This is a genomic window from Streptomyces sp. NPDC089919, from assembly GCF_040684615.1.
Taxonomy (GTDB): domain Bacteria; phylum Actinomycetota; class Actinomycetes; order Streptomycetales; family Streptomycetaceae; genus Streptomyces.
Genome location: NZ_JBFBGK010000073.1, coordinates 1 through 45,176, shown reverse-complemented (window position 1 = coordinate 45,176; position 45,176 = coordinate 1). Strand labels below are relative to the sequence as shown.

Annotated in this window: 34 protein-coding genes; 15 read left to right on the top strand and 19 right to left on the bottom strand. The window is 73.5% G+C overall.

The window, feature by feature from the left end:
• From AB0O40_RS25785 to galE, 4 genes are all read left to right on the top strand, one after another.
• On the top strand, positions 1–1,965 hold a 1,965-nt coding region (locus AB0O40_RS25785), incomplete at its 5' end, for a CDP-glycerol glycerophosphotransferase family protein (protein ID WP_365046252.1).
• On the top strand, positions 1,962–3,119 hold the full coding sequence (locus tag AB0O40_RS25780; RefSeq protein ID WP_365046249.1) for a glycosyltransferase: 1,158 nt from the start codon (positions 1,962–1,964) through the stop codon (positions 3,117–3,119). The genes AB0O40_RS25785 and AB0O40_RS25780, both read left to right, overlap by 4 nt.
• A 49-nt stretch (positions 3,120–3,168) precedes the next feature.
• Positions 3,169–4,098 (top strand): UTP--glucose-1-phosphate uridylyltransferase GalU, encoded by a 930-nt coding sequence (gene galU, locus AB0O40_RS25775; protein WP_365046246.1) that lies wholly within the window; start codon positions 3,169–3,171, stop codon positions 4,096–4,098.
• Entirely contained in the window at positions 4,095–5,069 is a 975-nt protein-coding gene (gene galE / locus AB0O40_RS25770; RefSeq protein ID WP_365046244.1) for a UDP-glucose 4-epimerase GalE, read from the top strand. The genes galU and galE overlap by 4 nt, the downstream gene beginning before the upstream one ends.
• Positions 5,070–5,151: 82 nt before the next feature.
• Here the strand turns inward: galE and AB0O40_RS25765 are convergent, their stop codons facing one another.
• Both AB0O40_RS25765 and AB0O40_RS25760 read right to left on the bottom strand, forming a co-directional pair.
• Entirely contained in the window at positions 5,152–6,129 is a 978-nt protein-coding gene (locus AB0O40_RS25765; RefSeq protein WP_365046241.1) for a hypothetical protein, read from the bottom strand.
• On the bottom strand, positions 6,126–9,668 hold the full coding sequence (locus tag AB0O40_RS25760) for a DNA polymerase III subunit alpha (RefSeq protein WP_365046238.1): 3,543 nt from the start codon (positions 9,666–9,668) through the stop codon (positions 6,126–6,128). Before AB0O40_RS25760 ends, AB0O40_RS25765 begins: the two co-directional genes overlap by 4 nt.
• Positions 9,669–9,866: 198 nt before the next feature.
• Between AB0O40_RS25760 and AB0O40_RS25755 the strand changes: the two genes are divergently transcribed.
• From AB0O40_RS25755 to AB0O40_RS25745, 3 genes are read left to right on the top strand one after another with little or no spacing between them, the layout of a single operon-like run.
• Positions 9,867–10,937, top strand: coding sequence for a DUF3533 domain-containing protein (locus tag AB0O40_RS25755; RefSeq protein WP_365046235.1), 1,071 nt, complete (start codon positions 9,867–9,869; stop codon positions 10,935–10,937).
• Entirely contained in the window at positions 10,934–11,629 is a 696-nt protein-coding gene (locus AB0O40_RS25750; RefSeq protein WP_365046232.1) for an acetate uptake transporter, read from the top strand. The genes AB0O40_RS25755 and AB0O40_RS25750 overlap by 4 nt, the downstream gene beginning before the upstream one ends.
• 18 nt (positions 11,630–11,647) lie before the next feature.
• Entirely contained in the window at positions 11,648–12,832 is a 1,185-nt protein-coding gene (locus tag AB0O40_RS25745; protein ID WP_365046229.1) for an AAA family ATPase, read from the top strand.
• Positions 12,833–12,929: 97 nt separating this feature from the next.
• Here AB0O40_RS25745 and adhE read toward each other — a convergent pair whose 3' ends face one another.
• Positions 12,930–15,554 (bottom strand): bifunctional acetaldehyde-CoA/alcohol dehydrogenase, encoded by a 2,625-nt coding sequence (gene adhE, locus AB0O40_RS25740; protein WP_365046226.1) that lies wholly within the window; start codon positions 15,552–15,554, stop codon positions 12,930–12,932.
• A 292-nt stretch (positions 15,555–15,846) separates the two neighbouring features.
• On the opposite strand from adhE, the gene AB0O40_RS25735 reads away from it, so the two are divergent.
• A complete protein-coding gene (locus AB0O40_RS25735; RefSeq protein WP_365046223.1) occupies positions 15,847–16,728 on the top strand; it encodes an alpha/beta hydrolase in 882 nt (293 codons plus the stop codon).
• Between the two features lie 78 nt (positions 16,729–16,806).
• Positions 16,807–17,400 (top strand): RICIN domain-containing protein, encoded by a 594-nt coding sequence (locus tag AB0O40_RS25730; protein WP_365046220.1) that lies wholly within the window; start codon positions 16,807–16,809, stop codon positions 17,398–17,400.
• Between the two features lie 78 nt (positions 17,401–17,478).
• On the opposite strand, the gene fxsT is transcribed toward AB0O40_RS25730, so the two are convergent.
• From fxsT to fxsA, 5 genes are all read right to left on the bottom strand, one after another.
• Positions 17,479–21,420 (bottom strand): FxSxx-COOH system tetratricopeptide repeat protein, encoded by a 3,942-nt coding sequence (fxsT, locus tag AB0O40_RS25725; protein ID WP_365046218.1) that lies wholly within the window; start codon positions 21,418–21,420, stop codon positions 17,479–17,481.
• Positions 21,404–22,756 (bottom strand): TIR-like protein FxsC, encoded by a 1,353-nt coding sequence (locus AB0O40_RS25720; RefSeq protein WP_365046215.1) that lies wholly within the window; start codon positions 22,754–22,756, stop codon positions 21,404–21,406. The genes fxsT and AB0O40_RS25720 overlap by 17 nt, the downstream gene beginning before the upstream one ends.
• Positions 22,757–22,821: 65 nt before the next feature.
• Positions 22,822–23,589: an AAC(3) family N-acetyltransferase gene (locus AB0O40_RS25715; protein ID WP_365046212.1), complete on the bottom strand. Its 768-nt coding sequence runs from the start codon at positions 23,587–23,589 to the stop codon at positions 22,822–22,824.
• Complete coding sequence (fxsB, locus tag AB0O40_RS25710; RefSeq protein ID WP_365046209.1) at positions 23,586–25,829, bottom strand: radical SAM/SPASM protein FxsB, inactivated metallohydrolase extension form; 2,244 nt, start codon at positions 25,827–25,829, stop codon at positions 23,586–23,588. The genes AB0O40_RS25715 and fxsB overlap by 4 nt, the downstream gene beginning before the upstream one ends.
• Before the next feature lie 28 nt (positions 25,830–25,857).
• A complete protein-coding gene (gene fxsA, locus AB0O40_RS25705; RefSeq protein WP_365046206.1) occupies positions 25,858–26,022 on the bottom strand; it encodes an FxSxx-COOH cyclophane-containing RiPP peptide in 165 nt (54 codons plus the stop codon).
• Between the two features lie 189 nt (positions 26,023–26,211).
• Here fxsA and AB0O40_RS25700 point away from each other — a divergent pair, with 189 nt between their 5' ends.
• Positions 26,212–27,108: a DUF4231 domain-containing protein gene (locus AB0O40_RS25700; RefSeq protein ID WP_365046203.1), complete on the top strand. Its 897-nt coding sequence runs from the start codon at positions 26,212–26,214 to the stop codon at positions 27,106–27,108.
• A gap of 19 nt (positions 27,109–27,127) precedes the next feature.
• Here AB0O40_RS25700 and AB0O40_RS25695 read toward each other — a convergent pair whose 3' ends face one another.
• The 3 genes from AB0O40_RS25695 to AB0O40_RS25685 form a co-directional block, all read right to left on the bottom strand.
• Entirely contained in the window at positions 27,128–27,607 is a 480-nt protein-coding gene (locus AB0O40_RS25695; protein WP_365046201.1) for a hypothetical protein, read from the bottom strand.
• Between the two features lie 173 nt (positions 27,608–27,780).
• The gene (locus AB0O40_RS25690; protein WP_365046198.1) at positions 27,781–28,662 is read right to left on the bottom strand and encodes a S1 family peptidase; all 882 of its coding nucleotides are present in this window, start codon (positions 28,660–28,662) and stop codon (positions 27,781–27,783) included.
• Positions 28,663–29,081: 419 nt separating this feature from the next.
• On the bottom strand, positions 29,082–30,329 hold the full coding sequence (locus tag AB0O40_RS25685) for a DUF5685 family protein (protein ID WP_365046195.1): 1,248 nt from the start codon (positions 30,327–30,329) through the stop codon (positions 29,082–29,084).
• A gap of 278 nt (positions 30,330–30,607) precedes the next feature.
• On the opposite strand from AB0O40_RS25685, the gene sepF reads away from it, so the two are divergent.
• Positions 30,608–31,045, top strand: a complete 438-nt coding sequence (gene sepF, locus AB0O40_RS25680; protein ID WP_365046192.1) for a cell division protein SepF — start codon at positions 30,608–30,610, stop codon at positions 31,043–31,045.
• Between the two features lie 45 nt (positions 31,046–31,090).
• On the opposite strand, the gene AB0O40_RS25675 is transcribed toward sepF, so the two are convergent.
• Positions 31,091–32,263, bottom strand: a complete 1,173-nt coding sequence (locus tag AB0O40_RS25675) for an acyl-CoA dehydrogenase family protein (RefSeq protein WP_365046258.1) — start codon at positions 32,261–32,263, stop codon at positions 31,091–31,093.
• Between the two features lie 90 nt (positions 32,264–32,353).
• Positions 32,354–34,081: an MFS transporter gene (locus tag AB0O40_RS25670; RefSeq protein WP_365046189.1), complete on the bottom strand. Its 1,728-nt coding sequence runs from the start codon at positions 34,079–34,081 to the stop codon at positions 32,354–32,356.
• Between the two features lie 262 nt (positions 34,082–34,343).
• Between AB0O40_RS25670 and AB0O40_RS25665 the strand changes: the two genes are divergently transcribed.
• A complete protein-coding gene (locus AB0O40_RS25665; protein WP_365046186.1) occupies positions 34,344–35,498 on the top strand; it encodes a hypothetical protein in 1,155 nt (384 codons plus the stop codon).
• A 285-nt stretch (positions 35,499–35,783) separates the two neighbouring features.
• The gene (locus AB0O40_RS25660; RefSeq protein WP_365046183.1) at positions 35,784–36,815 is read left to right on the top strand and encodes a phosphatase PAP2 family protein; all 1,032 of its coding nucleotides are present in this window, start codon (positions 35,784–35,786) and stop codon (positions 36,813–36,815) included.
• A 364-nt stretch (positions 36,816–37,179) separates the two neighbouring features.
• Here the strand turns inward: AB0O40_RS25660 and AB0O40_RS25655 are convergent, their stop codons facing one another.
• Positions 37,180–38,184, bottom strand: coding sequence for a YafY family protein (locus tag AB0O40_RS25655; RefSeq protein WP_365046180.1), 1,005 nt, complete (start codon positions 38,182–38,184; stop codon positions 37,180–37,182).
• A 34-nt stretch (positions 38,185–38,218) separates the two neighbouring features.
• Positions 38,219–39,097 (bottom strand): transglycosylase family protein, encoded by an 879-nt coding sequence (locus tag AB0O40_RS25650; protein ID WP_365046177.1) that lies wholly within the window; start codon positions 39,095–39,097, stop codon positions 38,219–38,221.
• 350 nt (positions 39,098–39,447) lie between these two features.
• Here AB0O40_RS25650 and AB0O40_RS25645 point away from each other — a divergent pair, with 350 nt between their 5' ends.
• Both AB0O40_RS25645 and AB0O40_RS25640 read left to right on the top strand, forming a co-directional pair.
• Positions 39,448–40,242 carry a hypothetical protein gene (locus AB0O40_RS25645; protein WP_365046174.1) on the top strand — a complete coding sequence of 265 codons (795 nt, stop codon included), beginning with the start codon at positions 39,448–39,450 and terminating at the stop codon, positions 40,240–40,242.
• A 207-nt stretch (positions 40,243–40,449) separates the two neighbouring features.
• Positions 40,450–40,866 carry a hypothetical protein gene (locus tag AB0O40_RS25640; RefSeq protein ID WP_365046171.1) on the top strand — a complete coding sequence of 139 codons (417 nt, stop codon included), beginning with the start codon at positions 40,450–40,452 and terminating at the stop codon, positions 40,864–40,866.
• Between the two features lie 12 nt (positions 40,867–40,878).
• Here AB0O40_RS25640 and der read toward each other — a convergent pair whose 3' ends face one another.
• From der to AB0O40_RS25620, 4 genes are all read right to left on the bottom strand, one after another.
• Positions 40,879–42,327 (bottom strand): ribosome biogenesis GTPase Der, encoded by a 1,449-nt coding sequence (der, locus tag AB0O40_RS25635; RefSeq protein ID WP_365046168.1) that lies wholly within the window; start codon positions 42,325–42,327, stop codon positions 40,879–40,881.
• 75 nt (positions 42,328–42,402) lie between these two features.
• Complete coding sequence (locus tag AB0O40_RS25630) at positions 42,403–42,990, bottom strand: lysophospholipid acyltransferase family protein (RefSeq protein WP_365046255.1); 588 nt, start codon at positions 42,988–42,990, stop codon at positions 42,403–42,405.
• Between the two features lie 56 nt (positions 42,991–43,046).
• Positions 43,047–43,739 (bottom strand): (d)CMP kinase, encoded by a 693-nt coding sequence (gene cmk, locus AB0O40_RS25625; protein ID WP_365046165.1) that lies wholly within the window; start codon positions 43,737–43,739, stop codon positions 43,047–43,049.
• A 93-nt stretch (positions 43,740–43,832) separates the two neighbouring features.
• Positions 43,833–44,921 (bottom strand): prephenate dehydrogenase, encoded by a 1,089-nt coding sequence (locus tag AB0O40_RS25620; RefSeq protein ID WP_365046162.1) that lies wholly within the window; start codon positions 44,919–44,921, stop codon positions 43,833–43,835.
• Positions 44,922–45,176: the final 255 nt, after the last annotated feature.

The window sequence follows — 45,176 nt, the reverse complement described above, 5'->3', positions numbered from 1 at the left end:
GCCACCATCGACCCCGGCGCCTACGACCACGTCCAGCCCCTCCAGGCCATCTGCGCCTACCTCCTCAGCAAGGAGGACTGGGACAACCTCCTGCCGGCCGTGGACAGCCTGGCCAACCCGGAGAAGATCTCCTCGCCGCTGCACGAGCGCGACGGCCGGATCTACTGGTGCGCCGAGCACCTGGACGACGAACGCGCCCGCAGCGTGCTCGACGTCACCGCGCTCGGCCTGCACGCCCGGCCGCTCGGCAAGATGTTCCTGCGCAACGTCCTGACCGGGTACGAGGCCCGGGAGGGCACCGCCGTGCTCGAGGGGCGGATCGTCAACCCGCTCGGCGTCGTCCCGCCGGGTGCCTCGCTCAAGGGCGAGCTGGAGTTCAGCGCGCGCCGGCGCAGCCTGCAGTCCTTCCGCTTCCCGGCCACGGTCCGGCACGACGGCGACGCCGTGGCGTGGCGCGCCGAGGCCGGCCTCGCCGAGCACCTGCGCCCGATCGGCGTGGTCGACGCCGTGTGGGACGTCCGGCTGCACCTGGACGTCGACGGGGTGCGCACCACGACCCGGCTGACCCCCGGCGACCCGGGGCTCGTCGAGGGCTCGCTGCCGGTCCGCCCGCGGCTCACCCGCATGGTCGCCGACCACCTCGAGCCCGAGGTCTCCCCCAAGGGCCACCTCGCCTTCTGCCTGGTCTCGCACGACCGGCGCGGCGAGGCCGTGCAGCAGTTCATCGACCGCGGGATGAAGGGCCGCGCGGGCACCGTCGCCAAGAAGGGCGTCCGCAAGGTCAGGAACGTCCGCGGGAAGCTCACCTCGGGCGACACCAAGATCCGCATGTACCACGAGGTGTTCAGCCGGCTGCCCGTCAAGAAGGGCCTGGTCGTCTTCGAGAGCCACCTCGGTGCGCAGTACAGCGACAGCCCGCGGGCCCTGTACGAGGAGATGCGCGCGCAGGGCCTCGAGTTCGACGCCGTGTGGTCGCACAGCGGCAGCACCAAGGGCTTCCCCAAGGACGCCACGCTGGTGCGCCGCTGGTCACTGCCCTACCTCAAGGCGCTGGCCCAGGCGGAGTTCTGGATCGACAACCAGGGCTTCCCGCTCAAGCTCGCCAAGCGGCCCGAGACCACGTACCTCCAGACCTGGCACGGTTCCGCGCTCAAGCGGATGGGCTTCGACGAGCCGGCGTGGAAGCTCAAGTCCAAGCCGCAGCAGGACGAGGTGCAGGCGACCCTGGACCGTTTCGACCGGTTCCTGGTCCGTTCGGAGCACGACGTGCGGACGCTGGCCAAGGGCCTGCGGCTGCGCGAGGACGTGCTGCTGCGCACCGGGTACCCGCGCAACGACGCCCTGGTGCGCGCCCGGGAGCGGGAGGCCGCCGGGGGTGCCCGTGAACGCGGCCCGGTGGCGGCCCGGTTGGGGATCCCCGCGGACAAGCAGGTGGTGCTGTACGCGCCGACCTTCCGGACCCGGGGCCGCAACAGCCAGAACTTCGAACTCCCCTTTGACGTGGAGGAGTTCGCCGAGCGCTTCGGTGACCGGTACGTGCTGGTGGTGCGCTCGCACTACCTCAACCACGTGTCGCTGCCGCCGTCGGTCCGCGGCAAGGTCGTCGACGCCTCGGCCGGGTACGACGCCACCGAGGTACTGGCCCTGGCCGACGCGCTGATCACCGACTACTCGTCGATCATGTTCGACTACGCGCTCCTGGACCGGCCGGTGTTCCTCTTCGCGTACGACTACGAGGAGTACACCCAGGGCCGGGGCGCCTATTTCGACCTCTTCGAGTGCGCCCCGGGACCGGTCCTGCGGACCGCCGAGGAGCTTTTCGAAAGCCTCGGCTCGCTCGACCGCGCCGCCCGCGACCACGCCGTGGACCGGAAGCGATTTGTTGCCGAATTCGGCGAGTACGACACGGGTTCTTCCGCCCGTCGCATCGTCGACGAGTTCTTCTCCCACTGGAGGAATGGATGACCGAGTACGCCGACCCGAGGCGCGACATCTTCTTCGTGTCCAACCAGGTCGACGAGTTGGGCGGAGTGACCACCTGGACCCACCAGATGGCGCGGCTGTTCACCGAGCGCGGCCACGACGTCCACGTCATCGGCATCACCGAGTGCGAGGTGCCGCAGGACCTGGGCGGCGACCTGCCGTACCCGACGACCACGCTCTACGACCAGCACCCGCCGAAGGTGCCCAGCACCAGTGGCGTGCACAAGATCAACGTCGCGCGCCGGCGGGTCAAGAGCAAGCGCGACGAGGGCATGCAGGAGCAGGCGGCCAAGCTGACCGCGCTGTTCGCGCGGGCCAGGCCCGGCGCGGTGGTCATCGTCACCCAGGTCTGGGCGATGGAGTGGGTCGCCCTCGCCGACACCACGGGGCTCACCGTCATCGGCATGAGCCACGAGTCCTTCGAGTACAGCAAGGCCAGTTCGCGCTTCGGCCGGGTGCAGAAGTTCTACAAGGACGTCGACCGGATGCTGGTGCTGACCCAGGAGGACGCCGACCTCTGGATCCGGCAGGGCCTGGACAACTCCTCGTTCATGCCCAACCCGCTGCCCTTCATCCCGGACACGCCCTCGCCGCGCAGCGAGAAGGTCGTCACGAGCATCGGGCGGCTCTCCGACCAGAAGGGCATCGACATGCTCCTCGACTCCTGGGCGGAGGTCGCGCCGAAGCACCCGGACTGGACGCTGCGCATCTTCGGTTCCGGCGAGGACGAGGAGATGCTGAAGAAGCAGTGCGCCGAGCTGGGGCTGAACTCCTCGGTGGAGTGGATGGGCCGCACCAGCGACGTCATCGGCGCGCTGCACGGCGGTTCGGTCTTCGTGCAGTCCTCCCGCGGTGAGGGCTTCCCGCTGGCGCTGATGGAGGCCATGGCGGCGGGCGTGCCGTGCGCCGCCTTCGACTGCGCCCCGGGCGTCCGGGAGATCATCAAGGACGGCGAGGACGGCCTGCTGGCCGCGCTGGGCAACACCGGCGGCCTCGCGCGCATCCTGAGCACCCTCATGTCGGACAAGGAACTGCGCGATGCGATGGGCGACCTGGCCCGTGAGCGAATACAGCGGTACGCCCCCCAGGAGATCGTGTCCCGTTGGGAGCGGCTGTTCTCCTTCCTCGACCGTTGATCGACGGGCCGATTTCTTTCATGTGTAACAGGTTGGTGGATTCATGGGCATGAAAAACTCGCAGCAGACGGTCGTCAAGGCCGTCATCCCGGCCGCCGGTCTCGGCACCCGCTTCCTGCCGGCGACCAAGGCCACGCCCAAGGAGATGCTGCCCGTCGTCGACAAGCCGGCGATCCAGTACGTGGTCGAGGAGGCGGTCTCCGCCGGACTGACCGACGTGCTGATGATCACCGGCCGCAGCAAGCGCGCGCTCGAGGACCACTTCGACCGGAACTACGAGCTGGAGTCGGCCCTGCTCACCAAGGGCGACGACGACCGGCTCAAGAAGGTCCAGGAGTCCAGCGACCTGGCCACCATGCACTACGTCCGCCAGGGCGACCCGCGCGGCCTGGGCCACGCCGTCCTGTGCGCCGCCCCGCACGTGGGCGACCAGCCCTTCGCCGTCCTCCTCGGCGACGACCTCATCGACCCCCGCGACCCGCTGCTGGCCCGCCTGGTCGAGGTCCAGGGCCGCACCGGGGGCAGCGTGATCGCCCTGATGGAGGTCGCCCCCGAGCAGATCCACCTCTACGGCTGCGCGGCGGTCGAGGCGACCGAGGACGCGGACGTCGTCCGGGTCACCGACCTGGTCGAGAAGCCGGCCACCGGCGAGGCCCCGAGCAACTACGCGGTCATCGGCCGGTACGTGCTGAACCCCGCGGTCTTCGACGTGCTGCGGGAGACCGAGCCGGGCCGCGGCGGGGAGATCCAGCTCACCGACGCCCTGCAGAAGCTCGCCGCCGACGAGAGCGTGGGCGGCCCGGTGCACGGCGTGGTCTTCAAGGGCCGCCGCTACGACACCGGCGACCGCGGGGACTACCTCCGGGCCATCGTCCGGCTGGCGAGCGAACGCGAGGACCTGGGACCGGAGTTCCGGACCTGGCTGCGTCACTTCGTGACCGAGGAGCTGGCCGCGGACACCGAGGAGTCGGGCGCATGAGCAAGTACCTGGTCACGGGCGGCGCGGGCTACGTCGGCAGCGTCGTCGCCGCGCACCTGCTGGAGGCCGGCCACGAGGTGGTCGTGCTCGACAACCTCTCCACCGGCTTCCGCGAGGGCGTGCCGGCCGGCGCCTCCTTCGTCGAGGCCGACATCCGCGAGGCCGCCGAGCACCTGGACGCGTCCTTCGACGCGGTCCTGCACTTCGCCGCGTTCTCCCAGGTCGGCGAGTCCGTGGTGAACCCGGCGAAGTACTGGGAGAACAACGTCGGCGGCACCATGGCGCTGCTGGCCGCCATGCGCGGCGCGGGCGTCGCGAAGCTGGTGTTCTCCTCGACGGCGGCGACCTACGGCGAGCCGGCGTCGACCCCGATCACCGAGTCGATGCCGACCGCGCCGACCAACCCGTACGGCGCCTCCAAGCTGGCCGTGGACCACATGATCTCGGGCGAGTGCGCGGCGCACGGGCTGGCCGCGGTGTCGCTGCGCTACTTCAACGTGGCCGGCGCCTACGGCGAGTGCGGTGAGCGGCACGACCCGGAGAGCCACCTGATCCCGCTGGTGCTCCAGGTCGCGCAGGGCCGCCGGGAGGCCATCTCGGTCTTCGGCGACGACTACCCGACCCCGGACGGCACCTGCGTGCGCGACTACATCCACGTCGCCGACCTCGCCGAGGCCCATCTGGCCGCGCTGGAGTCCGCCGGCCCCGGCGAGCACCTGATCTGCAACCTGGGCAACGGCAACGGCTTCTCGGTGCGCGAGGTCGTCGAGGCCGTCCGCAAGGTGACCGGTCACCCGGTCCCCGAGGTGGTCGCCCCGCGGCGGGCCGGCGACCCGGCCGTCCTGGTGGCCTCCGCCGCCGCCGCGCACGACCGGCTCGGCTGGCAGCCCCGGCGCCCCGACCTGGCCGGCATCATCGCGGACGCCTGGGAGTTCGCCCAGCGTCACGCCGGGGAGTCCGCCGGCGCCTGAGGCGGCCCGACGGACGGACGGCGCACGGCCCCCGGGGGTTTCCCGGGGGCCGTCCTCGTGCGCACGGCACCTCGTACGCCCCTCAGGAGGCGCGGGGGAGGCTGGCCGGGCGGACGGCGCCGGGCCAGCGGGCGGTGATGCGGTCGAGGACCGGCTCGAGGCGGCGGGCGTTCTCGGTGCGCCGGTCGAAGGTGAGCTGGCTGCCGGCCAGCCGGTCGGCGCCCAGCCCCTCGGCCCGCAGCGAGAGGGCGGTGACCCGGGCGCGCTGGAGGCCCAGCGCCTCGTGCAGGGACCGGGCGGCCGCGGCGAGCACGGGGGTGTGCGCCGAGGGTTCGGGGAGCGTCCTGGTCCGGGTGGTCGTGGAGCGGTCGGCGTAGCGCACCGTGAGGCTCAGCGAGCGGGCCACCTGACGGTCCGTACGCAGCTGCCGGCCGAGGTCCACGGCCAGCGCGAGCAGGGCGCGGTGGTGCTCCGCCGCGTCGGTCTCGTGCCGGTCGAACCGCCAGGCCGCACCGGCCGTGGCGGGCGGGCCGTACGCCACCACGCGGGTCCGGTCGAGGCCGCGGGCGCGCTCGTGCAGCAGCCGGCCCTGCTTCGCCCCCAGGATCCGCTGCAGGGTCGCCTCGGAGACGGCCGCCACCTTCCCGATGCTGTCCAGGCCGTAGGCGCACAGGGTGCCGGCCGTCTTCGGCCCGACCCCGTGCAGCGCCGCGACGGGCTTGGGGTCCAGGAAGGCGGCGATGCTCCCGGGGGTGTCCGCCACGCAGCGGACCGCGCCGGGCGGGCCGTCGTGCGCGGCCATCCGGGCGAGCAGCGGGTTGGGGCCCACGCCCACCGCGCAGTCCAGGCCGTACAGCGCCAGCATCCGGACCCGGACCAGCTCGCCGAGGCCGAGCGCGTCACGGTCGAAGTAGCGCTCGCTGCCGCCGACTTCGGCCAGGGCGGCGTCCGGCGGCAGCGCCTCGACGACCGGGGTGATGTCCGCGAGCACCCGGACCAGCGGCTGCCAGGTCCCCCAGGGCCCCGGCACCCGGACGTAGAGGACGGACGGGCCTCTCATCCGGCGCTCCCGGGGCTGGAGTGCCACAGCTTGCGGCCGGTGGCCGGGCCGGCGCCGGGCGGTTGGAGGTCGGCCCAGGCGTTGAGCTCGTAGCCGGTGGCCAGCCGGATGGTCCGGCCGCCGGGGGCCGGACCGGCCGCCCCCTCGGTCTCCGGTCCGGTCTCCCCCTCGGTCTCCGGTCCGGCCGCCCGCCCGGTCTCCGGGGCCGCCGCCGGCTCGGCCAGTCTGGCCGCCACCGCCGTCAGGCCGCCGGTGCGCCGCAGTTCCACCAGTTCGGCGAGGTTCCAGGCCGCCGCGCCCACCACGCTCAGGCTCTGCGGGCCGCGCCGCTGCACCACGCCCCGGACCAGCAGCAGCCAGGAGTGGAAGACGGTGTGCGCGCAGGCCTCGTGGCTGTCGTCGAAGAAGGCGAGGTCCACCAGGCCGGTGCCGTCGTCGAGGGTGGTGAAGACGACCCGCTTGCCCGAGCGGATGGGCGGGGTCTGGGTGGCCGCCTTGGCGCCCGCGACCAGGACGGTCTGGCCGTGCCGCAGCTCGCGCAGCCGGCGGGCCGGGACCGCGCCCAGTTCCTCGAGGAAGGCGTGGTGGTCGGTCATCAGGTGCCGGGTGGTGTCCATGCCGAGCACCCCGAGCTCGGCGCTGAGGCGTTCGGCCTCGTTGAGGTCGGGCAGGCCGACGGCTGCGGTCTGCCGGCCGCCGCCGAGAGGGAGTTGGCCGCCGCGGGCGGCGGATCCGCTCTGGGATCGGTGGAGTTCGGACAGGTGCAGCAGCAGGTCCCGCCGGTTGGCCCCGAAGGAGTCCAACGCGCCGACCTGGGCGAGTCGTTCGGCCACCGGCCGGCCGGGGTGGGCGCGGTCCCAGAAGTCGAGCAGGGAGGCGTAGGGCTGGCCGGCCTCGATCCGGGCGGCCTCGGCCGCGCTGATGCCGTGCACGTCGGAGAGGGCCAGCCGGAGTCCCCACCGCTCCCGCCCCTCGGAGACCAGTTCGATGCGGTGGGCGACCGCGGACCGGTTCACGTCCAGCGGCAGCACCGGCACCCCGCGCCGCCGGGCGTCCGCGAGCAGCAGCCGCTTGGGGTACATGCCCGGGTCGTGGGTGAGCAGCCCGGCGTAGAAGGCGGCCGGGTGGTGGGCCTTGAGCCAGGCGGACTGGTACGTCGGGACGGCGAAGGCCACCGCGTGCGCCTTGCAGAAGCCGTAGCTGCCGAAGGCCTCGACGATCTCCCAGGTGCGGGCGATCACCTCGGGCGGGTAGCCGCGCTCCTCGGCGCGCAGCGCGAACCACGGCTTGATCCGGCCCTGCGACTCCGGGTCGGACAGCCCCCGCCGGACCCGGTCGGCCTCGTCCCGGCCGCAGCCGGTCATGATGTCGACGATCTCGATGATCTGCTCGTGGAAGACCACCACGCCGTAGGTCTCGCGCAGCGGCTCCGCCAGGTCCGGGTGCGGGAAGCGGACCGGCGCGCGGCCGTGCCGAGCCTCGATGAACGGCCGGACCATGTCGGCGGCCACCGGGCCGGGCCGGAAGAGCGAGATGTCGACCACCAGGTCGTGGAAGTCGGCCGGTTGCAGCCGCCCCACCAGGTCGCGCTGGCCCGGGGACTCGATCTGGAAGCAGCCCAGGGTCTCGGCCGAGCGGATCAGCTCGTACGTGGCCGGGTCGCCGGGCGGCACCTGCACGGGGTCGTCGAGGTCGAGCTCCGCGCCCGTGGCGCGCCGGAGTTCGGCGACCGCGTGGGCCATCGCGGACTGCATCCGCACGCCGAGCACGTCGAGCTTGAGCAGGCCCAGGTCCTCCACGTCCTCCTTGTCGAACTGGGACATCGGGAAGGGGGCGCCGCCGCTCTCGCCCGGGCCGAGCGGGACCTCGCCGGCGGTGGGCACGACGGGGGTGCGGGCCAGCAGGCCGGCGTCGGAGAGCAGCACCCCGCACGGGTGCATGGCGACCCCGCGCGGCAGCGCGTCGAGGGCTTCGACCAGCTCCCACAGGCGGCCGTGCTCCTCGCCCCGGACGCCGCGCAGTTCGGGCAGTTCCGCCAGGGCGGCGCGGGCGTCCCGGGCGCGGATGTGCGGGAAGGCCTTGGCCAGCCGGTCGGTCTCGGCCGGGTCCATGGACAGGGCGGCGCCGACGTCGCGGATGGCGTGCCGGACCCGGTAGGTCTCGGGCATGGCGACGGCGGCCACCCGGGCGGTGCCGAAGCGGTCGACGATGGCCCGGTAGACCTCCAGGCGGCGGGCGGACTCCACGTCGATGTCGATGTCGGGCAGTACCGGCCGGCGCTTGGACAGGAAGCGCTCCATCAGGAGGTTCTGCTCCACCGGGTCGGCGTGCGCGATGCCGAGCAGGTGGTTGACGAGGGAGCCCGCCCCCGAGCCGCGGGCCGCCACCCGGATGCCCATGTCCCGCACGTCGTCCACGACCTGAGCGACCGTCAGGAAGTAGGAGGCGAAGTCGTGGTGGGCGATGATGTCCAGCTCGTGGTGCATCCGGTCCCAGTAGGCGCGCCGGCCGGCGTAGCCGCGCCGGACCATGCCGGCGGCGCAGCGGGAGGCCAGCACCCGCTGGGCGGTGCGCCGGCCGGCGCCGACCAGGGCCGGCTCGGGGAAGTGTGCGGAGCCCAGGCCCAGGTCGCCCTCGGGGTCCACGGCGCAGGCCCCGGCGGTGTCCAGGGTCCGCGCCAGCAGCCGGCGGGCGTCCGCGGCGCGCAGCCCGGCCGCCTCGGCGACCCGGTCGGCGAGGACGGCCATGGCGTCGGCACCCTTGAGCCAGCGCTCGCCGCCGTCCAGTCCCCGGCGGGGGTCGACGGGCACCAGCCGGCGGGCCGCGTCCAGGACGTCGGCCACCGGGCCCTGGCCGGGGTCGGCGTACCGGACCGCGTTGCTCAGGACGGCGGGTACGCCCTGCTCGGCGGCGAAGCCCACGGTCCGGGCGGCCAGCCGCAGCGAGCCGGGGCCGGTGCCGTCCCGGCCGTGGTGGACGGCCTCCAGTCGCAGGGCGTCGCCGTAGACCTCGCGCCAGGGGGCCAGCAGCCGGGCGGCCCGGTCGGGGCGGCCGGCGGCCAGCGCCCGGCCGACCTCGGAGCCGGGGCCGAGCAGGACGAAGAGGCCTTCGGCGTGGTTGTCGTCCCAGGGCAGCAGGGGCGGCCGGGTGCCGGCCGCGTGCGCGGCGGTGACCAGCCGGCACAGCCCGGCCCAGCCGGTGGCGCCGTCACGGGCGAGGAAGACGGCCCGGGGGGCGGACTCGTCGACGAAGGCGCCGCCCCGGACCGGGGTGCGCCGGCGCTGCGTGACACGTGCCACCGCGGCCTCGCCGGGCACCGGGGCCGGGGCCACCGCCAGCTCGGTGCCGAAGAGGGGCCGGACGCCCCGCCCGGCGCAGGCCTTGGCGAACCGGACCGCACCCGCGAGGGTGTCCCGGTCGGTGAGGGCGAGGGCGTCCATGCCCCGCTCGGCGGCACGCTCCGCCAGCCGCTCCGGGTGCGAGCCGCCGTACCGCGCGGAGAACCCGGAAACGGTGTGCAGATGCACAAAACCGGGCACCCGCGCCTCCTGCTTCCCTTGATGACCGCCTCCCCCTCTTCCACCATAGACCAGTTTCGAACGCACATACGACACAAACGTTCGAACGGGTGACAGGGCCTCCCCCTGGACCGGTCCGGCCGCCTCCCCGGCCCCCTGCCTCACCCTTTCGGCCCACCCTGGTGTCGCTCCGCGCCCCGCCCGCCGAGCGTGGGAGGCATGACCCTGCCCACGTCTGATGCCCCGGAGGCCGCGCCCCGCGGATTCCTCGCCGAAGTCAAGGACGCCGTCACCACCCGGGCCGCGCTGCTGGTCATCGGGGTGCTGGCGCTCCAGCTCGCCTTCATCACCTCGTACATCGGGGCCTTCCACCATCCGAAGCCGCACGAGATCAAGCTCGCCGTGGTGACCCCGGTCCAGCAGCTCACCGACCGGACCGTGGCACAGCTCTCGGCCCTCCCGGGCGATCCGCTGGACGCCCGCGCGGTCCGGGACGAGGCCACCGCCCGCAAGCAGATCAAGGAGCGGGAGGTGGACGGGGCCCTCCTCGTCGACCCGCGCGGCACCGCGGACCGGCTGCTGGTGGCGAGCGGCGGCGGCGCCTCGCTCTCCCAGGCGCTGGCCGAGGTCGTGGCGGTGACCGAGGCGGCGCAGCACCGCACGGTCGAGGTGGCCGACGTGGTCCCGGTCGACGCCGGCGACTCGCGCGGCCTGTCCTCGTTCTACCTGGTGGTCGGCTGGTGCGTGGGCGGCTACCTGTGCGCCGCGATCCTCGCCATCAGCGCCGGCGCCCGCCCCGCCAACGCGGCCCGCGCCCTGATCCGGCTCGGCGCCCTGCTGGCCTACTCGATCGTGGCCGGCCTGCTCGGCGCGGTGATCGCCGGGCCGGTCCTGGGCGCCCTGCCCGGAAGCATCGTGGCGCTGTGGGGGCTGGGCACCCTGCTGGTGTTCGCGGTCGGCGCGCTCACCCTGGCCCTCCAGGGGCTGGCCGGCGTGATCGGCATCGGCCTGGCGATCCTGGTCGTGGTGGTGCTCGGCAACCCGAGCGCGGGCGGCGCCTACCCCTGGCCGCTGCTGCCGCCGTTCTGGCGGGCGATCGGCCCGTACTTCCCGCCGGGCGCGGGGACCTACGCGGCCCGCTCGATCGCGTACTTCCGGGGCAACGACACCGCGGTCTCGATGCTGGTGCTGGCCGCCTGGGCCGTGGTGGGCGCCGCGGTCACGCTGGCCTGCGCCCTGAACCGCAAGGGCGCCGGAGGTCCCGCGAAGGGGGCGGAGGCGGGCGCATGACCACCATCGGCGACCCCGCCCGGGACGGCACCGCCGTCGACCGGTTCAGCCGCCTCCAGGGCCCCGCCGCCCAGTCCCGCTCGGTCAAGCGGATGGAGCCCACCGCCCAGGCCCAGCTGGGCTCCCTGGGCCTGACCGGCTTCATCGTGGTCACCGTGATCGCCACCGGCACCGATGCCGGGGTCTTCCCCGAGAAGCTCGCCCACTCCGTCCTGCCGGTGGTCGGCTTCTTCATCGGCGGGCTGGCGCAGCTGCTGGCCGGGCTCTTCCAGGCGCAGCGCGGCGACACCTGGCACGCCACGGTCTTCGGCGGCTTCGGCCTCTTCTGGATGGCCAAGGCGGTGCTGCTGCAGTGGGTGCTGCCGGCCACCGACCCGGCGCTGCGCGGGGAGGTGTCCGGACTCTTCGCGCTGCCCTGGGTCTTCGTGGTCTTCGTCCTGTGGCTGGGCAGCTGGCGGATCCACCTGGCGCTGCTGGCCACCTTCACCTGCGTCCTGGCGGTCTTCGTCGGGATGACCGTGAACGGCTTCACCGGCGAGGTGGTCTGGAACCGGATCGCGGGCTGGTCCGGGCTGCTGGCCGCGCTCGGGGCGACGTACCTGCTGGCGGGCCAGATCCTGGCCAGCACCTGGGGGCGGCCGGTGCTGCCGATGGGCCGCTTCCTGGCCCCGGACGAACACCCCGAGTCGTGAGGCGGGCATGATCGGGGCGTGATCACCACCCTGGCCGTGGAGAACTACCGGTCGCTGCGCAAGCTCGTCGTCCCGCTGGGCCGGCTGACCGTCGTGACCGGCGCCAACGGCACCGGCAAGTCCAGCCTCTACCGGGCCCTGCGGCTGCTGGCCGACTCCGCGCGCGGCGGGGCGGTGGCCGCGCTGGCCCGGGAGGGCGGGCTGCCGTCCACGCTGTGGGCGGGCCCCGGCACCTCCGGCGCCGCCCTGCGCCGCGGGGACGCGCCCGTCCAGGGCACCGTCCGCCAGGGCCCGGTGAGCCTGCGGCTCGGCTTCGCCGGGGACGAGTTCGGCTACGCGGTGGACTTCGGCCACCCGGTGCCGGTACCCGAATCGCTCTTCGACCTCGACCCCGAGATCAAGCGGGAGTGCACCTGGTCCGGGCCGGTGCTGCGGCCGGCCGCGGTGCTCTCGGACCGCTCCGGGCCGGCCGTGCGCACCCGTACCGCGGACGGCGGCTGGCACCGCACCCAGAACGCGCTGCGCCCCTACGACTCGATGCTGAGCGAGCTGGCCGACCCCCAGCTCGCCCCCGACCTGCTGGCGCTGCGCGAGCGGATCCGGTCCTGGCGGTTCTACGACCACGTCCGCACCGACGCGGAGGCGCCGGCCCGGCGCTCCCGGATCGGCACCCGCACGCCCGTCCTGAGTGCGGACGGCTCCGACCTGCCGGCCGCGCTCCAGACCATCCGGGAGGTCGGCGACCACCACGCGCTGGACGAGGCGGTGGACGCGGGCTTCCCCGGCAGCCGGGTGGAGATCGCGAACCGGGACGGCCGCTTCGAGCTGGAGCTGCACCAGCACGGCCTGCTGCGCCCGCTGACCGCGGCCGAGCTGTCCGACGGGACCCTGCGGTACCTGCTGTGGACCGCGGCCCTGCTCACCCCCCGGCCGCCGGCCCTGATGGTCCTCAACGAGCCGGAGACCAGCCTGCACCCGGACCTGCTGGAGCCGCTCGCCGCCCTGATCCTGACGGCGGCGGTCGAGGTCCAGACGGTGGTGGTCACCCACTCCCTGCCGCTGGCCCGGGCGCTGGCCGCGGACGCCCCGCACCACCGGGTGGAGCTGCGGACCGTCGAGCTGGTCAAGGAGTTCGGGCAGACCGAGGTCGCGGGCCGCGAGGGCCCGCTGGACGAGCCGCTGTGGTACTGGCCCAAGCGGTGACCGGGCATGCGGAAGGCCCGCCCGGCGCTCAGCGCCCCGGGCGGGCCGTTCCGTTCCTCAGCGGAGGATCAGGGGGAGGGAGCCGGACGGGGTCCGGTCACTCCTGTCCGGCGGCCGGCTCACCGGTCCGGTTGCCGTAGTACGCCTGGCGCATCAGCCGCTGCATGTCGTCGATCATCGGCATCCGCGGGTTGGCGGGCGCGCACTGGTCGGCGTAGGCGTTCATCGCCTGCTGCGGCAGCGCCTCGAGGAAGGCCGCCTCCTCGACCCCTTCCTCGGCGAAGGAGGCCGGGATGCCGCACCGGCGGCGCAGGTCCTCGACCGCGGTGGCGTAGGACTCCACGCCCTCCTCGGGGGTGGCGGCCGGCAGCCCCAGCATCCGGGCGATCTCCTGGAAGCGCTCGGGCGCCCGGTAGACCTCGGCCTTGGGCCAGGGGGTGGCCTTGTGCGAGACGGTGCCGTTGTGCCGGATCACGTGCGGCAGCAGCAGCGCGTTGGTGCGGCCGTGGGCGACGTGGAAGGTGTTGCCCAGGGTGTGCGCCATGGCGTGCACCAGGCCCAGGAAGGCGTTGGCGAAGGCCATGCCGGCCACGGTGGAGGCGTTGTGCATCTTCTCGCGCGCCTCGGGGTCGTTCGCCCCGTCCACGACGCAGCGCTCCAGGTTCTCGAAGATCAGCTTGACGGCCTGGAGGCAGAGCCCGTCGGTGTAGTCGTTGGCGTACGCCGAGACGTAGGCCTCGGTGGCGTGGGTCAGGGCGTCGAAGCCGGAGTCGGCGGTGACGGTGGCCGGCAGCCGCATCGGCAGCACCGGGTCGACGATGGCCACGTACGGGGTGAGGGCGTAGTCCGCCAGCGGGTACTTCTGGGCGGCGGCCGGGTCGGAGATGACCGCGAAGGGGGTGACCTCGGAGCCGGTGCCGGAGGTGGTGGGGATCGCCACCATCTTGGCCTTGCCGCCCAGCGAGGGGAAGGTGTAGGCGCGCTTGCGGATGTCGAAGAACTTCTCCTTGGTGTCCCCGAACTCCACCTCCGGGCGCTCGTACATCAGCCACATGATCTTCGCGGCGTCCATCGGGGAGCCGCCGCCCAGACCGATGATGGTGTCCGGCTTGAACTCCCGCATCAGTGCGGCGCCGGCCTGCACGGTCGCCAGCTCCGGGTTGGGCTCGACGGAGTCGATGACCTGGATGGCGACCGCGCCCTCGCGGGCGTTGAGGATGTCGGTGACCTTCTGCACGAAGCCCAGCTCCACCATCGTCCTGTCGGTGACGATCGAGACCCGGCCGATGCCCGCCATCTCGCCGAGGTAGCGGATGGCGTTGCGCTCGAAGTAGATCTTCGGCGGGACCTTGAACCACTGCATGTTGTTGTTGCGCCGTCCGATCCGCTTGATGTTCACCAGGTTCACCGCGGTGACGTTGTTCGACACCGAGTTGTGGCCGTACGAGCCGCAGCCGAGGGTCAGCGAGGGCAGGAAGGCGTTGTAGACGTCGCCGATGCCGCCGAAGGTGGAGGGCGAGTTGGCGATGACCCGGACGGCCTTGACCCGCTTGCCGAACTCCTCGACCAGCGCCTCGTCCTCGGCGTGGATCGCGGCACTGTGCCCGAGTCCGTGGAACTCGACCATCTGCGCGGCCAGTTCGATGCCGTGCGCGGTGTCGGTCGCCTTCAGCGCGGCCAGGATCGGGGAGAGCTTCTCGCGGGTCAGCGGCTCGCCCTCGCCGACCTCGCCGCACTCGGCGAGCAGGATCGAGGTGCCCTCGGGGACGCTGAAGCCGGCCTGCTCGGCGATCCACTGCGGGGACTTGCCGACCACCGCGGCGTTGAGCTTGGCGCCGGCGCAGTTCGCGGCGTGGGCGGTGGTGCCGAAGACGAACTCCTCGAGCTTGGTCTTCTCGGCCGCGGTCACGACGTGGGCGCCCAGCCGCCGGAACTCCGCCAGGCCCTGCTCGTAGATCTCGGCGTCCAGGATGACGGCCTGCTCGGAGGCGCAGATCATGCCGTGGTCGAAGGCCTTGGAGAGCACGATGTCGTGGACCGCGCGGGCCAGCTTGGCGCTCTTGTGGACGTACGCCGGGACGTTGCCGGCGCCGACGCCCAGGGCCGGCTTGCCGCACGAGTAGGCGGCCTTGACCATCGCGTTTCCGCCGGTGGCGAGGATGGTGGAGACGCCGGGGTGGTTCATCAGGGCGTCGGTGGCGGCCATCGAGGGCTCCTCGACCCACTGCACGCAGTCCGCGGGGGCGCCGGCGGCCACGGCCGCGTCCCGGACGATGCGGGCGGCCTCGGCGGAGCAGTTCTGGGCGGAGGGGTGGAAGGCGAAGACGATCGGGTTGCGGGTCTTGAGGGCGACCAGCGCCTTGAAGATCGTGGTGGAGGTCGGGTTGGTGACCGGGGTCATCGCGCAGACCACGCCCACCGGTTCGGCGATCTCGGTGATGCCGTTCAGCTCGTCGCGGCGGACGACGCCGGCCGTCTTGAGGCCGCGCATGGAGTTGACCACGTGCTCGCAGGCGAAGAGGTTCTTGACCGCCTTGTCCTCGAAGAGGCCCCGGCCGGTCTCCGCCACCGCCATCTCGGCGAGGTCGCCGTGCCGGCTCAGCGCGGCCAGCGAGGCCTTCTTGACGATGTGGTCGACCTGCTCCTGGTCCAGCGTCTCGAACCGGTCGAGCGCGCTGAGCGCCCGCTGGACCAGTCCGTTCACCATCTCCACGGCATCCATGCCAGGAACTCCTTCTTTGCGACCCGTTTTCCTGATGCCTCAATTCGACACCCATAAGCGGAAGCGCGGCCGCCGAAAAAGCCCTCTCCCGGGGGCCCGAAAGTCCCTGTGGATCATTTGGGCGATCGCTCACGATGCCGCTGAGCTGGGATGATCCACAAGGACCAAAGACCTTCGTGAGCTTGTGAAAACTTTCACAAGAATTTCCCGGAAGTGCGCCCTTTCGCGCTCCGGCCCCGGCGAGGACAATCGCGGTGACGACGGGTACGTTCCACCGCGAAGGAGGCGAGGCGTGCGCGATCGGGTGCGCACCGCGGACGGTCGGCATCTGATGGTCGAGCGGTTCGGCGACCCCCACGGCAAGCCGGTCTTCCTGCTCCACGGCACCCCCGGCAGCCGGCTCGGGCCGGCCCCCCGGGGCATGGTCCTCTACCAGCGCAGGACCCAGCTCATCGCGTACGACCGGCCGGGTTACGGCGGCTCCGACCGCCGCCCGGGCCGCACCGTCGCCGACGGGGTCGCGGACGTGGCCGCGATCGCCGACGCCCTCGGGCTGGACACCTTCGCCGTGGCCGGCCGCTCCGGCGGCGCCCCGCACGCCCTGGCCTGCGCCGCGCTGCTGCCGGGACGGGTCACCCGGACCGCCGCGCTGGTCGGACTGGCCCCCTGGGACGCCGACGGCCTGGACTGGTTCGACGGCATGACCGCCTCCAACGTCCGCGAGTTCACCACCGCCGCGGTGGACCCGGAGGAGTGGATCGCCCGGCTGGTCCCGCGCGCCGCCGGCATCCGCAAGGACCCCAAGCGGCTGCTGGACGAACTGCGCCGGGAGCTGACCGAAAGCGACAAGAAGATCGTCGCGGACGCCGGGCTGCGCCTGATGCTGGAGGCCAATTTCCGCGAGGGCCTGCGCACCTCCGCCGACGGCTGGATCGACGACGTCTTCGCGCTGTGCAGCCCCTGGGGCTTCGACCCGGCGGACATCACCTGTCCGGTGCTGCTGTGGCACGGCGAGCAGGACGGCTTCTCCCCCGTCGCCCACTCCCGCTGGCTGGCCCGCCGCATCCCCGGCGCCACCGCCACCATCGAACCGGCCGCCGCCCACTTCGCCGCCCTCGACGCCCTCCCCCGCATCCTGACGTGGCTGCTGCGCGGCGGAGCCATCCGTGGTTGATTCGCGATCAACTCACGTTGATTTCCCGGCGGGTGGTGCATAGGGTCGCCCCATCCACACCAAGGGGGAGATCTCTCAATGTCCAAGACCGTACGCCGTGTTGCTCTCGCCACCGGCTCCGCGGCCCTGCTGGCCACGTCGTTCACGGGTACCGCCTCGGCGGCCACCGACAGCGGCTCCGCCCCGCTGATCGACGGGAAGCCGGCCGTCCTGATATCGCCCGAGGACGCCCAGCGGGTCCTGTCCGCGGACGGCGCGACGGCCGCCGCGGACGCCCCGTCCTACTACATCCGCAACAACAACAGCTTCCGGTGCCTCGTGGTCCAGGGCTTCGACAACGGCAAGACCGCGATGCAGTACGACTGCGCGAACTACGCCGACCAGCGCTGGTACTTCTTCGGCTCCACCTGGAACCGCGTCCAGGTCATCAACGCCAACAGTGGCAAGTGCCTGGTGACCCAGGGCGCGAACAACGGCGCCCAGGCCTTCCAGTACACCTGCGGCAACTACAACGACCAGTTCTGGAAGGTCGAGGGCAACCCGAGCGGCAGCTTCAAGCTGGTCAGCAACAACAGCTGGAAGTGCCTGGCGGTCCAGGGCTACAACAACGGCGCCATCCCCTTCCAGTTCGACTGCGCCGCGTACAAGGACCAGGACTGGACCCTGGCCTGATCTGCCGCCCCGACCACGGGGGCGGCGGCGGAGGGTGGTCGGCTCGTGGCCGGCTTCCCTCCGCCGCCGTTCCGGGGGTCAGACCGCCAGTGGTTCCAGGTCGCGGTGGATGCGGCGGGCCTCCCGGGCGTAGCGGGTCAGGGCGTGTTCCTCGCCCAGTTGGCGGGCCAGGTCGGCGGCGGCCTCGGCGCGCAGCCGGGCCGCCTCCTCCTTGCGGCCGGTCATGTCCAGCGTGACCGCCAGGTTCGCCGCGGCGCTGAGCGTGTCCGGGTGCTCCGCCCCCAGCAGGGTCCGCAGCCGGCCCAGCGCCACCGTCTCCAGCGCCTGCGCGGCCTCCGGATCGCCCAGGTCCGCCAGGGCGTTGGCGAGGTTGAGGGTGGCGCAGACGGTGTGCGGGTGCTCCTCCCCCAGCACCTCCCGCATGATCGCGATGACCTCCTGGAGCATCCGCCCGGCCGTCTCGGGGTCGCCCGCGCCCCAGTGGTAGATCGCCAGGTTGTTCAGGGCCGCCAGGGTGTACGGGTGCCGGGCCCCGGGCACCTGCACGTACTCGTCCACGACCTCCTGCGCGGTGGCCCGCGCCGGCTCCGCCTCGCCCGCCGCGAAGAGGTCCGCCGCGTAGTTCAGGTCGCAGGCCAGCAGGTCCGGGTTGACCGAGGTGTACTTGGCCTTGTAGCGGCCCCGGGTGGCCTTGGTCAGCCGCAGCGCGTCCTCCAGCTGCCCGGCCCGGCGCAGCGACACCGCGAGGCTCTTGGCGGCGGACAGGGTGCCCGGGAAGGCCCGGCCCAGCCCCTCCTTGTAGATCTCGTAGGTCCGGCTGAGCAGCTGCACCGACTCCTCGTACCGGCCGACCTCGCGCAGGTCCCGGGCGAGGTTCTGCGCCGAGGAGAGGGTGTACGGGTGCTCGGGCCCCAGCACCTCCTGCCGGAGCCGGTAGACCTCCTCGTCGATGTTGTACGCGTCCTTGTAGCGGCCGATCATGCGCAGGTTCAGGGCCCGGTTGTTGGCCGCCGCCAGGGTGCGCGGGTGCGCCTCGTGGAAGATCTGGCTGAAGCCGTCGTGCGCCGCGGTGGCCAGCTCCATCGCCTTGCCGTACTGGCCGAGCGCGCCGAGGTCCATGGCCAGGCCGCTGGTGGTCATGTACGTGTGCGGGTGGGAGGCGCCCAGCGCGGCGGCCTGCCGCTCCAGGGTGACCTCGTCCAGTTCCTTGGCCTCCACGAACCGGCCCTGCGAGCGCAGGATGTTGGAGAGGTGGAAGCGCAGGTAGAGGTACTGGAGGTCGCTGTCGCCCAGCTGCTCCTTCCACACCTCCCGCAGTTCGCTGGCGAGTTGGAAGGCGGCCTTGAAGTCACCGCGCTTCCACAGGTACCGCACCCGGTCGATGAGCAGCCGCCGGGTCTCCGGCTCCTTGCAGAACCGCGCCTCGGACGGGGTGAGGTGGGGCCAGATGGTGTTGAACCTGGGCCAGGTGCCCGGGTTGTCTATCGGCTCGTCGTCGTCGGGCCGGGCGCCGGCCAGGATCCGGTGCACGGCGTGCCGGGCCTCACGCTGCTCCTGCTCGCTCAACTGGGCCCGGATGACCGCCTGGACCAGCCGGTGCACCTGGATGCTGTTGCTGACCTGGTCGACCTTGGCCAGTGCGAAGCGGCCGATCTCCCGGATCACCCGGCCCAGCACCAGCTTCTCCTGGAGCGAGGCGTCGTACGGCTTGAGGGCGTCGATCATCTCCTTGCTGTAGAGCAGGTTGGCGCTGATCGGCTCGGGGGCGAAGAAGGCGCAGAGCTGGAGCAGCCGGACGGCGGCCGGGGACCGGCTCTGCAGCCTTTCTATGGAGACGTTCCAGGTCGCGGCGACCGGTTCGGGGTAGCCGGCGGGCTGGTTGAGGGCGAGCACCCGGGCCGCCTGCTGGGCCAGCTGCTCCAGGTACGCGGAGACGGGCGTGGCGGTCTCCGCGATCCAGGCACCGGCCTGCTCCACGGCCAGCGGCAGGTCGCCGACGGCGGTGGCCACCTGGTCGGCGTCCTCCAGCGTGAGGCCGCTGGCCCGCCGCTGCAGGTGCTCGATCGACTCCTCGCGCAGGAAGACGTCGACCGGGAGCGCGTCGCCGTACTGCGACCAGCTCTGGTTGCGGGAGGTGACCAGGATGTGGCCGGGCCCGCCGGGCGGGAAGAACCGCTTCAGGGTCTCCGGGTCGTCGGCGTTGTCGAAGACCAGCAGCCAGCGCGTGGTGGGGATGCCGCGCCGCAGCAGGTCGATGGCCTCCTGGGAGGCGGCCGCCATGTCCTCGCCGGTCTGCGCGCCGAGCCGGACGGCGAGTTCGGCCAGTCCGGCGACCACGTCGTCGGTCTGCTCCGAGGAGATCCACCAGACCAGGTCGTAGTCGGCCATGAAGCGGTGCACGTACTCCAGGGCGACCTGGGTCTTGCCGACCCCGCCGAGGCCGTAGAGGGTCTGCGGCTGCGGCAGGACGACGGATATGCCGCCGCCGAGCTGGTCGCGCATCCGCTCCAGGACGACGCTGCGGCCGGTGAAGCCGGGGTTGCGGGGCGGGGCGTTCCAGATCTTGGGGACGGTGCCGGGGAAGCGGGGTCCGGGGGCGCTCCCGTCGCCGAGCTGCACCGGCCGCTCCAGGGCCCGCAGCAGCGCGGTGGTGGCGTGGGCCTCGTCGAGCCGGAAGAGGTCGACCGGGTTGCGGTCCGGATAGGGGCTGGTGATGCGGACGTCGCCGACCCGCACCGGCACGATGCTGCGGCGCCCGCCGGTCAGGTCCTCGGCCGCGGCCCGCTCCCAGGTCTCCGTCGCCCGGGCCGACTTGAGGTAGGCGGCGGAGAGCAGGACCACCGTGCGGGCCGGGGTGTCGATGCTGAAGCCGGCGCCGAGGGTGTCGCCGGCGGCCGGTTCGGCGGCGGCGTCCTTGGGGACCACCCGGAAGCCGGCCCGGGTCAGCACGGACTCGATCCAGTCGGCCCACATGCGGTTCTCGGCGACGTAGCTGAGCGAGAGGTCGGCCGGCAGGGCGGGGCGGCGGCGGGTGAAGGCGTCCCGGATCCGCAGCCGGACCTCCTCGCCGATGGCCGGCATCGCGGTGGTCTCGCCCTCGGTGACCACGGCCGTGAGCCGTTCGAAGGCGGACAGGAGGGAGTTGGTGAGCCCGGCCTCGTCGCCGAAGGTCGCCAGCGTCTCCTCGTACGCGTAGTAGGGCCGGTACGGGATCTCGACGGCCCCCCAGTAGGCGGTGGCCTCGTCCCCGGCGAGGCCGGTGGGGAAGCGGTCGAACTTGACCCGGGCCAGGGCGCGTCCGGCGTCGGCCTTCTCCTTCTCGCCCTCGTCGATCCGCATCGGCACCGGGTAGATCTTGATCTCGCGGTCGCCGTAGCGCTCGTCGATCTGCCGGGCCACCGAGGCCGCGCCGTCGATGGACTGGTCGGAGAGGGTGAAGCAGTCGACGAGCACGTCCGGGAGGTGGACGGTGCAGATGTCGGCGATGTCGCTCAGGCCGGTGCGGCTGTCGATGAGCACGTAGTCGTAGTTCTCCTTCATGTCGGCGCGCAGGGCGTCGAAGAAGTGGCCGCCGCCGAGCCGGTCGTAGAAGTTGTCCCAGTCGAAGGTGGAGACGGTCGCGGAGTACTCGCGGTTCTGGCGGCCGGCCGAGACGAAGTCGAGGGTGCCGCCGTCGGGGAACTGCCAGCCCAGCGTCTCGGGGGTGAGCGAGACGGCGTGCTGCTGGATGCGCGCGTAGTCGCGGTGCCAGTCGTCGGGGCGCTGCACCGGGCTGGTGGCGGCCCAGGCGTACTCGGTGATCAGGTCGATCACGCCGGTGGTGGCACCCAGGGTGGAGGGGTCGAGGAAGGGGTGGAAGAACCGGTGCAGGCCGGGGGCCTCCAGGTCCCAGTCGACGGCCAGCACCCGCTTGCCGTTGGCCGCCAGGATCCAGGCCGTGTTGGCCAGGGCCATGGTGCGGCCGGTGCCGCCCTTGTACGAGTAGAAGGTGACGATGCGTCCTTCACGACTGGCCGTCATACGAGTCCTCCGCATCGGTCGCCTCGGGGTCGGGTTGTGCCGGGTGCGCGCTCTCCTGGTCGGGCGGGAAGGGTGCGGGCGGTGGCAGCGGTGGCCCGCCGCTCATGCCCATCGGCCCCAGCAGCCGCGGGCGTTCGGTGTGCCCGCCGCCGGCGGGCGGGTAGACCTGGGCGTGCCGGAGGAACTGCTGTGCGGCGGCCTCGACCACCTGCGGCAGGATCTGCCCCAGGGTCTCCATGTTGCTCACGCCGTTGGCCGCGGCCCGGCAGGCGGCCCGGCCCTGGCTCATCTTGACCGGCATGGTGTCCTCCAGGCGGTGCGCCAACTCGGCCTCCTTCGCGCGGCTTTCCTGGTCCAGGCGGTTCCACGGCACGACCACGCTGACCCAGGGCCGGGGGTCCTGGTCGAAGGCCGCGAGCCGCAGCCGGCGCTGCTCGTCGGCCACCGCCCAGCGGTCCACGAGAAGGATCTCCGGCCGGGTGGGGGGCTGTTTGCTGTCGAAGTGTCCGGCCTCGTCGTCGAAGGAGGCCATGGTGGTCTGGTAGTTGAGCGACCGGACCAGGTCCTCGGCGACGTAGGCCACCGGCCGCCGGGCGTCGGGGTGGTAGGGGTTCCAGTCGAAGGCGGTGTCGCCGTAGTAGTCGTGGCTGCGGCCCTCGGGCAGTTCGTGACGGGTGGCGGCGGCGACGGTGACCTGCATGGTGCGGGCGGTGTTGCCGGCGCTGCCGAAGGCGCTGGGGACCATGCGGTAGTCGACCTGGCGGCTGGGACCCAGCCGGACCGTCTCGGCGACCCGCACGATGCGCTTGGCGAGTTCGTAGACGGCCCGCTCGTACTGCTCTGCGTAGCTGCGGAGTTTGATCAGGCCGTAGAGGCCGTCGGTGACGTAGCGGTCGCCGAAGGTGTTGTGGTTGAACTGCAACCGCTCGGCGGGGCCGGGGAGTTGGTCGGGCGGCACCGGCACCCACAGCGCGGGCACGATCGCCTCGATGGGTTCGTTGCTCAGCGCGCCCTGCCGGATGGCGCGTTCGGCGAAGGCGTACCACTCCTTGCCGCACATCTCGCTGGCGAAATAGCGCGGCGAGAAGAGTGGGACGAAGACCAGGCAGGAGGCGAGGGCCGCGCCCAGCCGCTCCGACCAACCCTCGCCGGAGCGGATCTCCCGGTCCATGAACCCGGCGGGCGCGCCCGCGGGCAGGTCGGTCAGGGCCATCACGTGGCCGCACAGGTCGCGGAAGAGCCGCTCGACCCACATGTCGGGGTCGGGGCCGCCCGCGCCGTACCTCGGTGTGTGCGCATAACTGAGAAAGAAGTACGGCTGCGCTCTTGAAGGCACACGACCCCCGTCCCGTGAGGACCACTCACATCGAATGGAAACGATTCCCCTCGGCGTTGGGGCAATCAACGCCTGTTTTCGGTCATCCAGGAAAGGGCGTGGTCCACCGCCTCGCCGATCGGGAACATCATCGCGGCCGCCCCTCCCACCTGCCCCCGGCTCATCGAGGACACCGGAAAGGATCTCCCGATCTCCGCGAAATCGCTGTCGTCGAGCGCCACATCGTCGTACCCGATCCACTGCGCCTTACCCCGCAGGTTGACCACGCATCGGTACTCGCGCAAGAGGGGCTTCGGAATTCGGTATTCCGCGAGATGGAACGCGGTGCACACGTCGAATCCCACATTGATCAGGAGTACCTTCGCCCCCTTCCAGAACAGCGTTCCCAGAGGCGACTCCTCCCCCAGGTGGCATTCCGTGCGATGGCCCGCGCAGATCAGCCGGGCCTCTCCTCCCAGGGCGGCGAAAGAACTCTGCGGATGGGCGCTGCGCCGCGCCCCCGGCGCGGTCCGCACGGCCTCGGCGAGCCGGCCCATGCCCTGGCTGGGGGTGCTGCCGGGGTCGAAGGCCGGCATGGCGGCCCGGAAGGCCGCCGCCTGCGCCGCGGTCATCCCGGCGGTCCTGGCCCGGTGCGCGGCGGAGCTCGCGGAGTTCTCCGGGGTGAAGGCCGGCACCACGACGGTGCCCCGCGCCCCGACCGCCGCCCGCAGGGCCCCCAGCAGCTCCCCGGACCGCAGCCCGGTGCCGCGCAGCCCGGCGTGCACCAGCACCCGGTCCCCGGCTGCCAGGCCCAGCTCCCGTAACTCCCCCGCCAGCCGCTCCGTCGCACTCATCCGACCGCGCCCTTCAGCTCTCCGCGCAGCTCCCCGACCAGGGCCCGGCCGGTGGTGGTGAGCTCGGCGGCGCCCTCGAGCAGGTCCAGGGCCGCCTCGACCTGCCCGGCCGGGGTCCCGGCGGGGTCCGCACCGCCGGCCGGGTCCGGGCCGGCCGCCCGCCGGAAGGCCGCCGCCGCGACGTGTTCGTGGACGTCGGCCAGCAGCCGGGAGACCGGTACCGGCCGCTCCCGCCAGGGCGCCGGGTGCAGCCATTCGCCGTCCAGCGCGTACAGGTCGGCGACCTCCGTCAGGGCCCGCAGCCGGGCCCGCCGCCGGCCGGTCAGCAGGGCCAGCGCGGTCTCCCGCACCCCGCCGGAGTAGGGCAGTCCCAGCGCCCCCGGACCGTGCCGGCCGGCCTCCCCGCGCCCGGCCCGGGGTCCGCCGGCCAGCGGGGTCACGGTGGTGAGCCCGGCGGCGGCCTGCCGCGCCAGCCCGGGCACCGTCCGGTGCAGCAGCTGCCAGGCGGCGGTCAGCCGGCCCTGCCAGTCGGCGGCCTCGGCGGCCCCCAGCCGCAGCCGGGGCGGCCGGCTGAAGCAGTGCCGGTAGGGGTCGAGGTCTTCCAGCGCGACCCCGTCCCAGCCGCGGACCGGCTGCCACCGGGGGCCGGCGGCGGTCCCGAAGCGGTGCTCGGAGCGCCCGTCGCGGACCAGGTGCCCCCGGTCGGCGGTGCGGAGCAGGGCCCGCCCGTCGGTGCCGGGGGCGCCGATCCGCAGCAGGCCGAGGGTGGGCAGGTACACCTCGCCGTCGCGGTAGGGCACCGCCGCCGGCAGGTCGAGGCGGCCGCGCAGCACGGCCGCCGCAGCCAGGGCGGCCAGCCGCCGGGCGGCCGCGGCCACGTCCGGCCGGCCCTGCCGGACCTCCTCCAGCACCGCCAGCAGCCAGGTGCGGGTGTACGGGTGGTCGAGTACGGCGTCCAGCCCCCGGCCGGCCCGCTCCACGGCCGACAGCGTCTCCCAGGCCCGCTCCCAGTCCTCCCCGCCGGCCCCGGCCAGGTCGTCGTGCAACCGCGCCAGCAGCATCCGGGTCAGGTCCTGCTGGGCGGCGGTGAGCTCGGCCGGCTCGGCCAGGGCTGCCACGGTCTCGGAACCGGCGGTCCGGCCGGCCACCCCGTCGACCAGTTCCCGCAGGTCGGCGCAGTAGACGGAGGGGTTGTCGAAGCCGTTGGCGGCCCGGTAGCGGTGCGTGTACAGGCCGCCCCCGCACGAGCGTACGACGGGGCACGCCCGGCACTGCGCGCTGACGCCGGCCAGGCCCAGCTGCCGGGCCCGCACGCCGGGATGGGCCGCGACCTGGTCGAAGGAGTGGCCGAAGACGTCGAAGCCGGTGGCCGCGGCGCCTTCGTAGGCGCTCTTGAGGGAGTCGACCTGCTCGAGGCTGCCGTCGGTCTCGACCACCACCAGGTCGGTGGGGGCCAGGCCCAGGGACTCGGTGAGGCTGGGGCCGCCGCGCAGGGTGCTCAGCAGGGAGCCGAAGAGCCGGACCGGCACCGGCCGGCCGCCGGCCTCCCAGTGGTCGAAGGCGCGCAGCAGCCAGCGGGCGTAGGCGTCGGGCACGCCGGCCGGCCGGGGCGGCGGCGCCTCCCAGGTGGCGTGCGGCAGCAGGAAGTCGATCCGCGGGGGCTCCAGGGCGGTGAGCGCGTCCAGCACCGCCACCGGGTCGTTCTCGACGTCCACCGTGCACAACAGGCCCTGGTAGAGGTGGCGGTAGGGGGCCGAGCGGAGCAGTCCGAGGGCTTCGAGGACCAGCGGGTGGCTGGTGCGGCCGTCGGCGAAGCGGCGGTGCCGGTCGTTGGCGACCCGGTCGCCGTCGAGGGAGACCCCGACCTTCACGTCGTACTCGGCGAACAGGTCGAGGTAACGGGTGCCGAGCTGGAGGCCGTTGGTGTGGATGCGCAGGTCGAGGGCGGCGATGCCGTCGAGGGCGCGGGTGAACTCCGCGCACACCAGGCGCAGTCGGGCGGGGCCCGCCAGCAGCGGCTCCCCCCCGTGAAGGATCACGGTGACGGAGGGGAGCGCATGGTCTTTCGCGTGTTCGGCGAGCCGGAAGGCGGTCTGTGCAACGGCTTCCGCCGAGATCACCTTGGGCCGGGCCCGCCAGCTCTGGTCCGCATGTTCATATACATAACAGTGATCACAGGCAAGATCGCATCTGCTGTGAACCTTGAGGACGATCTCGCGAAATGCGATCAGGCCGGTCATTCCACCAGAGTAGGGCTTTACTCCGGGACTAGACCGCCGAGTTGAAGATCGGGGTCTGGACCGGACGGCCGGTTTCGGACGGAAGCACCCGGCTGAGGGCCGCGGCGGCCGCACTGCTGCGGACGTCGATGTCGGCCAGAGGAACGCGGCGCTTCTGGTCGGCGCCGGTCGAGAGGGATGCGGTGGAGTTCACGGCCGTCCTTAGGGAATGGGCATGGAAATGACAACAGCGACGCGCTAGTGTCGGTGTGGACTTTACTCTCCCGGGCACTAATGGCAACCGAGACATGAGGCCAGGTCAAGCGTTCTATCGAAAGCGTGAGCACCAGAACAGCAGACTGGGGGGTGGGCTGTGATGGAATACCGCGGATCTCTGAACAGCATGACTTTCGGACACGAGGACCTGCCGGCCCTTTTCCACCACGCCGACCGGGCGGCGATCTCCCGGCAGCGCGAGTCCACCCAGGCCACCCGCACCCAGCTGCTACTGCTCGTGCTGGCCGCCGCGGCCGCCTCGCTGCCGGCCGGGCCCGCGGTCGGACCGCTCCGACTCCCGGGCCTCGCCGCCCTGTTGGCGTACGCGGGCGTACTCGGCATCGGGGTGCGCAGCACCCGCCGGCGGGCCCGGCCGCAGTGGCAGCTGAACCGCTCCGCGGCGGAGTTCATCAAGTCCCTGGCCTGGCGGTATGCCGTTCACGGTGCACCCTTCGGAGCGGCGGGAGCGGATGACGAAGAGCTGTACCGTACCCGGCTGGAGTCCGGGTTGGCCGAGCTGAGGAAGATGGGCTGGGAGGACCCGCGGCAGTCGGGGGCCATCCCCCCGGGCGGCGAAATAACCGGCGCCATGGAGCAGTTGCGGGGCCGGGTCTACAGCGTGCGGCGCGAGACGTACGTCCGCGACCGGCTGATCGAGCAGCGCAACTGGTACCAGCGCAAGACCGAGGTCTCCCGCCGGGCGACCGCGCTGTGGTCCTGGACCATCGTCCTGCTGACCGCGCTCGGCCTGCTCTTCGCCCTGTTCAGGGCCTTCGGTTCGGGCCCCGGCGGCGGACTGCCCGGACTGCTGGGCACCGCCACCGCCGCCGCGATCGCCTGGCACGAGATGCGCCGGCACCATCCGCTCATCGAGGCGCACACCCTGATCGAGCAGGACCTGGCGGCGATGATGGTCGTCATGCAGACCACCATCACGGAGGACCAGTGGCCCTCGGCCGTCTACGAGACGGAGCGCTACGTCTCGCCCCAGCACACCGACTGGCTGGCCCGGCACAGCAGTTGACGTAGCGTCGATTACGTCCTCAGTCGCGGGTGACACCCGCCCGCCAGATGACGCTCACCGGCTTCCCGGCCGCCCGCGCGTAGGCGACGATGTCGCCCGTGCCACCGCGGCCGCGGGCCGGTTCGCCGTCCCAGACCGCCACCAGCCGGTCGCAGGCGTCGGCGATGCGGGTGCCGGCCGCGTAGTACGCGTCGTCGGTGGCGCGGGGGTAGTCCAGCCGGATCTCCTGGCTGGCCCGCCCGCGCAGCCGCCGGAACCGCGCCAGCGCGCCGGGGTCGGCGAAGGTCGCCTCGTAGTCCCCGCTGGGGATGACCACGGTCAGATCGGCCCCGCACTCCAGCGCCAGTTCGGCGAAGATCTGGTCGGCGCCCTCGGCGAGGCTGGACAGCGCCTCCATCGGCCCGTCGTGGCCCCGCAGCAACGCCCGCAGGCCTTCGGTGACATGACCCAGCAGCTCCGCCGGGATGGCCCGGTGCCCGGTCACGCCGATGCGTTTCATCCCGGCGGTCCCCCGTCCGTACGGCCCGGCGCGCACGGTGCGGGGCGGGCGCCGCGCCCGCAGCGGCGCCGGGACTCCTGCACGCCGCAGCGCCCCCGGACATCCTCCCAGAAGGCGGGGGAACGTCCAGGGGCGCGGACGGGGGCGCGGGGGTCAGCGACCCGGCTGCCCGGTCAGTAGACGCTCACCCCGTACGCGGCGAGCGCCTCGGTGACCGGCTGGAAGAAGGTGGTGCCGCCGAAGGAGCAGTCGCCGCTGCCGCCGGAGGTGAGGCCGATGGCCCGGCTGCCCGAGTAGAGCGGGCCGCCGCTGTCGCCCGGCTCGGCGCAGACGTTGGTCCGGATCAGCCCGGAGACGACGTCCCCGCCGCCGTAGTTGACGGTGGCGTTGAGCGCGGTCACCGAGCCGCTGTGGATGCCGGTGGTGGAGCCGCGGCGGGTCACCGACATGCCGACGGTGGCGTTGGCGGCGCTGGTGATGTCCTGGCTGCCGACCGCGCCGGGGTGGGCGAGGGAGGCGTTGTCGTACCGGACGATGCCGTAGTCGTTGCCCGGGAAGCTGGAGCCGACCGTCGGGCCGATGCTGGTGGTGTGCGCGGAGCTGGTGTACCAGGTGCCGGCGCCGTCGGTGCAGTGGCCGGCGGTCAGGAAGTAGTACGTGGAGCCGCTGCGCACGTTGAAGCCCAGGGAGCAGCGCCAGCTGCTGGCGTAGATGGCGTCACCGCCGGCGAGCAGCTTGGAGAAGCGGCCGCGGGTCCGCTCGACCTTGATGGCGCCGGCGTCGGCCCCGGCCTCCCGCTTGATCCGGGCGATGTCCCCGGCCGAGACGCGGGAGTCGGCCAGCACCACGAGCGTGCCGGTGGCGGGGTCGGTGTGCCAGGCGGTGCCGGCGACGTCGGCGCGCTGGACCGACGCGCCGGCCGCGGCCAGCCGCTCGGGTCCGTAGCCGGCGCCCTGGTCCGCGCTCGCGGTGGCCGGGGCGGCGAGGGCGGCGCAGGCGGCGAGTCCGGTGGCGAGGGCCGCCAGCCGGGTGGGGGTGATGCGCTTGATCCTCACTTTTCGTTCCTCCCAGGGGGGATCGGGGGCCGCAGTGGGGTTACGGGGGCCCGGTGAGGCGCAGTCAGGGGGGTTCGGGTGACGGAATGCCGTGCCCCTGACAAGCGCTGCTCGGGAGTGTGGTGGTGCCGGTGGGCGGTCGCAAGGGCGCCTTTCGGCCGTCGCCCGCCCGCCTCGGCGGGGCGCGCCAGGACGCCGCCGGGGGGCGGGACGGGGCGGATGAGGCGGTCCGAGCGGCGCGCGGGGCGACGGCGCCCGGCGCCGGGAACGGCCGGAATTCGACCTTCCGGGTACCCGGCGGGGGCCGGCCGGGCTGAGGGGGCGTCAGGAGCCGTCATGCCGCACTGACTGCCCCGTACGACCGGCCGGCTATCGGGGAGTAGGCCGGACGGACCTCCCGCACGCCCGGCCCCGGCGGCTCAGCAGCCGCAGTCGCAGCCACCGCAGTCGCAGCAGTCACAGCCGTCGCAGCAGCAGCCGTCACAGCTCGGGCAGTCGCAGCCGTTGCACCCGTCGCAGCCGTCGCACCACGGGTCCCGCCGCTTGCGGGACCAGGGGCCGTCGTGCTCGGTGCAGCACATCTGGCAGGTGCAGAAGAGCCCGAGGAAGGCCGCACAGCCGGCGATCAGCCCGCGCGGCGGCTTGTGCCTGCCGGGCCCGCCCGGGCCGCCCGGCCCGAAGGGGCCGCCGGGACCCCCGGGGTGGCCGGGCGGCGGCGGCAGCAGCGGACTGCCCGGGACGTACGGGTTCTCGTACGGGGTCTTGTACGGGTTGCCGTCGTTCGCCGGGGCCCCGGCGCCGTGCCCGCAGCTGCTCGTCCCGAAGGCCCGGTCCACCGAGTTGCGCAGCTCGTGCACCAGGAGCAGGTGGGCCAGCCCCCGGTCGGCGAACTCGACCTCCCGCAGCGCCAGCCGGATCCCGTGCAGCGCGTCGTCGCACAGCCGGCGGGCTTCCACCAGGGAGGTTCCGGTCGCGGTGAGCGGGTTCCAGGCGCCCGCGAGGGCGTCTGCGGACCGGTCCTCGACCGCGTCGAGCAGGTGCGCGAGCCGGCCGAAGAGCGCGCCGGCCTCGGCCAGCGGCCGGGCGTTGCCGGGCCGGCCGGCCAGGACCGCGGTATGGGCGAAGGCCGCCGCGGTCGCGGTCTCGGTGGGCTCGGTGACGGTGAGGATCGGCGTGCCGATCCCGGCCAGCGCCTCCAGGGCGCCCTGCCGGTCCACGGCGTCCACCAGCAGCGCGGTGTCGAAACCGACGGAGGCCCCGGTGCGGGCCCCGGCCCGGTCCCAGCCGCGGGCCACCGTACGGGCGGCCAGCGCGAGCGGGGCGCGGGCCAACAGCCCGTCCCGGTCGGCCACGTGGTCCCGGACCTTCGCCGAGGCCAGCACCAGCGAGACGGCCGCCGCGAGCCGCGCGCCCTCACCCCGGGCCACCGGCGCGGTGCGCATCCCGCGCAGCGGGCAGGGCCCGGCGGTGCGCCGGTCGGCGGGGCCGGTGCCGGCCTGAGCCTCCGTCAGGACGGAGGCCAGCAGGCCGTCGTAGTTGGTGACGATGCGGGCGAGCTGGCCGTGGTCCCCGCGAAGTGCCAGGCAGAGCCCACAGAGATGGGCCATCCACTCGCCCTTGTACCGCTCGCCCAGCCGGTGCGTGCATGGCCTGACTATTCCGAACACGCCGGTCCCCCCGTGCATCGATCGCGTGTGCCGGGGCATCCTACCGACCTGGTTCCTTCACCCGTACGCACGCTTCGTCACCCGTACGGAGCGATGCATCGTATTTTCACTCAGTCAGCAGTCGTAGCCACGAAGATCCTTGACGGGACACCGGGCGTTCTGCACCAGAACCGTCACGAAACCCCTGCGCGGTGCCTATCCACTTGGCGCGCTGTCAGCATCATGGACGACGATAGGGATGCGGAACCAAGAACTGACCGCGGTGAAAGGAGGCGTCCATGGGTTCGGTGCGCAAGGCGAGTGCCTGGCTGGGACTTGTCGAGGACAGCGACGACGAGCGTTACTACGACGACGAGTACGCCCAGGAGTCGGCGGCCGGTGGCGACCAGTGGGTCACCGACCCGCGCGTGAAGGTGGTCTCCGACTCTGCCGTCGAGCAGGGCCGCCGGATCGCCACGGTCACCCCGGACGGCTTCCGGGACGCCCGGGGCATCGGCGAGCTGTTCCGGGACGGCGTCCCGGTCATCGTCAACCTCTCCTCCATGGACCCCACCGACGCCAAGCGCGTGGTGGACTTCGCGGCCGGTCTGACCTTCGGACTGCGCGGCTCCATCGAGCGCGTGGCGACCCGGGTCTTCTTGCTGACCCCCGCCGACACCCAGATCGTCAGCGGCGAGGGCGGCCGGGCCGCCGACGGCTTCTTCAACCAGAGCTGACCGCGGGGGCACCTCCCCAGGGCCCCCGCCCGTCCGCCCGGCGGCTTACCGGAAGGCGTCCAGCCCGGTGAGCGCCTTGCCCAGCACGAGCTGGTGCATCTCGACCGTGCCCTCGTAGGTGAGCACGGACTCCAGGTTGGTCGCGTGGCGCATGACGGGGTACTCGAGCGAGATGCCGTTGGCGCCCAGGATCGTGCGCGCGGTGCGGCAGATCTCGATGGCCTCGCGGACGTTGTTCAGCTTGCCGAAGCTGACCTGCTCCGGGCGCAGCCGCCCGGCGTCCATGCGGGTGCCCAGGTGATGGGCGAGCAGGACGCCCTTGTGCAGTTCCACCGCCATGTCGGCGAGCTTGGCCTGGGTGAGCTGGAAGCCGCCGATCGGCTTGCCGAACTGCTCACGGGTGCGGGCGTACTCCAGCGCCGCCTCGAAGCTGGCGCGGGCGGCGCCCATCGAGCCCCAGACGATCCCGTACCGGGCGTGGCTCAGGCAGCTCAGCGGCCCGCCGAGCCCCTTGGCGCCGGGCAGCAGCGCATCGGCCGGCAGCCGCACCTCGTCCATGACCAGCTCGCTGGTGACCGAGGCGCGCAGCGACCACTTGTGCTTGATCTCGGGGGCCGAGAAGCCGGGGCTGTCGGTGGGCACGGCGAAGCCGCGGATGCCCTCGTCGGTCTGGGCCCAGACCACCGCGACCGCGGCCACCGAGCCGTTGGTGATCCACATCTTGCGGCCGGTCAGCACCCAGTCGGTGCCGTCCTTCTTGGCGTACGTCCGCATGCCCGCGGGGTCGGAGCCGTGGTCGGGCTCGGTCAGGCCGAAGCAGCCGATCAGCTCGCCGGCGGCCATGCCGGGCAGCCAGCGCTGCTTCTGCTCCTCGGTGCCGTACTTCCAGATCGCGTACATGGCCAGCGAACCCTGGACGGAGACCAGCGAGCGGATCCCGGAGTCGGCGGCCTCCAGCTCCAGGCAGGCCAGGCCGTACTGGACGGCGCTCGCGCCGGCGCAGCCGTACCCCTCCAGCGACATCCCGAGCGCGCCGATGGCGCCGAGCTCGCGGGCCAGCTCGCGGATGCCGGGCAGTTCGCCGCTCTCGTACCACTGGGCGACGTGCGGCAGGACGCGGTCGGCGGCCCAGGAGCGGACCGTGTCGCGCACGGCCAGGTCCTCGGGGCCGAGCAGGTCGTCGATGCCGAGGGGGTCGGCGGGGTCGAAGGGCGGCAGTGCGGACACGAGGGGCCTCCGGCGGGCGCGGTCGACGGGCGCGGGAAAACTAGCAGTGGGAGTTTTTGATCCCGGCGCCGACGTTACGACTCAGGGTGCCGCGCGTCCAGACCCGGCCGGCTCGACCGTGCTGTGGCGCGCGGCGGGCGCCGGTACCCGGACCCGGCGCGGCCGGGCGGCGCTCTCGCCGCCCGGCTGGGCGGGCAGCGTCACCGTACCGGTCCCGGTGGGGGCCCCGGCGGCCGCCTCCTCCTCGGCGGCCGCGCAGTCCATGACCTTGGGCAGGCGCAGCGCGGCGAGCGCGCCGAGCAGCAGCAGTCCGGCGCTGACGAAGAGGGTGACGTGCAGTCCGTGCACGAAGGCGCTCCGGGCCGCGTGGTAGAGGGACTGCCCCGGGCCGCCGCCGAGCGCGGCGGCGATCTGGTAGGCCTCGCCGAGCGAGTGGGCGGCGCCCGCGCTGTCGGCGGCGGGCACGCCGGGGACGTGTGCGAGGCCCGGCGCGTAGGCGGCGTTCATCACGCTGCCGAGCAGGGCGATGCCCATGCCGGCGCCGAGCTGGTAGGAGGTCTCGCCGATCGCCGCGGCGCCGCCGGCCTGCGCCACCGGGGCCTCGCTGAGCATCGACTCGTACGCGCCGAAGAGCGTGCTCTGCAGGCCGAAGCCGAGCAGGACGAAACCGGCGGTGAGCAGGGCGGGCCGGTCGTGCTGGCCCATGAGGGTCAGGCAGAGCACGGCGAGGGCGGTCAGCACGAAGCCGAGCGAGACCATCGCGCGCGGGCCGATCCGGTGCAGCGTGTACGACCCGCTCGCCCCGGCGGCCATCGCCGCGAAGGTCAGCGGCAGCAGCCGCAGGCCGGTCTCCAGCGGGCTGAGCCCCAGCACCAGCTGGAGGTACTGGACGGCGATCAGCTCCAGGCCGACCAGCGCCAGCATGGCCAGGACGATGCAGCCGACGGAGGTGGCGAAGGTCGGCCGGGAGAACATCCGGATGTCGATCAGCGGGTCGGCCCGCCGCTTCTGCCGCCGTACGAAGAGCACCAGCAGCAGGGTGCCGAGCAGCAGCGGGGCCAGGGTCCGGAGGCCGAGGACGTCCTCGCCGGCGCCGACCCGCTTGACGCCGAGGACCAGGCCGAGGATGCCGGCCGCGGCCATCAGCGCGCCGAGCACGTCCCAGGGGCCGTGACCGGTGCCGCGCGACTCGGGCAGCAGCCAGCGGGCGGCCGGCAGCAGCAGCGCCATCAGCGGGATGTTGATGAGGAAGACCGAGCCCCACCAGAAGTTCTCGACCAGGAAGCCGCCGAGCACCGGGCCGGTGGCGGCGCCGACCGCGGCGACCGCGGTCCAGATGCCGATGGCCGTCGCCCGCTCGCGGCGGTCGGGGAAGACCTGCCGGATGATCGAGAGGGTGGCCGGCATGATCATGGCCCCGCCGATGCCGAGCAGCACCCGGGCCGCGATCAGCACCTGGGCGGTGGCCGCCAGGGCCGCGACCGCCGAGGCCACGCCGAAGAGGGCGTAGCCGAGGAGCAGCACGCGGCGGCGGCCGACCCGGTCGCCGAGGGTGCCGAAGAGGATCAGGAGCGAGGCGCAGACCAGCGGGTAGGCGTCGACGATCCAGAGCAGTTCGATGGAGCCGGGGCGCAGGTCCGAGGTCACCGCGGGCACGGCCACGTGCAGGATGGTGGCGTCCAGGGCCACCAGGACCAGGCTGACGCAGAGGACGAGCAGGACGACCCAGCGGTTGGCCCCGCCGGAGGCCGTGACCAGCCGCTGCCAGGGGGAGGCCGTCCGTTCCCGGACCGTGTTCGTCCCTGACATGTACGTACCTCCCAGGTGATCCCTCGCACTCGGCGGACCAGCGGTGGACTCTGGTGCCTCGTGGCCGCGGTCTGCCACGGCGTCCTTCGGGGTCCGGCATCGACTGGCGAGTGAACCGACAGCGTACGCGAGTTCGGCTGTGGATCACGTGGTCAAGCTCTCACCCCTCCGGACGCCGCGGTGTGGCGTGCGCCACTCGCCTCCCCCGCGTACCCGCTCGGTGACGGCCCGTACCGCTTCGCCGCCACCGATAATCATGCCCGTGACCGATCTTGCTCCGCCCGCACCGCCGCACCCCTTCCGCAGCCGGACCGCCGGCGCCCTGCGCCGCGCCGCCCCCGCACTGGCCGCCTTCGCGGCCGTCCGGCTGCTGGGCCTGGCAGCGCTGGCGGTGTGGGGGCTGGCCGCCGGCAGCAGTCCGCACCACCTGCTCGCCGAGCGCTGGGACTCGCTCTGGTACACCCGGGTCGCCGAGCTGGGCTACGGGTACGAGGTGGTGCTGCCCAACGGCGACGTCCATTCGAACCTGGCGTTCTTCCCGCTGCTGCCCTGGCTGGAGCGGGGGCTGGCGGCGCTGACCCCGCTCTCCGCCGCGGACGCGGGACTGCTGGTGGCCTGGCTGGCCTCGCTGGCGGCGGCCTGGGGGATCTTCGCGGTCACGGACCTGCGGTACGGGCGCCGGGCCGGGGTGTGCGCCGCCGTGCTGTGGGGCGCCCTGCCGGTGGGCGTGGTGCAGTCCATGGCGTACAGCGAGTCCCTGTTCACGGCGCTGGCGGCCTGGTCCCTGTACGCCGTGCTGACCGGGCGCTGGGTGACCGCGGGGCTGCTGGCCTCGCTCGCCGGGCTGACCCGGCCGGTGGGCGCGGCCGTGGTGGCCGCCCTGTGGGTGGGCGCGCTGCTGGCCCGGCGGGCCGGGGACCGGTCCTGGCGGCCGGTGGCCGGGGCGCTGCTGGCCCCGCTGGGCGCGGCCGGGTACGTGCTGTGGGTGGGGCGGCGCACCGGCGGGGGGCTGCTGGGCTACCTGAAGGTGCAGGGCGGCTGGGGCAACGGCTTCGACGGGGGCCTGGCCTTCGCCCGCTTCATCGGGGGTCGGCTGGCCTCGCCCGCGTTCGCGGCCGGGATCGGGCTGATCCTGGGGGTGGCCCTGGTGCTGTGGCTGTACCGGCTGGGCTTCCGGGACCGGCAGCCGGCGCCCCTGCTGGTGTACTGCGGGATCGTGGTGGCGCTGGCGCTGTGCGCCTCGGGGTACTTCGGGTCCAAGCCGCGGCTGCTGCTGCCCGCCTTCCCGCTGCTGCTGCCGGTGGCGGTGGCGCTGGCCCGGTGGCGCACCTCGCGGGCGGTGGCGGTACTGGCCGTGGCGGCGACCGTCGCCGCGGTCTACGGGGCGTTCTGGCTGAACGGCTCGGGGCCGCCCTGAGCCCGTCCGGGGCGGCCCGCCCGGCGGCGGCCGTGACCGGAGCGTGACCGGGAGCGGCGTGGCGGAGCCTTGAATTCCGCCTCTTTCCGGGTAATGGGATTTCCGACTCGAATAAAGTCCCAGTAAGAGTCGAGACGAATTCCAGATGATTCGATCAAGCCGGGTCGCGGCAATCGCGGATTGCCGGGAATAACTCCCCGAATGAGACCTACTCCACATCACATGGTCATCACAAACCCAGCGATTCGGCCGGGCCGGGCAGCCACGCGCGGTAACGTCGATTGAGTGCGTACCGACCGAATCTTCACCCGTCTGGACCGGGTCTTCGCCCGGCTGGACCGTGAACCCGAACGGCCAGCTCATCTGCAAGTTCCGCAGATGAGCCGGCACCGTATGGTGCTGTTCGGAGCCACCCTCGCCTTCTACCTCGCGATCGTGGTGGGGGTGCTGACCACGTCCTGGCTGGTCCGGCTGGACTGGCAGGTCATGTTCTTCCGGCCCTACGAGCAGTGGCCGCAGCTGCACGCCTTCCTGGACTACTACGTGGTCCTGGGCCAGCGCGGACCCACCGCCGTGATGGTCGCCGCCTGGCTCGGCTGGCGCTCCTGGCGCCAGCACACCCTGCGCCCGCTGATCACCCTCGGCGTGGCACTGCTGCTGCTGAACGCCACGGTGGGCGCCGTGAAGCTCGGCCTCGGCCGGCTCGGTCCGCACTACGCCACCCAGATCGGCTCCGCCGAGCTCTTCGCCGGCGGCGATATATTCCCTTCCGGTCACACCGCCAACGCCGTCGTGACCTGGGGCATCCTCGCCTACCTGGCCTCCACCGTCCGCACCCGGCGCAACCTGTCGGTGCTCTCCGCGGTGGTCGCCCTCGGCGTCGGCGCCACCACCGTCTACCTCGGCACGCACTGGCTGAGCGACGTCCTGCTGGGCTGGGCCGCCGGTCTGCTGATCCTGCTGGCGCTGCCCTGGTTCGAGCCGCTGATCGCCGGCATAGAGGCCAAGGTCTTCGCCGTCCGCGAGGTCCTGCGGGCCCGCCGCCGCAGCGCCGCCCCGGTGCCCGTACCGGTCGGACCGGCCTCGGCGCCCGCCCGGGTGTTCGTACCGCGGTCCCCGGCCGGCGCCGAGGAGGAGCCGGCCCGGGAGACCGTGCCGGCCGCGCACACGCCCCGGCCGGCCGTGCACCTCACGCCGCCGCGCCCGCACCTCATCCGCTCCGAGCGCACCCCGGCCACCCCGGCCGGCAGCCGCCGCCCGGCGCACGCCGAGCGCGCCGCCCGGGGGCCGGCCGCCCGGCCCGTCACCGGCGGCTGACCGGCCGGCACGCACACCGGCGCCCGGTCCGGCACGCACACCGGGACCGTGCGACTGATCGAACGTCAGGGCCGCCCATCAGGTGATATGCCTGGGGGCGGCCCTGACGTTCGTCCATCCCGGGTCACGCTTGTGTCACAGAACGTCGACAGCGTTCCGGCCCGCGGCGGCCGCCGCCCGCTCTTCCCGCACTCCGCGCATTTCTCTTTTCCGGGCCCCGTCCGGCAGTTCCGCCCGGGCCGCCGGACGGCACCCCCGAATTCCCCGCGGGCCGTTCCGAATTGCCCCGTCGCGTTTCCGTGTCCGGGCCCCGTTCACCTGGCTGACGTTCCATCGAATGTCCACGTTTCCTCCACAGGCGCGACTACCGTGCGGCGCCCGTACCGTCCGCGCGGCGCGGCGGTGCCGAGCGCTCCGTCGCCCGCCCCAGCAGATCGCGGGCCGCGCCGATCCGGGCGACCAGCTCCGGCGGTTCCAGCACCTCGAACTCGACGCCCAGCATCAGCACGTGGATGACCAGGAGGTCCAGGCTGGCGCCCCCGGTCCGCAGCAGGGTGGTGCCGCCCGGCTCGGCCTCCAGGACCCCGTCCGAGGGCGAGACCGCCGACACCGCCTCCTCCGGGGCGCAGTGCAGGCGCAGCACGGCCTGCTGGGCGTACGCGCCCTGCGAGACGCCCTTGGACACGTAGCCGGCCAGGTCCTCGGCGGGGCCCGGACGCGGGGCGAACCGCGGCCCGTGCGGGGGCCGGGGCTCGATCCGGTCGGCCCGGAAGGTCCGCCAGTCCGCCCGGTCCACGTCCCAGGCCACCAGGTACCAGCGGCGTTCGGTGCACACCAGCCGGAAGGGCTCGACGGTGCGTCGGCTGGAGTCGCCGTTGTGGTCCCGGTAGGCGAACCGCAACCGCTCGCCGTCCCGGCAGACCGCCGCCAGCTCGGTCAGCACCGAGGCGTCGACGGTGGCCCGGGCCGGACCCCGCAGCATCGGGACGGTGAACTCGTTCAGGGCCGAGACCCGGCGCCGCAGCCGGCCGGGCAGTACCTGTTCCAGCTTGGCCAGGGCCCGTACGGACGCCTCGCCGATGCCCTCCACGCCGTTGCCGGCGGCGGTCCGCAGGCCCACCGCGACCGCCACCGCCTCGTCGTCGTCCAGCAGCAGCGGCGGCAGCTCGGCACCCGCCCCCAGCTGGTAGCCGCCGCCGGTGCCGGGACTGGCGTTGACCGGGTAGCCGAGCTCGCGCAGCCGGTCCACGTCCCGGCGGACCGTGCGCGCGGTGACGCCCAGGCGTTCCGCCAGGTCGGCGCCGGTCCATTCGCGGTGCGCCTGGAGGAGGGAGAGCAGGCGCAGCAGTCGTGCGGAGGTCTCGAGCATGCGCCGAGTCTGCCAGCGCCCGGGGCGACCACCCTCACCCGCGCCCCGGCCCGGAACCGGCCGCCGGCCGCACCGAGCCCGCCGGCCCGGGCGCAGGTACCGGCTTCGGGGCGGGCCGGGACGGCGCAGGCACCGGGGCGGGCGGCGAGGACGGGAGGACCGACGGCGCGGGCGACGGCGCTCGCGGAGGAACGCCCGACGGGGCAGGCGAAGGTGCCCGCGGAGGAACGGCCGAAGGGACGGCCGACGGCACCGGCGACGGAACGGACGGCGGCACAGGGACGGGGACCGGCGAGGGCGCGGGGACCGGCGAGGGCGCCGGCTGGGCCGGGAGCTTCAGGATCCAGCCCACCACCAGCCGCCCCGGCCGGTCCCCCAGCAGCTCACGGTTGGCCTGGTACAGCGCCTGCCAGCCGCCCTTGACCCCGCAGGCGCGGGCGATCGCCGTCAGGGTGTCCCCCGCCCGCACCACGTACGCCCGCCCGGCCAGCCCGTACCGCTTCGCGCAGAGCGGCCAGGCCCCCCAGCCCTGCACCGGCAGCACCGCCTCGGCGACCCGGATCTGCTGCTCGCGGGTGGCCAGGTCGGCCCGCGGGGCCAGCAGCAGCCCGCCGTGCCGCTCCCAGGTCGGCTGCCAGAACTGCAGGCCCCCGTAGAAGCCGTTGCCGGTGTTGATGTTCCAGCGGCCGCTGGACTCGCAGTCGGCCAGGCAGTCCCACGGCCAGGTGCCGCCGGGCCCGCAGTCGCCCGGCCCGCTGCCGATGATCCCCTCCGAGCCGACGTGCGCGGCCCCGGCCGGCCCCGGGGCGGGCGGCGGCGGCGCCACCGCCCGGGCCGGCCCGGCCGTCGTCGGGAGGAGGGCCAGCACGGCGGCGGCCACGAGGGCGACCGGCCAGTTCCGCAGGTGGGGCATCGGATCACGCTAGGCGTGCGGGGCCGGCCGGCCCGGGGTGCCGCGCGCGGGCGTGCGCCCGACCCACCCGGTCGGCCGACGGCCCGGACCGCCCCGGGGGCGGCGGCCGCGCCGGGCCCCCGCCGGAGGCGACCGCCCGCCCCCCGACCCGGGCAGCTTCGAGCGCCAACTACTCCACAACGGACAGGAATTGGCACGAAGGAACAGCAGGTGGCGACCGGTTCACCCCTCTGGGCCCCCGGTTCGATTCCGTTCCCCCGGACGGCGTGACCCCGGCCGCGGATCCCCCGTTGAGCCCCGGAGAGCCGGGAACCGCCCGGCCCAGCACGTCTAGTCCGAGGAGTCACCCCGTGCCGCGCATGCTCGACGTCAGCGATGACGTACGCGCCGAGATCGGCGACGAAGAAGCCGACCTGCTGCTCCGCGGCGAGACCGCGCCCGGCAGCTACGACTGCACGTCCTGCCGCACCCCCGGGGACTCCGAGCGGGAACGCACCAGCACCGTGCTGTTCGTCGGCGACGAGACCGCCGTCCTCGCCTTCGCCCACGCCGCCTGCATCCCCTCCCAGGTGGTGGCGGTCTCCGAGGAGCAGCTGCAGGGCGCCGTCCGCAGCATCACCGGGGACGCCCCCGGCACCGAGCCGCTCGCCGTCCCCGAGAGCGTGCCGGGCGGCCAGGCCGTCCTCGGCATCACCAGCGGCCTGGTCCTGATCAACGGCGAGCTGTACCCGGCGCTGGTCGTGGAGCCGACCGCGCCGATCGCCCGCCCCGGCACCACCGGCCCCGGCGACGACTTCCTGCCGCTGCTGATCGAGCAGGGCTTCGTCCCGGTCACCGACATGGGCTCGGTGCCCTCCGTGCTGTCCGGCTGGTCCGTGCTGCTCGCCATGGGCCAGCTGCACGCCGTCCTGCAGCCGGCGGCCGGCGGCGGCAACCCGGTCGCCTGGTGGCAGGCCCACCAGGCGCTGCCGGTCACCGAGGGCTGGCGGGCCGCGGCCAACCGCAACCAGAAGGTCCTGGTGTACGCCGCCCCGGTGGGCTCGATCGGCCAGCAGCCGCGCGAGGACCTGCTGCGCGACGCGCTGGACAAGGCGGCCGCCTCCGGGCTGCTGGTCGCCGCGATGATGCCGCTCGCCGGCACCTGACGGGCCCCCGGCCCACCGGGCCGGACCCGCCCCACCCGACTCCCCCGGTCGCCCCGACCCGGCTCTCCCCCCGCCCCGGTCGGCGGAGCGTACGGGCCGGGGGAGCCATGCGCCGGGGGTACGCGGACCGGTCCGCGTACCCCCGGCCATCTGCGTTTTCTCCCGTACCGCCCGCATCCGTGCGGGTATCGGGGTCGTTGGCACGACGTGCACTCATACGACGCCATGCGCCCGCAGAGCTACCAGAGCCACATCCCCGCCATGCGCCCCGCGCACGCCCGGGAGGTCCACGGCAGCTCGCACACCCCGATCTACGACGCCCTGTGCTCGGAGTACCAGCGGGCCTTCCGGGCCCTGCCGGGGGACCGTTCGGGCGAGGAGGACCTCGGGTTCGCCGGCTTCGGAGCGCTCACCACCGGCGGTCTCTCGGGCGGCTACGGCGACCCCTGGCAGTCCTGGACCTGGGTCGCCGACCGGCCCGCGGAGCCGTCCTGGCAGGTCCCGTCGTACGCCGGCCACGGCGGCCACCAGCCGGCCGCCCCCGGATACGGCGGCGGGCGGCCGCACCACACCGGGACGCACGTCCCGGCGGCACTGCCGCCCGCTCCGCGCCGGGGCTTCTGACCCCGGCGCCGCCTACTTCTTCTTGGAGCGCTTCTCGCGCACCCGGACCGAGATATGGATCGGGGTGCCCTCGAAGCCGAACTCCTCGCGCAGCCGGCGCTCGATGAAGCGGCGGTAGCCGGCCTCCAGGAAGCCGGAGGCGAAGAGCACGAACCGCGGCGGCTTGGTGCCCGCCTGGGTGCCGAACAGGATGCGCGGCTGCTTGCCGCCGCGGATCGGGTGCGGGTGGGCGGCGACGATCTCACCGAGGAAGGCGTTCAGGCGCCCGGTGGGCACCCGGGTCTCCCAGCCCGCCAGCGCCGTCTCGATCGCCGGGACCAGCTTCTCCATGTGGCGGCCGGTCATGGCCGAGACGTTGACGCGGGGGGCCCAGGCCACCTGCTGCATCTCGGTCTCGATCTCGCGCTCGAGGTAGTAGCGGCGCTCCTCGTCGAGCTGGTCCCACTTGTTGTAGGCGATGACGATGGCGCGGCCGGCCTCGACGGCCATGGTGATGATGCGCTGGTCCTGGACGCTGATCTTCTCGCTCGTGTCGATCAGGATGACCGCGACCTCCGCCTTCTCGACGGCGGCGGCGGTGCGCAGCGAGGCGTAGTAGTCCGAGCCGGTCTGGAGGTGCACCTTCTTGCGGATGCCCGCGGTGTCCACGAACTTCCAGGTGACGCCGCCGAGCTCGATCAGCTCGTCGACCGGGTCGCGGGTGGTGCCGGCGAGCTCGTTGACGACCACGCGCTCCTCGCGGGCCACCTTGTTGAGCAGCGAGGACTTGCCGACGTTCGGGCGGCCGATCAGGGCGATCCGGCGGGGGCCGCCGAGGGCGGCGCCGAAGGTCTGCGCCGGGGCCTCCGGCAGCACCTCCAGGACGGCGTCGAGCATGTCGCCGGTGCCGCGGCCGTGCAGGGAGGAGACCGGGTACGGCATGCCGAGGCCCAGGGACCACAGGGCGGCCGCGTCGGCCTCGCCGCTCTGGCCGTCGACCTTGTTGGCGCAGAGCACGACGGGCTTGCCGGCCCGGCGCAGCAGCTTGACGACGGCCTCGTCGGTGTCGGTGGCGCCGACCTTGGCGTCGACGACGAAGACGCAGGCGTCGGCGGCCTCGATGGCGTACTCCGCCTGGGCGGCGACGGAGGCGTCCAGGCCCAGGACGTCCTGCTCCCAGCCGCCGGTGTCGACGACCTTGAAGCGGCGGCCGGCCCATTCGGCCTCGTAGGTGACACGGTCGCGGGTGACGCCCGGCTTGTCCTCGACGACCGCCTCGCGGCGGCCGATGATGCGGTTCACCAGGGTCGACTTGCCGACGTTGGGCCGGCCGACGACGGCGAGGACGGGGAGCGGGCCGTGGCCGGCCTCCTCGATGGCGCCCTCGACGTCCTCGATGTCGAAGCCCTCTTCGGCCGCGAGCTCCATGAACTCCGCGTACTCGGCGTCGCCGAGCGCTCCGTGGTCGTGCTGGTCGTTCATGAAGTCCGTTCCTCGTCGTTCGTGGTGGTCGGTGGCACCCGCGTTCCCGCGGGCCCACTACTGGTTCAGTCTCGCTCAGCGCCCGGTCAGGCGCTTGGCGTCGGCCAGGTGCGCCGTGAGGTGCTTCTGGATGCGTACGGTGGCCTCGTCGAGGGCCGTGCGGGTGCGCCGGCCACTCCCGTCCCCGGCCTCGAAGGCCTCGCCGAAGACGATGTCGATGCGGCTCTTGAGCGGCGGCAGCGCCTTGACCAGGCGGCCCCGGCGCTCGCTGCTGCCCAGCACCGCGACCGGCACGATGGGCGCACCGGATCGTACGGCGAAATAGGCCAGCCCCGCGCGCAGCGAGGCGAAGTCCCCCTCGCCGCGGGTGCCCTCCGGGAAGATCCCGAGCACGCCGCCGTCGGTGAGGACCTGGAGCGCCGCGGTGATCGCGGTGCGGTCCGCGCCGCTGCGGTCGACCTTGACCTGGCCGATGCCCTCCAGGAACGGGCCCAGCGGGCCGACGAACGCTTCCTTCTTGATCAGGAAGTGCACCGGCCGGGGCGCGGTCCCCATGAGCATGGGCCCGTCGATGTTGTGGGCGTGGTTGACGGCCAGGATCACCGGGCCGGCGGCCGGCACCCGCCAGGCACCGAGCACCCGGGGCTTCCACAGCCCGTACATCAGCCCGATGCCGATCCGGCGACCGACGGCCGCACCCCGCAGGGCGGGAGCCTTGGTCACTTCGCCGCCCGCTTCTCCTCGACGAGCGTGACGACGCACTCGATGACCTGGTCCAGGGTGAGGTCGGTGGTGTCGACCTCGACCGCGTCGTCCGCCTTGGCCAGCGGGGAGGTCTTGCGACCGGAGTCCGCGGCGTCGCGCTGGATCAGCGCCGCCTTGGTGGCGGCCAGGTCGGTCGCCTCCTTGCCCTTGAGCTCGCCGGAGCGGCGGGCGGCGCGGGCCTCGGCGGAGGCGGTCAGGAAGACCTTCAGGTCGGCGTCGGGCAGCACGGTCGTGCCGATGTCCCGGCCCTCGACCACGATGCCCTCGGGGGCCTGGGCGGCGATGGTGCGCTGCAGCTCGGTGATGAGCGAGCGCACCTCCGGGACCGCGCTGACCGCGCTGACCTTGGAGGTGACCTCCTGGGTGCGGATCGGACCGGCGGCGTCCAGGCCGTCCACCGTGATGGTGGGGGCGGCCGGGTCGGTGCCCGAGACGATGGACGGCTTGCCCGCGGCGGTCGCGATCGCGTGCGGGTCGGTCACGTCCACGCCGTTGGTGAGCATCCACCAGGTGATCGCGCGGTACTGGGCGCCGGTGTCGAGGTAGCGCAGCCCGAGCTTGGCCGCGACGGCCTTGGAGGTGCTGGACTTGCCCGTGCCGGAGGGACCGTCGATGGCGACGATCACGGCGGACGAAGCGGTTTCCACGGTGTCTGGCACCTTCCTGCTGCGGCGAGCGGTTTGCGGGCGCGCGAAAACGCCCCTCTCCAAGGTTACCGGCCTGCCGGGCGGGCCGACGCCCTACTGCTGCCGCAGGGCCCAGCCGCGCTCGCGCAGGGTCGCCGTCAGGGCCGCGACGGCCCGGGGCTCGACCATCAGCTGGACGTGGCCGGCCTGCTGGCCGGAGGCGTGTTCGATACGCACGTCCTCGATGTTGACCCCGGCCGCGCCGGCGTCGGCGAAGATCCGGGCCAGCTCGCCCGGCTGGTCGCTGATGAGCACCGCCACGGTCTCGTACGCGGTGGGGGCCTGGCCGTGCTTGCCCGGCACCCGCTCCCGGCCGGCGTTGCCGCGCCGCAGCACGTCCTCGATGCCGGCGGCGCCGCCGCGGCGCTTGTCCTCGTCGGCGGACTGGAGGGCGCGCAGCGCCTGCACGGTCTCGTCGAGGTCCGCGGCGATCCCGGAGAGCACGTCGGCGACCGGCCCCGGGTTGGCCGACAGGATGTCCACCCACATCCGGGGGTCGGAGGCGGCGATCCGGGTCACGTCCCTTATCCCGCCGCCGCACAGCCGCACGGCGGTCTCGTCGGCGCTCTCCAGCCGCGCGGCGACCATGCTGGACACCAGCTGGGGGGTGTGCGAGACCAGCGCCACCGCCCGGTCGTGGGCGTCGGCGTCCATCACCACGGGCACCGCCCGGCACAGGGCCACCAGCTCCAGCGCGAGGTTCAGCACCTCGGTGTCGGTGTCCCGGGTGGGCGTGAGCACCCAGGGGCGCCCCTCGAAGAGGTCGGCGGTGGCGGCCAGCGGCCCGGACCGCTCCTTCCCGGCCATCGGGTGCGTCCCGATGTACGCCGCGAGGTCGAGCCCCAGCGCCTCCAGCTCCCGCCGCGGCCCGCCCTTCACACTGGCCACGTCGACGTACGCGCGCGCCACGCCCCGCCCGATCGCGTCGGCGAGCGCGGCGGCCACGTGCGCCGGCGGCACCGCCACGATCGCCAGGTCGACCGGCCCGCCCGGCACCTCGTCGGTCCCGGCGCCCAGGGCCGCGGCGGTCCGCGCGTTGGCCGGGTCGTGATCGGCCAGGTAGACGGTGACCCCGCGCCCGGCCAGCGCGAGCGCCGCGGAGGTGCCGATGAGTCCGGTTCCGATGACGACGGCGGTTCTCACGGGGCGCACTCCTAGATCGTTGGGCTGACACCCCCAGCGTAGTCAGCCGGTGACACCCGACGTGACCCCCGCCCGCCCTACGAGACGCCCGCCCCGCCGCCCACACCCGTCGACACGTGCCCGCGGGCGGTCGGGATGTGCGGGGAGCCGCTTGAACGGCTGTGGCAGGCTGGTCCGGAGGCAGGCCCGGGCCGGGGATGACCGCAGGTCACGGCGAAGCCGCTTGTCCCCGGGTTGGGCCTGCCGCAGGGCCTG

What these genes read in the sequence shown, in the direction of transcription:
- AB0O40_RS25780 (WP_365046249.1), top strand. Translation starts at nt 1,962, where the DNA reads ATGACCGAGTACGCCGACCCGAGGCGCGACATCTTCTTCGTGTCCAAC.
- galU (WP_365046246.1), top strand. Translation starts at nt 3,169, where the DNA reads ATGAAAAACTCGCAGCAGACGGTCGTCAAGGCCGTCATCCCGGCCGCC.
- galE (WP_365046244.1), top strand. Translation starts at nt 4,095, where the DNA reads ATGAGCAAGTACCTGGTCACGGGCGGCGCGGGCTACGTCGGCAGCGTC.
- AB0O40_RS25765 (WP_365046241.1), bottom strand. Translation starts at nt 6,129, where the DNA reads ATGAGAGGCCCGTCCGTCCTCTACGTCCGGGTGCCGGGGCCCTGGGGG.
- AB0O40_RS25755 (WP_365046235.1), top strand. Translation starts at nt 9,867, where the DNA reads ATGACCCTGCCCACGTCTGATGCCCCGGAGGCCGCGCCCCGCGGATTC.
- AB0O40_RS25750 (WP_365046232.1), top strand. Translation starts at nt 10,934, where the DNA reads ATGACCACCATCGGCGACCCCGCCCGGGACGGCACCGCCGTCGACCGG.
- adhE (WP_365046226.1), bottom strand. Translation starts at nt 15,554, where the DNA reads ATGGATGCCGTGGAGATGGTGAACGGACTGGTCCAGCGGGCGCTCAGC.
- AB0O40_RS25730 (WP_365046220.1), top strand. Translation starts at nt 16,807, where the DNA reads ATGTCCAAGACCGTACGCCGTGTTGCTCTCGCCACCGGCTCCGCGGCC.
- fxsT (WP_365046218.1), bottom strand. Translation starts at nt 21,420, where the DNA reads ATGACGGCCAGTCGTGAAGGACGCATCGTCACCTTCTACTCGTACAAG.
- AB0O40_RS25715 (WP_365046212.1), bottom strand. Translation starts at nt 23,589, where the DNA reads ATGAGTGCGACGGAGCGGCTGGCGGGGGAGTTACGGGAGCTGGGCCTG.
- fxsB (WP_365046209.1), bottom strand. Translation starts at nt 25,829, where the DNA reads ATGACCGGCCTGATCGCATTTCGCGAGATCGTCCTCAAGGTTCACAGC.
- AB0O40_RS25700 (WP_365046203.1), top strand. Translation starts at nt 26,212, where the DNA reads ATGACTTTCGGACACGAGGACCTGCCGGCCCTTTTCCACCACGCCGAC.
- AB0O40_RS25695 (WP_365046201.1), bottom strand. Translation starts at nt 27,607, where the DNA reads ATGAAACGCATCGGCGTGACCGGGCACCGGGCCATCCCGGCGGAGCTG.
- sepF (WP_365046192.1), top strand. Translation starts at nt 30,608, where the DNA reads ATGGGTTCGGTGCGCAAGGCGAGTGCCTGGCTGGGACTTGTCGAGGAC.
- AB0O40_RS25670 (WP_365046189.1), bottom strand. Translation starts at nt 34,081, where the DNA reads ATGTCAGGGACGAACACGGTCCGGGAACGGACGGCCTCCCCCTGGCAG.
- AB0O40_RS25655 (WP_365046180.1), bottom strand. Translation starts at nt 38,184, where the DNA reads ATGCTCGAGACCTCCGCACGACTGCTGCGCCTGCTCTCCCTCCTCCAG.
- AB0O40_RS25650 (WP_365046177.1), bottom strand. Translation starts at nt 39,097, where the DNA reads ATGCCCCACCTGCGGAACTGGCCGGTCGCCCTCGTGGCCGCCGCCGTG.
- der (WP_365046168.1), bottom strand. Translation starts at nt 42,327, where the DNA reads ATGAACGACCAGCACGACCACGGAGCGCTCGGCGACGCCGAGTACGCG.
- AB0O40_RS25630 (WP_365046255.1), bottom strand. Translation starts at nt 42,990, where the DNA reads ATGTACGGGCTGTGGAAGCCCCGGGTGCTCGGTGCCTGGCGGGTGCCG.